Source organism: Streptomyces sp. NPDC002643, assembly GCF_053592555.1.
Genome location: NZ_JBSFVY010000006.1, coordinates 113,994 through 171,664 on the forward strand (window position 1 = coordinate 113,994; position 57,671 = coordinate 171,664).

Consider the following 57,671-nt stretch of genomic DNA (forward strand, 5'->3'; position numbering starts at 1 on the left):
CCCCGGCTGATAGCCACCGATCTCGACGGCACCCTGCTCCGAGACGACAAGTCGGTCTCCCCCCGCACCGTCGCCGCCCTCGCGGCGGCCGAGCGGGCGGGCATCGAGGTCTTCTTCGTCACCGGCCGCCCGGCTCGCTGGATGGACGTCGTCAGCGAGCACGTCCACGGTCACGGCCTCGCGATCTGCGGAAACGGCGCCGCCGTGGTCGACCTGCACGGCGGCCCGGGCGCCCACCGTTTCGTCATGGTCCGCGAGCTGGCGCGGGAGAACGCGCTGGACGCCGTACGACTGCTGCGCGACGCGGCGCCCGGCACCGTGTACGCGGTCGAGCAGACGTACGGCTTCAACCAGGAGCCCGAGTACCCCAAGCTCCACATGGAGGTCCCGGACACCCTCGCGCCGGCCGAGAAGCTGCTGGCCCCGGGCGGCGTCGCCGACAGCGAGCCGGTGCTGAAGATCCTCGCGTACCACCCCTCCCTCGACCCCGACGCCTTCCTCGCCACCGCCCGTGTCGCCGTCGGCGACCGCGCCACCATCACCCGCTCCAGCCCCAGCGCCCTGCTGGAGATCAGCGGCCCGGGCGTCTCCAAGGCCAGCACCCTCGCCCTGTGCTGCGCCGAGCGCGGCATCTCCCACGAGGAGGTCGTCGCCTTCGGTGACATGCCGAACGATGTCGAGATGCTCACCTGGGCCGGCCGGTCGTACGCCATGGGCAACGCCCACCCGGACGTCGTGGCGGCCGCCTCCGGCCACACCGTCGACAACAACGACGACGGCGTCGCGGTCGTGATCGAGCGCCTGCTTGAGGAGCGGGCGCAGCCCCACGGGCCCGCAACGTCCTAGACCCGCACCCCGCGCTCAAGGAGCCACGGAACGGGGTCGATGCCCGACCCCAGCTCCGGTGTGATCCGTACCTCGAAGTGCAGGTGCGGCCCGGTGGAGTTGCCGGTGGTGCCCGACTGGCCGATCCACTGCCCGGGCGCCACCCGATCGCCCGGGTCGACGGTGACGGCCGCGAGATGCGCGTACTGGGTGTAGTAGCCGTCCGTGTGCTGGACGACGATCTCGATGCCGAAGGCGCCCCCGCACGACACCTTCACCACCCGCCCCGCGCCCACCGCCCGCACCGGCGTACCGATCGGCACCGCGAAGTCCTGCCCGGTGTGCCGACTGGCCCACCGCTCACCACCGCTTCCGAAGCCCGCGGAAAGTTCGTACGACTCCACGGGCGCGACCCATGTGTTGCTCCGGCCGGTTTCCGGCTGATCCAGGCGGACGGCGCCCCGGCAGGAACCGGCCGCGACCGCCGCGTCGGCCTGCCCCTGCAACGTCCACTGCGCCTCCTCCAGCTTCTGCTGGATCTCCCGCTTGATCTCGGCGAGTTCGATGTTCCGCCGCTCCAGCGCCTGCCAGGCCGTGGCCGCCTTCGCCTCGTCCGCCGCGAACTTCGCCTCCGCCCGACGGCTCCTCGCCACGGCCTTCTCGACCGCCAGATCCGCCTGCCACACCGCGCGCCGCCCCCGCATCAGCTCCTCGGGGTCCTCCGCGACCAGCATCTGCGCGGTGTACGGCACCCCACCGCCCTCGCGGTACTGGGCGCGCGCGATCCGGCCGAGGTCCGCGTTCAGCCCCTCAAGACGCCGCCGCTCTTTCGCGAGCAGTGACTCCAGCCGCCGCACTTTGGCCCGCTGCCCGTCCGCCTCCCGCCGCCCTGCCTCGTACTGCAGCGTCGCCACAGCCGCTTCCTCGAACAGCCGCGCCACCTGGGCACTGGTCCCGGAGTCGCCGTCGGCGGCCGGAATCACACCAGCGTCGCTCCCGGCCGCCGTCGGCCGGGCGGCGAGAACCGCGGCGGCACACAGCAGCACAACCAGGGGCAGCCGACGTCGACGAGATGAGCGCATGCCAGCGATCGTGGCCCTCGTCGGCGTCCCGGTCCTGTCCGCGCCGTACAGCCGGGGGACAGTACACCCCGAATGGGCCCCCTAACTGGGCCGAACAGCGGCCTGCCACGGTGGTCTTCGGCGAGAAACCACGCGAACGGCACCGACTCGTACGGCAGCTGACGCGCCGTCGAGGCATCAGATGCCCACCAACACCTCACCCGCCGTCTCCCGCTCCACCATCGCCCGCAAAGGCCCGTCCACGGCGACCAGTTCCGCGTACGTCCCCCGCTGTGCGACCCGCCCCTCCGCCAGCACGACGACCTCGTCCACGTCTTCGAGCCCGGCGAGCCGATGGGTGATCAGCAGGGTCGTACGGCCCTCGGTCGCGGCCAGCAGATCGGCGGTGAGGGCGTCGGCCGTGGACAGGTCGAGGTGTTCCGCGGGCTCGTCGAGGACGAGGACCGGGAAGTCGGCCAGCAGCGCGCGGGCCAGGGCGAGCCGCTGACGCTGGCCGCCGGACAGCCGCGCCCCGTGCTCGCCGATCAACGTGTCCAGCCCCTCGGGCAGTTCGTCGGCCCAGTCCAGCAGCCGAGCCCGCGCGAGCGCGTCCCTCAACTCGGCCTCGGTGGCGCCCTTCCTGGCCAGCAGCAGGTTCTCGCGCACGGAACTGTCGAAGAGGTGCGCGTCCTGTGCGCACAGCCCGACGAACCGCCGTACGTCGTCCCCGTCGAGCGCGTACGCGTCCACACCGCCCAGCGTGTACGTCCCCTCGCGCGCGTCCAGGAACCGCAGCAGCACCTGCGCGAGGGTCGTCTTGCCCGCCCCCGAGGCTCCGACCACGGCGACCCTGCGGCCCTCTTCGAGGGTGAGGTCCAGCCCGGCGAGCGCGTCCCGCTCCTGCCCCGCGTACCGGGCGCCAAGCCCCGCGAGCCTGAGCGGGAACGGCGACACGGGCGCCTCGACCGGCGCCTCCGGTTCGCGTACGGGATCGGGGGCGTCCAGCACCTCGTACACGCGCTCCGCGCTTCTGCGGACCCGCTGGCGGAACTGGACGGCGACCGGCAGTCCCAGCACCGCCTCGAAGGCGGCCAGCGGGGTCAGGACGACCACGGCCATGGCCACACCGCTCAGCCGACCGTCGACGACCGCCTGGGCGCCCAGCAGCGCGGTGACGGCGACGGTGAGGCCGGTGGCGAGCGCGGTGAGTCCGTCGCCGAGCGCGGTGGCGGTGGCGGCGCGGGAGGCGATCCGGGTGAGCGCCCGGTCGGCCGCTCGCGCCTCGGCGGTACGGACGGGCAGGGCGCCCGCGACCGTCAACTCGGCGGTGCCGGTGAGCAGGTCGGCCACCCGGGTCGCCAGCACCCCACGGGCGGGCGCCAGCCGGTGCTCGGCCCGCCGGGCGACGGCCCCGGTCACGAGGGGTACCCCGGCCCCGGCGGCCAGCAGTCCGACGGCGAGGGCGGCCCCGGCCTCGGGCAGCAGCCACGCGGTGAACCCGACGGACGCGGCGGACACGACCACCGCGGCCCCGGCCGGCAGCAGCCACCGCACCCAGTAGTCCTGCAGGGCGTCCACATCGGCGACCAGTCGCGACAGCAGATCGCCCCGCCGGGCCGTGCGCAGCCCAGCCGGCGCCAACCGCTCCAGCCGCCGGTAGACGGCCACCCTCGTGTCGGCCAGCATGCGCAGCACCGCGTCGTGCGACACCAGCCGCTCCGCGTACCGGAACACCGCCCGACCGATGCCGAACGCCCGCGTGGCCGTCACGGCGACCATCAGATAGAGCACCGGAGGCTGCTGCGAGGCCCGCGAGATCAACCACCCGGAGGTCGCCATCAGCCCAACGGCGCTACCGAGGGCAAGGCTGCCGAGCAAGAGAGCGAGAACGAGCCGACTCCGTCGGGGGCCGGCCATACGACGGACGCGACGGAGCACACGGTGGGGGGCGTCGACCGGCGTGTGGAGTCCGCGCCTCGGACCACCGTCCTCCGCCTCGGACACAGCAGGGCCGACATCCCGCCCAGCCGCAGACTCTCCACCGGCAGCGGCCGCCGCGCCTCCATCCGCATCAGCCGCCGCAGCGCCCTTGCCTGCCTCCTCGTCGAAAGGGCCGAGAGAACCGGCGGGTTCGCTGGACATGGGCGAGCGGGTGGGGGAAGTCTCGGTGGCCCGCGCTTCCAGCCGTACCACCCGGTCCGCCACTTCCAGCAACGCCGACCGGTGCACCACCAGCAGCACGGTCCGGCCCACCGCCAGCCGCCGTACGGCCTCCACGACCTCCGCCTCGGTCTCCCCGTCCAGCGAAGCCGTCGGCTCGTCGAGGAGCAGGACCGGCCGGTCGGCGAGGAATGCCCGGGCGAGGGCGAGCCGTTGCCGCTGCCCGGCCGACAGACCGGCACCATCCTCCCCGAGGACCGTCTCGGCCCCGGCGGGCAGCGCGTCCACGAACTCCAGCGCCCCGGCGTCGTCCAGCGCCCGCCGCACCGCCGCGTCGTCGGCGTCCGGCCGGGCCAGCCGTACGTTCTCGGCGATCGACCCGGCGTACAGATGGGGCCGCTGCGGCACCCAGGCGACGCGCGAGCGCCACTCCTCGATGTCGAGCGAACCGAGATCGGCTCCCCCGACCCTCACCTGGCCCCCGGTGGGCTCCGTGAAGCCCAGCAGAACGTTCAGCAGCGTCGACTTGCCCACCCCGCTGGGCCCGACCAGGGCCACGGTCTCACCGGGCGCCACGGTGAAGGACACCTCCGAGACGGCGTCGTACGACCGCCCCGGGTACCGGACGCTCACGCCCTCGAAGCGGAGGTCGCCCGCAGCCGGTACAGCCCCGGTCCCGGACGCCGGCAAGGGCGTCTCCAGGACCTCGAAGATCTCCTCGGCCGCCGCGAGCCCCTCGGCGGCGGCGTGGAACTGTGCGCCCACCTGCCGCACCGGCAGATACGCCTCCGGCGCCAGAACGAGGATGACCAACCCGATGTACAGGTCCATCTCGCCGTGCACGAGCCGCATCCCGATGGTGACCGCGACCAGCGCGACCGAGATGGTCGCCAGCAACTCCAGCGCGAAGGACGACAGGAACGCGATCCTCAGCGTCCGCATCGTCGCCTGCCGGTACTCCCCGGTGATCCGTTTGATCGACTCGGCCTGCGCCTTGGCCCGGCCGAACACCTTGAGCGTCGGCAACCCGGCCACGACATCGAGGAAGTGCCCCGACAACCGTGACAGCAGCCGCCACTGACGGTCCATCTGCGAGCGTGTGGCCCAGCCGATGAGCACCATGAAGATCGGGATCAACGGGAGTGTGCCGACGATGATCGCCGCCGACACCCAGTCCTCGGTGACGATCCGCGCCAGCACCGCCACGGGCACCACCACGGCGAGGCCCAACTGCGGCAGATAGCGCGAGAAGTAGTCGTCGAGCGCGTCAACGCCCCTGGTCGCGAGAGCGACCAGGGAGCCCGTGCGCTGCCCGCTCAACCACCCGGGCCCCAACGCCGTGGCCCGCTCCAGCAACCGCCCCCGCAACTCCGACTTCACCGCCGCGCTGGCACGGTGAGCGGACAACTCCGTGAGCCAGGAGACCAGCGCCCGCCCCACCGCGACAGCCACCAACAGCAGCAGGGGAGTGCGGAGTTCGGCCACCGACATCCCGTGCTGGAAGGCCCCGACCACCACTTCGGCGATGAGCATCGCCTGCGCGATGACAAGAGCGGCTCCGATGGCGCCCAGGCCGACGACCGCCACCAAGAAGAGGCGGGTGGCACGGGCGTACCGCAGCAGTCGCGGGTCGATTGGTTTCACGTGAAACACCCTCTTCTCGGCAGGCATGTTTCACGTGAAACATGCCTCTTCGGCCCCAGGAGGTGTGTTTCACGTGAAACATCGTCAAACACACCTCCTGCCACGCTCAGCGCACGGGCCCGAACCCGCGCACATGAACCGCGCACGTGAAGCGGACTCAGTGCGCAACCGGCTCGGCGATGTGCTGGGTGCCGATCCGCTTACGGAACACCCAGTACGTCCATCCCTGGTAGAGCATCACGATCGGCGTGGCGATCACCGCGCACCAGGTCATGATCTTCAGGGTGTACGGACTCGACGAGGCGTTGGTGACCGTAAGGCTCCACTCCTCGTTCAGCGAGGACGGCATGACGTTCGGGAAGAGCGTCAGGAAGAGCATGGCCACGGCGGCCACGATGGTGACCCCCGACAGTGCGAACGCCCAGCCCTCGCGCCCCGCCCGTACCGCTCCCAGCGCCGCCACGAGCGCGACGACCGCCAGGACGGCCGCGACCAGCGAGGCACCGTCCCCCTTCTCGACCTGCGTCCAGAGCAGGAACAGCAGCGCGAGAGCGGCCGTCACCAGCCCCACCTTGAGCGCCACCTGCCGTGCCCGCTCCCGGATGTCGCCGACAGTCTTGAGCCCGACGAACACCGCCCCATGGAAGGTGAACAGGGTCAGGGTGACGAGACCGCCGAGCAGGGCGTAAGGATTGAGCAGGTCGCCCACGCCACCGACGTACTCGAAGTCACGGTTGATCTTGACGCCGCGCACGATGTTGGCGAAGGCCACGCCCCACAGGAAGGCGGGCAGCAGCGAGGTCCAGAAGATGGCCGTCTCCCAGTTGCGCTGCCAGTTCTCCTCGGGCCGCTTCGCCCGGTACTCGAAGGCGACACCACGGACGATCAGACAGACCAGGATGAGCAGCAGCGGCAGATAGAAGCCCGAGAAGAGCGTGGCGTACCACTCGGGGAAGGCGGCGAAAGTCGCGCCGCCCGCCGAGAGCAGCCACACCTCGTTGCCGTCCCAGACGGGCCCGATGGTGTTGATGAGGACCCGCTTCTCCGGGCGGTTCCGCGCCAGCAGCTTGGTGAGGACACCGACCCCGAAGTCGAAGCCCTCCAGGAAGAAGTAGCCGATCCACAGGACGGCGATGAGGACGAACCAGACGTCGTGAAGTTCCATGACTGTGCTCCCTTGGCCCGGTGCGGCCTAGTACGAGAAGGCCATCGGCTTGTCGGCGTCACGGGAGTCGCCGCCGATCTTCGTGGGCGGGTTGAGGTCGGCCTCGGTCAGCTCGGGCGGACCCGCCTTGACGTACTTCGCGAGCAGCTTGACCTCGACGACGGCGAGGATCGCGTAGAGCGTGGTGAAGACGATCATCGAGGTGAGGATCTCGCCCTGGGAGACACCGGGGGAGACGGCGTCCTCGGTGCGCAGCACGCCGTAGACGACCCAGGGCTGACGGCCCATCTCGGTGAAGATCCAGCCCCAGGAGTTGGCGATCAGCGGGAAGCCCAGGGTCAGGATCGCGATGCGCCAGTACCACTTGGTGAGCTTCGGGCCGAGGGCCTTGTGGGGCAGCAGGACGAGATGTGGCACCTCGTCCTCGCCGACCCGCAGATGCTGCGGCAGCAGGAACTTCTTACGGGTGAGCCAGAGCCCGATGACGCCGAGGGTGAGGGACGTCATCCCGAAGCCGATCATCCAGCGGAAGCCCCAATAGGCGACCGGGATGTTGGGCCGGTAATCGCCGGGCCCGTACTTCTCCTGCTCGGCCTTGTTGACGTCGTTGATGCCGGGGACGTACGAGTCGAAGTCGTCGTTGGCGAGAAAGGACAGCAGGCCGGGGATCTCGATCGCGACCTTGTTGTGGCCCTTGTCGACGTCGCCGTAGGCGAAGACAGAGAAGGGCGCGGGCGCCTCGCCGTCCCACAGTGCCTCGGCGGCGGCCATCTTCATGGGCTGCTGCTTGAACATGACCTTGCCGAGCAGGTCGCCGCTGATCGCGGTGAGCAGGCCGGCGACGATCACGGTGATCAGACCGAGCCGCAGCGAGGTCTTCATCACCGGGATGTGCTTCTTGCGGGCCAGATGGAAGGCGGCGACACCGACCATGAAGGCGCCGCCGGTGAGGAAGGCCGCCGAGAGGGTGTGGAAGACCTGGGTGAGCGCGGTGTTCTGGGTCAGGACGAGCCAGAAGTCGGTGAGCTCGGCGCGGCCCTTCGCCTCGTTGATCCGGTAGCCGACGGGGTGCTGCATCCACGAGTTGGCCGCGAGGATGAAGTACGCCGACAGGATCGTGCCGATGGAGACCATCCATATGCAGGCCAGATGGATCTTCTGCGGCAGCTTGTCCCAGCCGAAGATCCACAGCCCGATGAAGGTGGACTCGAAGAAGAAGGCGATCAGTGCCTCGAAGGCGAGCGGGGCCCCGAAGACATCGCCGACGAAGCGCGAGTAGTCGGACCAGTTCATACCGAACTGGAACTCCTGCACGATGCCGGTGACGACACCCATCGCGATGTTGATCAGGAAGAGCTTGCCCCAGAACTTGGTGGCCTTGAGGTACTTCTCCTTCCCCGAGCGGACCCACGCGGTCTGCAGGCCGGCGGTGAGCGCGGCCAGTGAGATGGTGAGGGGGACGAAGAGGAAGTGGTAGACGGTGGTGATGCCGAACTGCCATCGCGCCAGAGTCTCCGGCGCCAAAGCGAGGTCCACGTCTTCTCCTTACATACCGTGGCACTGCGGCAGTTTGCCCTGCTTGTCAGGCACATCACAGGACAACCGGGACACGCTTGTGAATGCGTTCACGTTCACAAGCAATTATGACGCATGGCCGTTCGAGACGTGAGAGCGGGGGTCCCCCGGAACGCAAGAGTCCGGACCGAACAACATCAGGGGGCCCGGGAAAATCACCGAACCCCCTGGTCAGAAGCTTACGCAGAGCGCCTAGAGCTCCTTGCGGAAGGCCTCCGTCACCTTGAGAAAGATGTCGTTCGCCTCGGTCTCGCCGACCGTCACCCGCACACCCTCACCCGGGAACGGCCGTACGACGACACCGGCCTGCTCGCAGACCCCCGCGAAGTCGACCGTGCGCTCCCCCAGCCGCAGCCATACGAAGTTCGCCTGTGTCTCCGGAACCGTCCAGCCCTGGGCGCGCAACGCCTCGACGACACGGTTGCGCTCACAGACCAGCGAGCCCACCCGCCCGAGGAGCTCGTCCTCGGCCCGCAAGGAGGCGACCGCCGCGTCCTGAGCGATCTGGCTGACCCCGAACGGAACGGCCGTCTTACGCAGCGCCGCCGCCACCGGCTCATGAGCGATCGCAAACCCTACCCGGAGGCCCGCGAGACCGTAAGCCTTGGAGAAGGTGCGGAGCACACAGACGTTCGGACGCTCACGGTAGAACTCGACGCCATCAGGAACCTCGACATCCCGCACGAACTCACGGTACGCCTCGTCCAGCACCACCAGAACATCGCCGGGCACCCGGTCGAGGAACCGTTCAAGCTCGGCCCGGCGGACGACCGTGCCCGTGGGGTTATTGGGGTTGCAGACGAAAATCAGCCGGGTCCGGTCGGTGATCGCGTCCGCCATCGCGTCCAGATCGTGCACATCGCCCGGCGTCAGCGGCACCTGCACGGATGTGGCCCCGCTGATCTGGGTGATGATCGGGTACGCCTCGAACGACCGCCAGGCGTAGATCACCTCGTCGCCGGGCCCCGCGGTCGACTGCAGCAACTGCTGGGCGACTCCGACCGAGCCGGTGCCCGTGGCCAGATCCGTGACCGGCACCCCGAAGCGATCCGACAACTCGTTCATCAGACCGGTGCAGGCCATGTCCGGGTACCGGTTGAAGGACGCGGCCGCCGCCGCCACACCTTCCAGCACCCCGGGCAGCGGCGGATAGGGGTTCTCGTTGGAGGAGAGCTTGTACGCCACCGGACCGCCCGCCGCGGCCGGCTTGCCGGGCTTGTAGGTGGGAATACCCTCCAGCTCGGCTCGCAGCTTGGGGCTCGTCTCGCTCACCGCAGTCCTCCTCGTCGACGTAATGCTTCTCACCCTATGAGGATTCCGCGCGCCTGCGAATGGCCTGTGGACAACCACGTCCCTGCCGGAATCAGGGGGCGCGTTGCCCCAAAGCTCACGCGCCGGTGGCTCACGCCGTAGCGCGCATCACCCGTGCAGGTGAGTTGAGACCTCTTCGAAACATGAGCTACTTGGCAGGCCCATCCGCGTCGACAAGCCACGTACTGACATGTGAGCGCTCAACTCCCTTTCATTTAAAGGAATTTGACCCTTCACGACCATGCAGAAACGTCTCTGTCAACGGCTGCATATGCGTCCGCCCTACCCCACCGCATGAGCCCTACTATCGGCTCGCCATGACAGCAGCAGGGAAGCACCAGGTGAGCCGGGCGGAGACCCCCCGCCGAGGCAGCCGGTCGGGCCGGGCGGGCATTCGGGACGTGGCCGCCGCCGCCGGGGTCTCCATCACGACCGTTTCCGACGCCCTCAACGGCAAGGGCCGGCTCCCGGACGCCACCCGACGCCATGTACGCGAGGTCGCCGACCGACTTGGCTACCGCCCCTCGGCGGCGGCCCGAACCCTCAGAACGGGCAAGTCCGGCCTCATCGGCCTGACCGTGACCACGTACGGGGATGAACCTTTCACCTTCACCGAGTTCGCGTACTTCGCGGAAATGGCGCGGGCCGCCACCTCGGCCGCGCTCGCCCGGGGCTATGCCCTGGTCATCCTTCCCGCGACCTCGCGGCACGACGTGTGGTCGAACGTGGCTCTGGACGGCACCGTGGTCATCGACCCGTCCGACCAGGACCCGGTCGTCAGCGAACTGGTCCGCCAGGGCTTACCGGTGGTCTCCGACGGCCGCCCGGCCGGCTCGCTGCCGGTCACCGCCTGGGTGGACAACGACCACGAGGCCGCGGTTCTCGACATCCTCGACCATCTCGCCGACGCGGGCGCCCGCCGCATCGGACTCCTCACGGGCACGACGACGGACACGTACACACATCTCTCCACCACCGCATATCTGCGCTGGTGCGAGCGGGTGGGCCAAGATCCGGTGTACGAGGCCTATCCCGCGCACGATCCGTGCGCCGGAGCCGTCGCCGCCGACCGACTGCTCGCCCGGCCCGACCGCCCCGACGCGGTCTACGGCCTGTTCGACCCGAACGGCACCGATCTGCTGGCCGCGGCCCGCCGCTACGGTCTGCGCGTCCCGGACGACCTGCTGCTCGTCTGCTGCAGCGAGTCCGCCGTGTACGCGACGACCGAGCCGCCCATCACGACACTCTCGCTGAAGCCGCGCCGGATCGGCACGGCGGTGGTCCAGCTTCTGATCGACGCCATCGAGGGGGTCGAATCGGACCAACCGGTCGAGCAGGTGATACCGACGGAGCTGATCGTGCGCACCTCGTCCGAGCGGCGTTCGCCGCGCACGACGGTCAGTCCGCCACGATCACCCGAAGAGGGTTGACGCCGCGACGACGATCCGACCCGGCATTGGGCGGGGAAAGCCCCGCCCAATTCGGGAGAAAACCTCGGTGAACTGGGGTCCTGCGCCATTTCACCACCCCTGGGTCATCACATGGCGCGATCCGCATTCCTATGATGGGCGGACGACACCGCGGGCCGCTGCGACCAGGCAGTCCGATGCGGTGCAGATGCGGCGCGATGGTGGTGGAGGGGTCGATGACTCAGGGGGCCGGTCAGGGACCCGAGGTGCGGACGCCGACGGTGCGTGATTTCCGCGTACCCGCGTACGTCCACGAGGCCGGTCCGTACGGACACGCCACCCACCCGGGCGATGTCCGCCCCGCCGACGAGCCGGAGGGCTACCCCGAGGGGTACACGCCCACCCAGCGGGACCTGCCGGTGATCAACCGGGGTGACACGCTCCAGGTCGTCATCGACCCCGAGGCCGCCCCGGCCGAGCGGACCGCCACCGGGCCGGGCCCGCTGTTCGTCGTCGGCGACGTCCACGGCTATCTGGACGAACTCGTCGCCGCCCTCCAGGAGAAGGGCCTCCTCGACGCGGCGGGCAACTGGTCGGCGGGCACGGCACGGCTGTGGTTCCTCGGCGACTTCACCGACCGGGGCCCGGACGGCATCGGCGTCATCGACCTCGTGATGCGGCTGTCCGCGGAGGCCGCCGCGGCCGGCGGCTACTGCAAGGCCCTCATGGGCAACCACGAACTGCTCCTGCTCGGCGCCAAGCGGTTCGGCGACACCCCCGTCAACTCCGGCGCCGGCACCGCCACCTTCCAGGCCGCCTGGCTCCTCAACGGCGGCCAGAAGACCGACATGGACCGTCTCCAGGACCACCACCTCCAGTGGATGGCCCGCCTCGACGCCATGGAGGAGGTCGACGGCCACCTCCTGGTGCACTCCGACACCACCGCCTACCGCGACTACGGCGACTCCATCGAGGCGGTCAACGACACCGTCCGCGAAACGATCACCCGCAACGACCCGGACGAGGTCTGGGACCTCTTCCGCAAGTTCACCCGGCGCTTCTCCTTCCGCGACGAGGGCGGCGCCGACGCCGTGCGCTCGCTGCTGGACATCTACGGCGGCACCCGCATCGTCCATGGCCACAGCCCCATTCCGTACCTCCTCGGCGAGGTCGGCTCGGAGGACGGCGAGGACAACTCCGGCCCCTCGGTCGAGGGACCGTACATCTATGCGGATGGTCTGGCCGTCGCCATGGACGGCGGAGTGACCATGGCCGGAAAGCTGCTGGTACAGGAACTCCCCCTCAACAACTGAGCCGTCAACGAGCGGGCGACCACGGGCGGAAGACTTCGCTGGCCAGGGGCCAATTTCTTCAAACCCCCTGTCACCGCCCTGCGTCACCGCTCTACCATCGGCTTATCCGTAGCAGGCTCCCCTCCGTTTCTGCCCGACGGCTCGTCAGCATGCCGAGCCCCAAGCCCTACGGAGCATCGGGGGATGCACATGAACAGCGTTCCGCAGCACCTGCTCAGTGAGGACCGCCAAGAGTACGAGCGGGTCCTCGGCGAGGCGCTGCGCTCCGCACCACACCGCCCGGAATTCGCCGCCGGTCTCCAGCGGCTCAACCCCGAACAGCTGCGCACCATGGCCCTCAACGCCACGGCGATCATCACGACGTCCGCGGCGGCCGAATACGAGTACTACGTCAAGGTCCGCGACGAACTGCGCAATCCACCTCCGGCCGTTCTGTCCACCCGCCCGGGCAGGGCGTCCGGTTCCACCGATCCCGACCAGGCCGAGACGGAACCCGTGCTTCTGGGCGAGAGCGTTGAGGCGTCCGGTGCCGGCGCGGGTGCCGTCGCCGCGGTCCTCGCCCCGGTTCTGGCGGGCACCGCGGCGGGGCTCTTCCTCCTCGTCGGTTATGCCATGAAGGCGATCGACCCCGACCGTGCGATCGCCAAGACCCTCCTCACCACGGGATGGGTGTTCGGCGCGGTCACGGCGGCGGCGATCCTCGTCGCAGCCGTCGGTCTTCTGCTCACCGCCCTGCGCAATGGCGCCACCGCCGTGGACAACGGGGCACGCAGCGAGTTGACCGAGGAGGTGGCCCGCGCCAAGGAGGCATGGCGTGAGGCTCTCCTGGAGCGCGGCATCCTGCCGTTCCTCCGCGACGCCCTCGCCAACCCCGGCCCAGCCACGCTGAGCGAGCCGGCCCGACCGACCCCGCCCAGCCGGATGCCGCACCTCGGCTACAACCGTCCGAGCTTCAGCAGCCCGGACAGCGGCGGTTCCCGCACCGGCTACACGAGCCCGGACTTCAGCAGCCCGGACTTCGGTGGACCGGAGCACCAGCCCGAATAGCACCCCGGGCCGAGGCCGCCGCCCCGCCCCCAGCGGGACTCGGCGGCCACCCGGGACGCTGTCCGGTCCACCCCGGACAAGGAGCACCCAGCAGCCGTGCGACATTCGCACCCGAAGGCCGTGCGCGATCCGCGTCCGGCGCGCGCTGTCCGTCCCCGGGAGCACGCGCCGCCCCTGGTGCGTCAGTCGGCGAGCGGCAGATAGACCCGGTTGCCCGCCTCCGCGAACTCCTTCGACTTCTGGGCCATGCCCACCTCGATCCCGGCCCGGGAGCCTCCGTGTTCACGACGGATGTCCTGGGAGATCTTCATCGAGGACAGCCACACCCATGAACTGACCGGCAGGGTGATGCCACCTATGACGCGTTATGGGAAGGCAGTTCAGTCGCGCTGACGATGCCACGAACTCCAAGGTCCGATCGGCAGTGGTCACTGGCCTGGTCGACGATCACGCTGCAACCGCCCCAGCGACTGCCGCACTCTTCGACCATCGACCGGACGGCTGTCGCCTGGCTGCCGGTCTCGATCCAGTCGTCGACCATCAGGACCAAGTCCGTCGGGGTGAGCGACGCTCGTTGCACGCGCAGTCCATGGCGGATGCCGCGATAGTCCGGAGCCGTCTGCCGGACGACCTTCTCCCCCGGGAACAGGCCGGCTTGCTTGCGCACCGGGACGAATCCGACTCCAAGCTCGATGGCTGCTGCCGCCCCGAGAAGGAAACCTCGGGACTCGATGCCACAGACAGCAGTGATGCCGTCGTGCTTGAACGGCTCGACCAGGCCACGGACAACTGCCACGAGTGCCTTGGGTTCGCGGAAGATCCTCCACACGTCTGCGTGGCCGTCGATCCACTGAAAGTGCTCAAGCGTAAGGATGCGCGCGGCGGTCGACATGACCGCGAGTCTCGTACCCACCTGTCACCCGGGCAACTGGATATCTGGGCAGGACCCTCCCGAAAGCGGCTACAACGAAGCGCCGCCCCGTAAGCGAAGTTTCTCGGAGCGGCGCTCGTGGGGGCGTCAGTCCGCGAGTGGGAGGTAGACCCGGTTTCCTGAGGCCGCGAACTCCTTCGACTTCTGCAGCATCCCCTCAGCGACCTCTTCAGCTGTCGCCCCCGCAGCCGCCGTACCGCCGAACTGCGCTGTGATGCTTTGGCTGATCTTCATCGAGCAGAACTTGGGACCGCACATGGAGCAGAAGTGGGCCGTCTTGGCCGGCTCCGCCGGGAGGGTCTCGTCGTGGAAGTCGCGGGCCGTGTCCGGGTCCAGGGCCAGGTTGAACTGGTCCTCCCAGCGGAACTCGAAGCGGGCGTCCGACAGAGCGTCGTCCCACTCCTGTGCGCCAGGGTGTCCCTTGGCGATGTCCGCCGCATGGGCCGCGATCTTGTAGGTGATGACGCCGGTCTTGACGTCGTCACGATTGGGCAGTCCCAAGTGCTCCTTGGGAGTGACGTAGCAGAGCATCGCCGTGCCCCACCACGCGATCATCGCGGCGCCTATGCCTGAGGTGATGTGGTCGTAAGCCGGTGCGACATCCGTGGTCAGCGGGCCGAGCGTATAGAACGGAGCTTCATCGCAGATCTCCTGCTGAAGGTCGATGTTCTCCTTGATCTTGTGCATCGGGACATGTCCCGGGCCCTCGATCATGGTCTGTACGTGGAAACGCTTCGCGATCCGGTTGAGTTCCCCGAGGGTGCGCAACTCCGCGAACTGCGCCTCGTCGTTGGCGTCCGCGATGGAGCCGGGCCGGAGGCCGTCGCCGAGCGAGTACGTGACGTCGTAGGCGGCGAGGATCTCGCAGAGTTCCTCGAAGTTCTCGTAGAGGAACGATTCCTTGTGGTGGGCCAGGCACCAGGCCGCCATGATCGAGCCACCGCGGGAGACGATGCCGGTCTTGCGGTTCGCGGTGAGCGGTACATACGCCAGGCGCACGCCCGCGTGGACGGTCATGTAGTCCACGCCCTGCTCGGCCTGCTCGATGACCGTGTCCTTGTAGATCTCCCAGGTCAGCTCCTCGGCGCGGCCGTCGACCTTCTCCAGTGCCTGGTAGAGCGGCACCGTGCCGATGGGGACGGGGGAGTTGCGCAGCACCCACTCACGCGTCGTGTGGATGTTCCGTCCGGTGGAAAGATCCATGACCGTGTCGGCGCCCCAGCGGGTCGCCCAGGTCATCTTCTCGACCTCCTCCTCGATGGAGGATGTGACCGCGGAGTTGCCGATGTTGGCGTTGACCTTCACCAGGAACCGCTTGCCGATGATCATCGGCTCGATCTCCGGGTGGTTCACATTCGCGGGCAGTACGGCCCGGCCTGCCGCGATCTCCTCGCGGACGACCTCCGGTGAGACGTTCTCCCGGACGGCCACGTACTCCATCTCGGGGGTGATCTCCCCGCGTCGCGCGTACGCGAGCTGTGTCACCGCCCGGCCGTCACGGCTCCGGCGCGGCTGGCGCGGCCGTCCCGGGAACACCGCGTCGAGGTTGCGCAGACCGCCGCGCGGCGAGGTGTGCTTGATCCCGTCGTCCTCGGGGCGCACGGGACGGCCCGTGTACTCCTCGGTGTCACCACGGGCGATGATCCAGTTCTCGCGGAGAGGAAGGAGCCCCCTCTTGACATCAGTCTCGGCGTTCGGATCGGTGTACGGGCCGGAGGTGTCGTACAGGGTGACGGACTGGCCGTTGGTGAGGTGCACTTGGCGGACCGGCACCCGCAGATCGGGACGCGAGCCCTCGATGTACGCCTTGTGCCAGCCGATGGACTTCCCGCCCTCCGAGAGCTGTTCGCCCTGGTTCCTTTCACCGCCAGGCGAGGGAAATGTCCCGTTCGTCCTGTCGGAGGCAGGCGTGCGTGTGTCCTCGATGGTCATGAGACCTACTCCCTACGCCGGCATTACCCGGTAACAGGTTCAGCGGTCGACGCAGCGATTTCCGCGCGACGATGTTCCACGTGAAACATCGCGTCTGCGGAGGTCAACGCCCTCTCAGCCCGGTGCTCCGAGCTCCCGCGTGTGCAAAGGTGCCCCCACGCTAGCGTCAGATGTGGCGCGGTGAACAGTGGGCACCGCTCGTTCTTGCGATGATCGGTCGGTGACCACGATGCAGCAGCCCCCGCCTCCGCCCCCCGAGCCGCCCCGCGGCCATGGCCCCGCGAACAGCCACTGGGACGGCAGTGGGGGCGGCCATGGACCCGGTGACGGGCATGCCCATGGTCCGACCCCGGGGGGCGGCCACGGCCACTCCCACAGTCACAGCCATGGCCCGGCCGCCCCGGTGTCGCAACACCTGCGCAAGGTCATCGCGGCGGTACTGATTCCCTTCGCGACCGCCGTCGTCGTGGGTCTCGTCGTGCTCTGGCCCGGCGGCGCCCCGTCGCACGAGCGCACCGGTGTGGGCTTCGACCGGCAGACCCAGTCGGCCACGGTCACCAAGGTCGAGGAGGTCGACTGCTCCTCGGTGAACGCCTCGGGAGTCCCCCCGACCGGCGACACATCCACCGCCGAGGGCTCGTCCGCCGAGCAGCAGGCGAACGGCACCTGCAAGAAGGCGACGATCCGCGTCGACACCGGCAAGGACAAGGGCCGTACGTTCACGGAGATCATTCAGCCGGACCAATCACGCCAGCTGAAGCAGGGCCAGGAGGTCGTGGTCGCGTACGAACCCGCCGCGCCCAAGGATCTGCAGTACTCGGTCACCGATGTGAACCGGAAGTTCCCGATGGCGCTGCTGGCCGGGATCTTCGCGCTCGCCGTCGTGGTGGTGGGCCGACTGCGCGGTGTCATGGCGCTGATCGCCCTGGCGGTCAGCTTCCTGGTGCTGACCGTCTTCATCCTGCCGGCCATCCTGCAGGGCTCGAATCCGCTGGTGGTCGCGGTGGTCGGGGCGAGCGCCATCATGCTGATCGCGCTCTACATGTGCCATGGGCTCTCGGCCCGCACATCGGTCGCCGTGCTCGGCACGCTGATCTCGCTGCTGCTGATCGGTCTGCTGGGCTCGATGTTCATCGGCTGGGCGGAACTGACCGGCAACACGGACGACAACACCGGGCTGATCCATGGGCTGTATCCGTCGATCGACATGAGCGGTCTGCTGCTCGCGGGCGTGATCATCGGTTCGCTGGGTGTACTCGACGATGTGACGGTCACCCAGACGTCGGCGGTCTGGGAGCTGCACGAGGCCAATCCGGCGATGGGCTGGCGCGGGCTGTACCGCGCGGGCATCCGGATCGGCCGGGACCATATCGCGTCCGTGGTCAACACCCTGGTCCTCGCCTATGCCGGTGCCGCGCTGCCTCTGCTGCTGCTCTTCTCGATCGCCCAGAGCAGCGTCGGCACGGTAGCCAACAGCGAGCTGGTCGCCGAGGAGATCGTCCGTACCCTCATCGGTTCGATCGGCCTGGTCGCCTCGGTGCCGGTGACCACCGTGCTGGCCGCCCTGGTGGTCTCCGCGGACCGTCCGAGCGAGCAGACGGCGGCATCCGCTCCCGCTCCCGCGTCCGCGCGCGGGGGGAGGGGCCGCCGCCGCAAGCGCTGAAGCGTTACGGCACCACCGGCGGCGCGGGACGGCGTAGGGATCAGCCCGCGCTCTGTTCCTCCGCCAGAATGCGGTCCAGCGCCTCGTCGAGCAGGGTGTCGAAGTCGGCGAGGGAACGCTCCTGCCCCAGCGGCACGAGCTTGTCCGTACGGTCCAGGAAGGCCACCAGCGGCGCCGTACCGACCCGGAACAGCGCCTGGTCGGTGCCCACCTGGAGCCGGATCGTGACCTCGCCGAACGTCTCCGGGTCGGCGGGCGCGATGTGCACATCCCCGTCCCCGCACGGCCTGCCCACCCCGTCGATGAGCAGTTCACGTCCGAAGGCCCAGGTCACAGGCGCGTCACCGGGAAGGTGGAACGTCAGCCGCACGGCATAGGGATCACAGGTCTCGTAACGCAGCTCCACCGGGATGCGGAAGGAGAGCTCCTCCGACACGAGGAAGCTCATCATGACCTCTGCCTGTACCGACTCGCGCATCGCTTACCCCGCCAATGTTGGTCGAGTAGCCAGGAATCATCCGCCTGACACTGCTGGAAGTTTGCTGAACGTACACGTGAGATCACAAGGAGTGATTTTTCAGATGCTGATAGAGATCGCGAGTGTCCCTAGTAGCTTTCCGATCTCCGTCTGCAACTGATGTGCCGCGGGCAGCAGCCGGTCGGCCTGGTGTGCGGGCAGGGAGAGGGCCAGGGTCGCCGCGCTGTTCCCGACGGTGATCGGAATCGCCGCGCAGACCGTCCCGAGGGCGTACTCCTGGCGCTCCACGACCGGTTCCATCCGTCCGATCCGGTCCAGGCGCCGCAGCAGGGTCTCGTTGTCCCGCACCGTGTACGGGGTGAGCGACCGGACGGGGTAGCGGTCGAGGTGGTCGCGGCGGGCCTCGTCACCGAGTTGGGAGAGCAGGCACTGGCCGATGGCGTGGGCGTGCGCGGTCTCGCGGAAGTCGGCCCACTCCTCGACGGCAGGGGTGCTCGGGCTGTCGGCGACGCACATCACGTCGATCTCGCCCTCACGGTAGACCGCGTAGTAGACGGGGACGCCGATGCTGTCGCACCACTGTGCGAGGGTCTCGCTCACCGTGCTGCGACGTTTCTGCTGCGCTCCGCTGCTTCCCAGCAGCTCCGCCGCCTCACCCAGGAAGAAGAGCCCTCTCTCGCGGCGCAGATAGCCTTCGTGCGCCAAGGTGCGCAGCAGGTGGTAGGCCGTGGGCAGCGCGAGCCCGGCGTCCCGCGCCAACTGTTTGGCGGGCGCCCCGTGTTCTCGCTCGGCAACGGCCTCCAGCAGCCGCATCGCCCGTTGTACGGAGCCGATGAGGGTCCCGGAGTGCTCGGAAGCGTCCGGGGCAGCAGGCGGCTTGACGCGCGTCCTTCTTCCCGATCCGTGCCTGGCGGGTGGCCTTGGCCCGGCAGGACCGACAGCCGAGGCCGCGGGAGGCTCCGAGGGGCGGACGGAGGTCGCCGCCGAGGGCGTACGAGGCATGGTGGGCCGGTCGGCCTCCTCACCTGGTGAGGTGCGTGGCTGGGCGGGAGGAGCCGGGGCCTTGGAGGGCGCTCTGCGCGGTGGGTGTGGCGAAGCGTGGCTCTCGCCGGAGCGGGGGCGGGGCTGCCGGGGCGGGGCCAGGGTCTCCTCGGGCCCGTTGTGGGTCTGCTCGGGGGCGACGACCGTCGGCGTACGTGGGCCCGGTTGGGTGGGAGGGGCGGCGCTCTGTGCCATGGGGGAGCGCGGCTGAGGGGTGGGGAGGAGGGGTTCTGCGGGTGCGGTGTCAGCCGTGGCCAAGGGTCACTCCCGAAGCGCGAGGAGGGCCGCCCGTGCGGGGGACACGGGAGGGGTGCGCCGCCCGCGGGGTCGAGCCCGCGACGAGTGCCCGGACTCTAACCGCCCGTCACCACCCGCAGACCGCCCCGCGGGGAAACTTCCCTCTGGCGAGGGAACCTCACGTTCCTGTTACCGCCGTGGCCCTGACCGGCCTCACCCACTCACGCCTCAGCTCTTGCCGTGTGCTGACGCCCGATCAGAGTTCTGGGCCCCGTACTCGTGCCTCACCAGTCGCCGCGTGACGACGAACTGGAGCTGAACTTCCTGACCAGATAGATCAGTCCGCCGACGAGTGCCACGAAGACCAGCACTTTGAAGAGCAGGCCGACCACGACCTGGACCACGCTGATTATCAGTCCGCCGAACACGAACAGGGCGATGACCGGCACAGCGATCCACTTCACCCACCACGGCATCCCCGCGAAGATCTCCCGCATCGCCTTGCTCCTTGTGTCTCCGCCCGTGGCCCCGTCCGGGGCACCGTTTCCGGGCCTACTGCTGTCCTGCCTTCGATGCTAGGGGCGACCAGGGGCTGTTCGGAGGCTTCGCGCCCCTTGTCCATCCCTGATCGTCCCCCTAAGGGAACCCCGAAGCGGACGTCAGCCCTCCGGCGGAGAGAAGACCACCACGACCCTCAGGTCCTCGGTGATGTGGTGGAACTTGTGGGCGACCCCGGCCGGCACGTACACGACACTGCCGCGTGCGACCTGGGTGGTCTCCATGCCGACGGTGAGCGAAGCGCGGCCGCTCACGACGAGATACACCTCGTCCTGGGTGTGCGGCCGCTGCGGATCGAGATCGCCCGCGTCGAGCGCGTAGAGACCGACCGACATGTTCCGCTCACGCAAGAACTGCAGGTAGGCACCGTCATTGGCGGCGCGCTCCGTCTCCAGTTCATCCAACCGGAATGCCTTCATCTACTTGGTACGCCCCTGCCCGGTGCTCGTGCCGATCGCTTCTGCCACGATCAGACACATGATGAATTTCCTAGTCAAGACGATCGCCAACGCGGGTGCTCTCGCGGTCGCGGTCTGGCTGGTCGGCGACATAACTCTGACCGGGGACAGCACAGGCAAGAAGGTCGCCACACTGCTGCTGGTGGCGCTCGTCTTCGGCCTGGTGAACGCCGTGGTCAAGCCCCTCGTCCAGTTGTTCACACTCCCCTTGTTCCTTCTGACGCTCGGCCTGTTCACGCTGGTGGTGAACGCCCTGATGCTGCTGCTGACCTCATGGCTGGCCGACCTGCTCGACCTGAGTTTCCATGTGGAGGGCTTCTGGACCGCCGTCCTGGGCGGCCTGATCATCTCGATCGTCTCCTGGGCGCTGCACCTCGTCCTGCCCGACGGGGACTGAGGCCTCGCGATGACCTACCGCGTCTGTTTCGTCTGCACCGGCAATATCTGCCGCTCCCCCATGGCGGAGTCCGTCTTCCGTGCCCATATAGAGGAGGCCGGGCTCGATCACCTGGTCGAGGTCGACAGCGCGGGCACGGATGGCTGGCACGCGGGCGACCCGGCCGACCCGCGCACCGTCTCCGTCCTGGAGGCGGGCGGTTACGAAGACACCCATTCCGCCCGGCAGTTCCAGTCCTCATGGTTCTCCCGGCTCGACCTCGTCATCGCCCTCGACGCCGGGCACGTCAAGGCCCTGCGCCGTCTCGCGCCCACCCCGGCGGACGCGGAGAAGATCCGTCTGCTGCGCTCCTACGACCCCGCCGCAGGCGACGACCTCGACGTTCCGGACCCGTACTACGGGGGCATGGACGGCTTCGAGGAATGCCTGGAGCTGGTGGAGGCGGCGAGCCCCGGTCTGCTCACCGTCGTACGCGATCAGGTGGAAGGACGGACGGAATGACCTCGGAGAACCCCGCTTCGTCTCCCGGCGACGGCACACGCGCGGTGCGGGCCGGACTGCCCGAACCCGTCAAGCACGAGCCGCACCTCCCCGGCCCGGTCTTCGCCGCCCACTACCACCTGCCCGGCGCCCCCACGGGCCCGTACGCCTACGGACGCGACCAGAACCCCACGTGGACCCTTCTGGAGAGCGCCATCGGCGAACTGGAGGCGCCCGGACAGGACGGCATCGAGACGGTCGCCTTCGCGTCCGGCATGGCCGCCATCTCAGCCGTCCTCTTCTCCCAACTGCGCACCGGTGACGCCGTCGTCCTGCCCGGCGACGGCTACAACGTGCTGCCCCTCGCGGGTGAGCAGTTGCGGTCGTACGGCATCGAGGTGCGCAGCGCCCCGACGGGCGGCGACGCGCAGCTCGACGCACTCGACGGCGCCGGGCTGCTGTGGTTGGAGACGCCCTCCAACCCGGGACTCGACGTGTGCGACATCCGGCGGCTCTGCGAGGCGGCACACGCGCGTGGATGCCTCGTCGCCGTCGACAACACCCTGGCGACGCCCTTCGGGCAACGGCCGTTGGAACTCGGCGCCGACTTCGTGGTGGCCAGCGGCACCAAACAGCTGACCGGCCACGGCGACCTGCTGCTCGGGTACGTCGTCGGGCGCGACGACTCCGCGATGACGGCCGTACGGCGCTGGCGCAAGATCGTCGGGGCGATCCCGGGCCCGATGGAGGCCTGGCTCGCCCACCGCTCGCTCGCCACGCTCCAGCTGAGGGCCGACCGGCAGAGCGCCAACGCCCTGGCCGTCGCCGAGGCGGTCAAGGGCCGGCCCGAGGTGACCGGGCTGCGCTACCCGGGACTGTCCGACGACCCCTCGCACAAGATCGCCGCACAGCAGATGCGGCGCTACGGCTGTGTCGTGTCGTTCGCGCTGCCCACGCGCGCGCGTGCCGACCGCTTCCTCGACGCGCTCCACCTCGTCGACGACGCCACGAGCTTCGGCAGCGTGCGGTCCACCGCCGAACGACGCGGACGATGGGGCGGCGACGCGGTACCGGAGGGCTTCATCCGCTTCTCCGCCGGCGTGGAGGACACCGACGACCTGGTCGCGGACGTACTCCATGCGCTCGCCGTGGCTACCGCCTAGTACTCCGCTACGTACAACGGACGGTCCGAGCCTCCCCCCTCGTGGCTCGGACCGCCCTCGGTTCCGCGCGCGAAGAACCGCGCGAACAAGGCTAGTTGACTCTGCGTCAGTGTCCAATCACAGTAACGACAGGCACCTATCGACTTATTTATAGTTGGGCGCCCCGGGAGCGGGGAGTGGAGGGGCGACCGTGGATCTGGCCTTACTGCGTACGTTCGTGACCGTGCACCGGGCCGGTTCCTTCACCCGTGCCGCCGCCCTGCTCGGTCTCTCGCAGCCGGCCGTCACCTCTCAGATCCGCACCCTCGAACGTCAGCTGGGCCGCCCTCTCTTCCTCCGCCAGGCCCGCGGAGTGACCCCGACGACCATCGGCGACGAACTCGCCCACAAGGCGGCACCGCACCTCGACGCGCTGGTGGAGATCGCCGAGACCGGCCTCGACGACGACTTCTCCGTACGGACGCTCCATCTCGCCGGACCGCCGGAGTTCACCGCCGAACGCGCCCTGCCCGCCCTCACCGAGCTGACCGGGGACGACGGGCAGCCCCTCGCGCTGCGGGTCTCCTTCGGGAACTCCGACGAAACGTTGGAGGGACTCGCCGCGGGGCATCACGATCTGGCCATCACCACCGCCCAACCGCGCGGCACTCTGCTCACCGCGACTCCGCTCTGCGACGAGGAACATGTGCTGGTCGCCGCTCCGCGCTGGGCCGAGCGCATCACACCCGGCAGGCTGCGCCGCAGGGGCGCCCATACGCTGGAGAACCTTCCGGTCGTCGGGGTGCACGAGTCGCTGCCGTTCCTCACGCGCTACTGGGCCTCGGTCTTCGACGCCCGCCCCGCGGCCTCCGGGACCGTCATCGTCCCGGATCTGCGCGCGGTCCTCGCCTGCGCGATCTCAGGGGCCGGCCTGGCGGTGCTGCCCCGCTATCTGTGCGCCGCCGCCCTGGAGCGCGGTGACGTCGTGGCGCTCCTCGATCCGGCGGTCCCGCCGCTGCGGACGTACTTCCTGGTGGTCCGTACGGGCACCCTGGCCCTGCCGCACATCGCGCGGGCGCACGACTGGCTGCTGCGGGCGGCCGCCGACTGGTCCTAGGCGGACCGGGTCGCGTCCTGAGGTAGGTCTGCTCGGACCGGTACGCCCCGCTGCCGTGGCCGAGACTTCCGTGGCGAGCGATGTTTCACGTGGAACATGTCGGGCCACATTTCCTCCATGACCGTCCGACCCGTGGTCAAACGCACCGCCCGCGCCATCCTGCTCGACGGCGACGACCTGATCCTGATCAAGCGGACCAAGCCGGGTGTCGATCCGTACTGGCTCACTCCGGGCGGCGGGGTCGAACCGGACGATATGACGGTCGTCGAAGCACTCCACCGCGAGGTGCACGAGGAACTCGGCGCCAAGATCACCGATGTGGTGCCCTGTTTCGTGGACACCGTCGAGCACATCGGCGAGGACGGCGGCGCCACGGGGGTGAAGGTCCAGCACTTCTTCGTCTGCCGTCTGGAGTCCATGGACCTCTCCAAGCGGCACGGTCCCGAGATGGAAGAGCCCCGGGGCGAGTACGAGATCGTGCGGGTGCCCTTCACCCGGGTCGGGATCGCCTCCGTCCATCTCGTGCCGCTGTCGCTGCGGCACTACCTCGACGGGAACATCGAGGGCGTACGGGCGATGCACGCGCCCGACCTGGGCTGACGCCTCACCGGCCGCCGTCGGCGAATGACTCGGGCGGTCACCCGGCCGCCACCAGCTCCTCCACCGAGTCGTGCCGTATGCGCTCCGAGGGGATGCCCGCGCCCCGCAGGGCGTCCACACCGCTGCGGATCATGCCGGGCGGGCCCGAGAGGTACGCGTCGTACTCGTTCCACGGCCCGTACTCGCGTATGGCGTCGGGCAGCCGGAGCAGCCCGTGCTTGTCGACGACGGGGCGGATCTCCAGCCAGGGGTTGCTCTGCCGCAGCCGCAGCAGCGTGTCGATGTCGTAGAGGTCCTGGTTGGTACGGGCGCCGTAGAAGACCTCGATGGGGCGGGGCCGCCCGCGCTCGGAGACGTCCTCGACGATGGCCTTGATGGGCGCTATGCCGGTGCCGCCGCCCAGGCAGAGCAGTCCGCTGTCGGTGGAGTGGTCGACGGTCATGGCACCCGCCGGCGGGCCCAGCCGCAGGACGTCGCCGGGCTGGGCACGGTGCACGAGCGAGTTGGAGACCCAGCCCGCGGAGACCGCCTTCACATGGAACGACAGCAGTCCGTCCGAACGGGGTGCCGAGGCGAACGAGTAGTGCCGCCAGATCCGCGGCCACCAGGGAGTCTCCAGGCTGGTGTACTGCCCGGCGAGAAAGGGATAGGGCTGGTCCGGCCGGACGGTGACGACGGCGATGTCGTTGGTTCTCAGCTCGTGCGAGACGACCTCCGCCATCCACCAGGGCGGCGCCTGCAGTTCGTCGGCCGCCGCCGCGTCGATCATCACCTGGGAGATCGTGGTGTACGCACGGACCCAGGCGGCCTCGGTCTCCTCGTTCCAGCTGGAGGCGTACCGGGTCAGCGCGCCGATCAGGCACTCCCCGACCGCCGGATAGTGCTCGGACTGGGTGCCGTACTTGCGATGGCCGCGACCGAGGTTCTGCAGATAGTCGATGAGTACGGGGGCGTTGTCGATGTGCTCGGCCGCCGTCAGCAGCGCCTTGAGCAGACGGTCCCGCTGGGCGTCCATCGCCGGGGGGAACAGCGAGCGGAGCTCCGGATGCCGGACGAAGAGCAGGGCGTAGAAGTACGAGGTGACCTTGTCGGCGACGGGGCCGATCTCCGTCATGGTCCGGCGGATGAGCACCGCGTCGGGCGAGGCCTCGGGGGTGCGGGTCTCCTGCTGAACGGGCTCCCGCGTCTCGAAGACGGAGTGCTCGGACCCGTGCTCGCCGCCGGGCGGGCCCGGCAGAGGCTGCGAAGGGGCGCTGGGGGGCATCTCCTCGGGCGCTGGTATTCGTTCGCGTGGGCCGTCGTCCCGGTCGTGCTGCGGCCCGCGAGGCGGCTCCTGGGGCCTGCCCACGGGCCGCATCCCGGCGAGGCGGTTGCCTTCGGTCTCCTGGCCTCCGCCGGGCAGGTTCGGCTGGGTGCGCGGTGTGAACCAGCCGCCGCCACCGTCGCTGTCCCCCGAAGTGCCGTTGCCGGCCGACGTGGTGGTCGGAGCGTCCATGGTGTGCCTCGCCTCGAGCATCTTTCGGTCGATCTGCGCGCTTCCTCAGCAGGAAGTCGCTTGTTTTCCCCCGCGGACGGCCTTGCTTTCCTTCTTCGTTCCTCGTCGGCCAATGCGGCCACATTCAACCGGGATTCCCTGTCCGTACGGACAAGTAGGCGGGAGTGTGATGTGAGCCGCAGCACTCACGCCGCAGCGTTCCACAGGGCACGAACGCCCTCGCCTCATAACGGTGAACGCAGGTCTTGGATCTCCCTGTCCGGTTAGGCTGCATTGGACTGCGTTCGTACCCACGCCATGAGACGACTGCATCTCGCTTCGGACACGAACCGGACTCGACCCTACCGGCAGGATCGCCATACACAAGTCCCCACTTGATCTACCGAGAATTCAACGGAGGCGAATCAGCAATTCCTTCAATTACCGGGCGCGTCATACGATTTCATAGGCATTACGCAGATACCACCCCGCGCGGGAGCGCATCGCAGCCTTCGTTAACCACCACCAGGGTCGGCACAGTAGCGAAGAGTTCCACAGCGGAGGACGAGCCACGATGCTCGGTCATGGAAGTGGCACAGCTCTCAAGGCCTCGAGCCGAAGCAGTCTCGCTTCACTGCTGCACGTGTGTGGCCGCACGCCGATGTTTCACGTGAAACATCTGTCCATGGGCTGTGCGGTTGTGCATGAGATGGCCAAAAGCCCGTGTGTCTCACCTCAAACCGGTGGACGTCAGGGGTTCATGTCGGACAGCCTGACCTGCGTGCCGATGCCTTCCCCCACCGCTCTGCCCATCCGCCGTCTGACGCCTCGCGATCTCATCGCCTGCGCCGACCTCTCCCAGGACCGGGGCTGGCCCCGCGAGGAGCACAAGTGGGGGCTGCTGCTCGCGGCCGGCACGGGATATGGCATCGACGACCCGGAGGGCGGCCTCGTCGCCGCCTGCGTGGTGACCGAGTACGGTCCGGCGGGGCAGCCGGATCTCGGGGCGATCGGCATGGTGCTGGTCGCCGAGCGGCACGCCCGCCAGGGCATCGGCCGCCGTCTGATGCGCCACGTCCTCACCGAGTTCGGCCCGACGCCGCTGACCCTGCACGCGACACCGTATGGGCGTCCTCTGTACGAGGAGTTGGGGTTCAAGGTCACCGGACAGGCGGAGATGGTCCGGGGCCACTTCATTGCCGACGGTGTGGACCTCGGGGTCTCCACCCGTCCGGCCACGGCCGAGGACCTCACCACGATCGTCCGGCTCGACGAAGAGGTCTTCGGCACGGACCGGACCCACGTCCTCACCCGGCTCCCCGCCTTCTCCGATCAGCTGCGCGTCGCAGAAGAGAACGGCCGGATCATCGGGTACGCGGCGGCCTGGCCCAACATGGACAACCATGTCGTCGGCCCGTTGATCGCCCGTGACACCCAGACCGCGAAGGCGCTGATCACTTCCCTCGCCGCCCGCACCGACCGCCCGTTGCGCACCGACATCGACGTACGCCATGAGGAACTGCTGGCCTGGACGAAGGAGCACGGCCTGAAACCGGTCGCTTTCAACGCGGTGATGACGTACGGCATCTCCGAACTGCCGGGCGACTGGACCCGACGGTTCGCGCCGCTGACCGTGGCCGCGGGCTGATAGACCCGCCCCACCAAGGACGCCGCCCTGCGCGAAATCACTCAACGAAGCGGCACGCCCACCTCGGCTCTGACAAAAATGGACGCACTTCTTCAGTCACCTTGAGATGCGGGCCTCGATGCCGTCGAGCAGGAAGTCGAGGCCGATCCGGAAGGTGTGGTCGGCGTCCAGGTGGGCGGCATCGCGCACCACTGTGGCCAGCGCGGGGAATCGGCCGGTGGCGAAGGTCCGCTGCAGATAGGGCCCGAGTGAGGCCTGCCAGCGCCTCTCGTCCATCCCGGTGGTCCGCTCGGCACGCCGCTCGGCGATCTCCCGACGCACCGCTCCGATCACGTACGCGTTGACCGCGGCGACCACCGGCATGACGGCGTCCACATCGAGGTCACCCAGCGCGGCCACCACGGTCTCCCCACTCGCCAGCGCGTGCGGCCCGAGCTGAGGTCGGCCACCCAGTAGATCGGCGAGCCATTCGTGCTCGTGAGCGGCGTGCCTAGTGGCTTCGGCGAGAGACTGGAGGACCTCCCGCCAGCTGTCTCCGACCGGCCGGATCTCGCCGTGGACCGCGTCGACCATCAGGTCGAGCAACTCCTCCTTGCTGGCGATGTAGCCGTACAGCCGCATCGGCCCTACGCCCAGCGCGGCGGCGACCTTGCGCAGCGACACCGCGTCCAGGCCGTCCGCGTCGGCCAGTTGGATCGCCGCTCGCACGATCCGCTCTCGGTTCAGCGGGGCCGGCACGGGTCGATTCGGCGGCTCCGGCCTCTCCCACACCAACATGCGCCAACAGTACATCGCATCAGGCGATACAGTGTATCGACCAGTACAGCGTATCGAAGGAGGCGACAACCATGACCATCGCCATCGTCGGAGCCGGCTTGGGCGGCTTGGCCCTTGCCCGGGTGCTGCACGTGAACGGCATCGACGCCGTCGTGTACGAACGTGAATCGTCACGCGAGGCGCGTGGTCAGGGCGGCATGCTCGACATCCACTCCGGCCAGCGGGCGCTGCGCGAGGCCGGTCTGATCGACCAGTTCCACGCGATCGCGCGCGGTGAAGGCCAGGACATGCGTCTTCTCGAGCCGGATGGCACCCTGTTGCTCCAGGAGGACACGCCCGACGACGCCCCGCTCGATCGACCCGAGGTCGACCGCGCCGATCTGCGCAACCTGCTGCTGGACTCCTTGCCCGAAGACATGGTGCGCTGGGGGCACGCGTTCACATCCGCCGACAACGGCCTGCTGCACTTCGCCGACGGCAGCAGTGCGACGTATGACCTGCTGGTCGGCGCGGACGGCGCGCAGTCCCGGGTCCGCGCACTGCTCACCGACGCCCGCCCGGCGCACATCGGCCAGAACATCGTCGAAATCGGCATTCCCGACATCGACCGCACGCACCCCGACCTCGCGGCGATGGTCGGGCGCGGCAACTACTGGGTGCTCGGCGACGGAATATCCCTGGCTGCACAGCGCAACGGTGACGGTCGCGTTCGCATCGGCCTCAGCTTCTACAACACCGGCGAGGACTGGTTCGCCGGCAGCGGGATACCGTTCGACGACCCGGCCGCCGCCCGGGCGCGACTGATCAACCTGCTCCCCGGCTGGGACCCACGGTTCACCGCGCTGATCGCGGCCTGCGACGACACGGTCGTACCGCGGTCGATCACCACTCTCCCGGTCGGTCTGACCTGGCCGTCGACGCCAAGCGTCACGCTGCTCGGCGATGCCGCGCACCTGATGCCGCCGGTGGGAGAGGGCGCCAACATGGCGCTGCTCGACGGCGCCGTGCTCGGTCTCGCGCTGGCCGCGCACCCGGACGACTTTCCCGCCGCCGTCAAGGAATACGAACGCGAGATGTTCGAACGCACCAGCGCCGCCGCCCGGATGTCCGCGGACATCCAGGAATTGCTGATGTCACCGGACGCCGCCCAGAGACTGCTCGCATTCTTCCAACCTGGCTGAAGGTAAAGGTGACCTGCGGTTTCCTATGCCGGTAGGTCGGTATGACTGCGTCTGGCAAGATCGATCTGTGGTTCGACACTCGGTGCACTTGAGCAGAATCGAGCTCGCGGACTGGCGAGCTGTCCACTCCTGGGCTTCCCTGGCCCAGGTCTGCCGCTTCCAGACCTGGGGACCGAACACCGAAGAGCAAACGTGCGCGTTCGTGGCAACCGCGGTCGAGGCCTGGTCCCACATACCTCAGCAGCGGTTCGCTTACGTAGCCCGTGTCGATGGCGACACGGTCGGCATGGGCGAACTCCACGTCCGGAGCCGAGGACAACGTCAAGGAGAGATCACCTATGTGGTGCATCCCGAGGTCTGGGGACAGGGCGTTGGAACGAGCATCGGCAGGGAACTGCTGGCGCGAGGGTTCGAGGACCTCAAGCTTCACCGCATCTATGCCACCTGTGACCCGCGGAACCTCGGCTCGGCACGGGTGCTCGGCAAGCTCGGCATGACACGAGAAGGACGTCATCGTCACACCGCGCTGATCCGGGACGGTTGGCGAGACTCCGAAATGTTCAGCATCCTCGAAGACGAGTGGCGGGCGGGCGCCCTGTCCTCTCAACCCCTGCTCGGATGAGTCGTACAGCCTGGTGACGGCCCCGGTCAGGTCTGTGCCATGTCCACGAAGCGGGAGTAGTGGCCCTGGAAGGCGACCGTGATCGTGGCCGTCGGGCCGTTGCGGTGCTTGCCCACGATGATGTCCGCCTCGCCGGCGCGGGGCGACTCCTTCTCGTAGGCGTCCTCGCGGTGGAGCAGGATCACCATGTCCGCGTCCTGCTCGATCGAGCCCGACTCACGCAGGTCGGAGACCATCGGCTTCTTGTCCGTACGCTGCTCGGGACCACGGTTGAGCTGCGACAGCGCGATCACCGGCAGCTCCAGCTCCTTGGCCAGCAGCTTCAGGTTTCGCGACATGTCCGAGACTTCCTGCTGACGGCTCTCGGACCGCTTGCCGGACTGCATCAGCTGCAGATAGTCGATGATGACGAGCTTCAGGTCGTTGCGCTGCTTCAGGCGTCGGCACTTGGCGCGGATCTCCATCATCGACAGGTTCGGGGAGTCGTCGATGTAGAGCGGCGCGGCCGAGACATCGGGCATCCGGCGGGCCAGCCGCGTCCAGTCCTCGTCGGTCATCGTGCCGGACCGCATGTGATGCAGCGCCACGCGCGCCTCGGCCGACAGCAGACGCATCGCGATCTCGTTGCGGCCCATTTCGAGCGAGAAGATCACGCTCGGCAGGTTGTTCTTGATGGAGGCGGCTCGGGCGAAGTCCAGCGCGAGCGTTGACTTACCCATGGCGGGACGAGCCGCGATGATGATCATCTGACCGGGGTGCAGACCATTGGTGAGCTGGTCGAGATCGGTGAAGCCGGTCGGCACACCGGTCATCTCACCCGACCGCGAACCGATCGCCTCGATCTCGTCGAGCGCGCCCTCCATGATGTCGCCGAGCGGCAGATAGTCCTCGGTGGTGCGCTGCTCGGTCACCGCGAAGATCTCCGCCTGGGCCCTGTTGACGATCTCGTCCACGTCGTCGTCGGCCGCGTATCCCATCTGGGTGATACGAGTGCCGGCCTCGACCAGGCGGCGCAACACCGCACGCTCGTGGACGATCTCCGCGTAGTACTCGGCGTTCGCCGCCGTCGGCACCGTCTGGACCAGACCGTGCAGATAGGGGGCGCCACCGACCTTGGTGATCTCACCGCGCTTGGTGAGCTCGGCGGCGATGGTGATGGGGTCGGCGGGCTCGCCCTTGGCGTAGACGTCGAGGATCGCCTGGTAGATGGTCTCGTGGGCCGGTTTGTAGAAGTCGGCGCCCTTGAGGATCTCGACGACGTCGGCGATGGCGTCCTTGGACAGCAGCATGCCGCCGAGGACGGACTGCTCGGCGTCCAGATCCTGCGGCGGAACCCGCTCGAAGGCCGAACCCCCGCCGTCCCACTCGCCGTTGTCCCGGCCGCGCTCATGCTGCTCGTCACGGCCCCGACCACCGTCGCGGCCCCGACCACCGTCATGGCCGCGACGCGAGGCAGGCAGACGATCACTGGGTCCGCTGTCGGCCCACGGGTCGTCCAGGGGCTCGGAAATGCTCACCGAGCGACCTCCTCCCGTCCGCCGAGCGGACCTCGCCGTGCCTGTCTTTTCTACGGCACGACACTGACAAATAAGAGGCCCAACTCCGCTTCTGGCGCGTCGGTTTTGCGGGGTTTCCGTGATCCACCGAAGAGCGGGGCGCCGCACCACCGTAGGCCCGCGGGCACCGTCAGCCAATCTGGTTATCCACAGGCCATGTGGACGACGGGCCAGATGCTGTGGAGAACTCCTCGAAACCTGTGCACGACTCGGTGGACAGCCCTGTGAACAAGCCCTCGCCCTTCCCGTACGACCCACTCTGACCTGTACCTTTGCCGTCCACTGGCTGTGCAGAAGAAAAACTTCCCCAACGAGATCAAGATCATCACGATCGGCGCACGAGAGCACGCCGAACCCAGCCAGATGTAATAGCCGCTGGCGGCTTGCATCACTTACCTGTGGAAGATTAGATTGATGGCCATGACACAGGCTTCCGTGACGCCCAGAGCCACCCGGCGTCGGCACGACCGTGAGATCATCACGCTCGCCGTCCCGGCCTTCGGCGCGCTCGTCGCCGAGCCCCTTTTCCTCATGGCCGACACCGCGATCGTCGGCCACCTCGGCACCGCACAACTGGCCGGTCTCGGCATCGCCTCGGCTCTTCTCGTCACCGCGGTGAGCGTCTTCGTCTTCCTCGCCTACGCCACCACGGCCGCCGTCGCCCGACGGGTCGGAGCCGGTGATCTGCGAGCCGCCATCCGCCAGGGCGTGGACGGCATCTGGCTCGCGCTGATACTCGGCGGCCTCGTCGTCACAGTCGTCCTCCCCATGGCTCCAACACTGGTCACCCTCTTCGGCGCCTCGGACACCGCCGCCCCCTACGCCACCACCTATCTACAGATCTCGGTTCTCGGCATCCCGGCCATGCTCATCGTGCTCGCCGCCACCGGTGTTCTTCGCGGTCTCCAGGACACCAAGACACCTCTGTACGTCGCTGTCGCCGGCTTCGTGGCCAACGCTGTCCTCAACGCCGGCCTCGTCTACGGTGCCGGCCTGGGCATCGCCGGCTCCGCCTGGGGCACGGTCATCGCCCAGTGCGGGATGGCCACCGTCTATCTCTGGGTCGTGATCCGTGGAGCACGCGAGCACGGCGCCTCACTGCGTCCCGACGCCGTCGGCATACGCGCCTCGGCCCAGGCAGGAGCGCCCCTGCTGGTCCGTACGCTCTCCCTGCGCGCGATCCTGATGATCGCCACCGCTGTGGCCGCCCGCTTGGGGGACCAGGACATCGCGGCACACCAGATCATCCTGTCGCTCTGGAGCCTGCTCGCCTTCGCTCTGGACGCCATAGCCATAGCCGGGCAGGCGATCATCGGCCGCTGTCTCGGAGCGGGTGATGCCCAGGGCGCCCGCGATGCCTGCCGCCGCATGGTGCAGTGGGGCATCGCCACCGGCGTGGCGCTCGGGGTACTGGTGATCTCCACCCGTCCCTTGTTCATCCCGCTCTTCACGAGCGACCCCGCGGTCCAGGAGGCCGCTCTGCCCGCTCTCCTCGTCGTGGCGCTCTCTCAGCCGATCTCCGGGATCGTCTTCGTACTCGACGGTGTGCTGATGGGTGCGGGAGACGGCCCCTATCTGGCCCGGGCCATGCTGGTGACCCTCGCCGTCTTCGTACCGGCCGCCCTGCTCGTCCCCACCCTCGGCGGTGGTCTGACCGCCCTCTGGACTGCCATGACGCTCATGATGGCCACCCGCCTGCTGACCCTGTGGCTGCGTTCCCGTTCGGGCCGCTGGATCGTCACCGGGGCCACCCGCTGAACAGGCCGCACCACCATGCCCGGAGGGCCACCCGTCCTGAAGGGCCGACTCCATGCGAAGATCAGCCCTCGGCCGCCAGGACCGACCCTGAGGCTGCTTCGTTTCACGTGAAACATCGCCCTTCACGCTGTTTCACGTGAAACACGAATACATGGGCCGACAAAGCGTGTGGGGCCGCACCCCTCAACAGGGTGCGGCCCCACACGACCGCTTCAGCGGAGCGCAGCGTTTAGGCCGCGACAACCTCGATGTTGACCTTGGCGGCAACCTCGGGGTGCAGACGCACGGACGTCTCGTGGGCGCCCAGCGTCTTGATCGGAGCAGTCAGCTCGATGCGGCGCTTGTCGACCTCGGGGCCACCGGAAGCCTTGATCGCGGAGGCGATGTCGGCCGGGGTGACGGAACCGAAGAGACGACCGGCGTCGCCGGAGCGGACGGCCAGACGGACCTTGACGGCCTCAAGCTGGCCCTTGACCTGGTTGGCCTGCTCGATGGTCTGGATCTCGTGGATCTTGCGAGCACGACGGATCTGCTCGACGTCCTTCTCGCCGCCCTTGGTCCAGCGGATCGCGAACTTCCGCGGGATCAGGTAGTTGCGAGCGTAACCGTCCTTGACGTCGACGACGTCGCCCGCGGCACCGAGGCCGGAGACCTCGTGGGTGAGGATGATCTTCATGTGTCGGTCACCCTTCCCTTAGCGCGCGGTGGAGGTGTAGGGCAGCAGCGCCATCTCACGGCTGTTCTTGACGGCCGTGGCGACGTCACGCTGGTGCTGCGTGCAGTTGCCGGTCACGCGGCGGGCACGGATCTTGCCACGGTCGGAAATGAACTTCCGCAGCATGTTCGTGTCCTTGTAGTCCACGTACGTGACCTTGTCCTTGCAGAAAGCGCAGACCTTCTTCTTCGGCTTGCGCACAGGCGGCTTCGCCATGGTGTTTCTCCTGTGTGATCAAGAAGTTGGGGGTACGACCCCGCCCTCGGCCTCAAGAACCGGTGCCCCGGTCCGATCGGTCCTAGAAGGGGGGCTCGTCCGAGTAGCCGCCGCCACCGCCGCCGCCGGAGTTTCCACCCCAGCCGCCGCCACCGCCCTGGTTACCGGCGGGAGCGCTGGTGGCCCACGGGTCGTCGGCGGGAGCGCCGCCACCCTGCTGGCCGCCACCGGGGCCTGAGCCCCAGCCGCCGCCACCCTGGCCGCCACCGCCGCCGTAACCGCCCTGGCCGCCTCGGCCGCCGCCCGCGGCGGTCTTGGTGACCTTGGCCGTGGCGTTGCGCAGGCTGGCGCCGACTTCCTCGACGTCCAGCTCGTAGACCGTGCGCTTGACGCCCTCACGGTCCTCGTAGGACCGCTGCTTCAGCCGGCCCTGCACGATGACGCGCATGCCTCGCTGGAGCGACTCCGCGATGTTCTCCGCCGCCTGACGCCAGACCGAGCAGGTGAGGAAGAGGCTCTCGCCGTCCTTCCACTCGTTCGTCTGACGGTCGAAGGTGCGGGGGGTGGACGCGACACGGAACTTCGCGACCGCCGCACCGGAGGGGGTGAAGCGCAGCTCGGGGTCGTCGACAAGATTGCCGACGACCGTGATGACGGTCTCGCCTGCCATGGGTGAACCTCTCGGCGGGTTTGCTGGCTTGTGCTGCTACTCGGTTCCCGAGATCAGCTGAGCGGGAAGCTCAGTGGGTCTCGGGGCGGAGGACCTTGGTCCGGAGGACCGACTCGTTCAGGTTCATCTGGCGGTCGAGCTCCTTGACGACCGCAGGCTCGGCCTGCAGGTCGATGACCGAGTAGATGCCCTCGGGCTTCTTCTTGATCTCGTACGAGAGACGACGACGGCCCCAGGTGTCGACCTTCTCGACCTTGCCGTTGCCCTCACGGACGACGGAGAGGAAGTTCTCGATCAGGGGGGCGACAGCGCGCTCCTCCAGATCGGGGTCGAGGATGACCATCACCTCGTAGTGACGCATGTGGAACCCACCTCCTTTGGACTCAGCGGCCACGGTCGTTCCGTGGCAGGAGGGTCGTGATGCGTACGCAACGGTATCGGCCGCCACTGACAATCGGGGTTCCCGCGAGGATTCCCCTGTCATGGCCTGGGCAGACACCGGTGCAGACGGTACAGACTACCCGCACACCTGCTTCCGGTTGAAATCCGACGGTGAGGACCGTCAATCTGTACACATCGGGTGTGTATGGCGCTACGATGCGCCGCCTTCCGCAGGAGGTGCCCTATGGCACAGACATTGCGACCCAACATCGCCGGCTCCCTGTTCGCCACCGACGACAAGCCCCACCCAGTGCAGGACACCCTGCTCGCCGTGACGCTCGTACTCGGGGCGGTCTCCTTCATCACGGCGATGTTCCACCACCTTCACCTGCTCAGTTCCTGGACGGGTCTGGTGGGGATCATCACCGGCGCGTACGGGCAGTTCATCTCCGAGACGACCCGTGAACGCTTCGGTCTGATCGTGGGCCTCGGTGCCTCGGCGGTCGGTTTCTTCCTCGGTATGGCCCATGGAGGCCTCTTCGGCGGGGTCATCGGCTGACTCCGCGTCAGCGACCGCGCGGCTGACGGGCGGCGGCCTTTCGGGGCCGCCGTACTCCATCTCGGGGGCGTCGTACCCCATAGGGCCGAGCGGCCGGACAAGACCGCCCGGCGTCCTGACCGCCTGTCGGCCGGGCTCCAGGTTCCATACGGCCATTCGAGGCGCTCGCAGGGCGCAGTAGGCTTCGGCGCGAGAGCCGGAGCCCCTGTACCCATGGGGACACACCAGCCCGAGGAGCGCCCCGAATGAGCCTGACCCTGAGGACGATCAGTCGAGAGCAGCATCTGGCGTACATCCAGAGCCTGCCTTCGGCGAGCCACATGCAGGTCCCGGCCTGGGCCGATGTCAAGGCCGAGTGGCGCTCCGAGAGCCTCGGGTGGTTCGACGGCAGGACGGGTGAGCTGGTCGGTGCCGGGCTGGTGCTGTACCGCCAGCTGCCCAAGATCAAGCGCTATCTCGCCTATCTGCCCGAGGGCCCGGTCATCAACTGGTACGCGCCGAATCTGACGGACTGGCTGGAACCGATGCTCGCCCATCTGAAGCACCAGGGCGCCTTCTCGGTGAAGATGGGTCCGCCGGTCATCATCCGGCGCTGGGAGGCCACGTCCATCAAGGCAGGTATTCAGAACCCGGACGTGAAGCGGCTGCGCGACATCGAGGCCGACTTCATCGAGCCGCGTGCGTTCGAGGTCGCCGACAAGCTGCGTCGTATGGGCTGGCAGCAGGGCGAGGACGGCGGGGCCGGCTTCGGCGACGTACAGCCCCGCTACGTCTACCAGGTGCCGCTCGCCAACCGCTCCCTGGAAGAGGTCCACAAGAACTTCAACCAGCTGTGGCGCCGCAACATCAAGAAGGCCGAGAAGGCAGGCGTCGAGGTCGTCCAGGGCGGCTACCACGAGCTGGAGGAGTGGCAGCGGCTGTACGAGATCACGGCTGTGCGCGACCGCTTCCGGCCCCGCCCGCTGTCGTACTTCCAGCGTATGTGGACGGCCCTCAACACCGAGGACCCCAACCGCATGCGGCTCTACTTCGCGCGGCACAACGGCGTGAACCTGTCGGCCGCGACGATGCTGGTCGTCGGCGGGCACGTCTGGTACTCGTACGGTGCCTCGGACAACATCGGACGCGAGGTCCGGCCCTCGAACGCGATGCAGTGGCGGATGCTCCGCGACGCCTACGCCCTCGGCGCGACCGTCTACGACCTGCGTGGCATCTCCGACTCGCTGGACGAGACGGACCACCTCTTCGGCCTGATCCAGTTCAAGGTGGGCACGGGCGGTCAGGCCGCCGAATACCTCGGCGAGTGGGACTTCCCGCTCAACAAACTGCTCCACAAGGCGCTCGACATCTACATGTCGCGCCGCTGACGCCCCTTTTTTGCTTCCATACCTCTGATACACCGCAGCCACGAGAAAGGTTCCGGGACCGGCCATGGCGCTCACGCTCTACGTCGACACCGCGCGCTGGCGGGCACACCACAAGCACGTCCAGGAGCAGTTCCCGGGGCTCGTCCCGGTCTGCAAGGGCAACGGTTACGGCTTCGGACACGAGAAGCTGGCGGAGGAGGCCACGCGGCTCGGCGCCGACATCCTCGCCGTCGGCACGACGTACGAGGCAGCCCGGATCAAGGACTGGTTCAGCGGTGACCTGCTGGTGCTGACGCCGTACCGACGCGCCGAGGAGCCCGTGCCGCTGCCCGACCGCGTCATCCGCTCCGTGTCGTCGGTCGACGGCGTGTACGGCCTGGTGGGTGCCCGTGTCGTCATCGAGGTGATGTCCTCGATGAAACGACACGGCGTGAGCGAGCAGGAACTGCCGCAGCTGCACGCCGCCATAGAGAACGTGCGTCTGGAGGGCTTCGCCATCCATCTGCCGCTGGACCGTACCGACGGCTCCGACGCCGTCGAGGAGGTCATCGGCTGGATGGACCGGCTGCGTGCGGCCCGTCTCCCGCTGCACACCATGTTCGTCAGCCACCTCAAGGCCGAGGAACTCGTCCGGCTCCAGCAGCAGTTCCCCCAGACCCGCTTCCGGGCCCGGATCGGCACCCGGCTGTGGCTGGGCGACCACGACGCCACCGAGTACCGCGGGGCGGTCCTGGACGTCACCCGGGTCGCCAAGGGCGACCGCTTCGGCTATCGGCAGCAGAAGGCAGCCTCGGACGGCTTCCTGGTGGTCGTGGCGGGCGGTACGTCGCACGGTGTGGGTCTGGAGGCCCCCAAGGCGATGCACGGCGTCATGCCGCGTGCCAAGGGTGTCGCCCGGGCCGGTCTGGCGACGGTCAACCGGAACCTTTCGCCGTTCGTGTGGGGCGGCAAGCAGCGCTGGTTCGCCGAGCCCCCGCACATGCAGGTGTCGATCCTCTTCGTGCCCTCCGACGCCCCCGAGCCCAAGGTCGGCGAAGAGCTGGTGGCCCATCTGCGGCACACCACCACGCAGTTCGACCGCATGGTCGACCGCTGAGCCACCGCCCTCAGGCGCGAAAACGGCGGTTCTGCGGGGCATGACCGCCCGCCCCGCGGCAGCCCGCCCCCCGACATGCCGAAGGCCGTACACGGAGAACCTCGTGTACGGCCTTCGGCATGTGTTCCACCTGGGGTGTTCGCTCAGGGCGAACCGTCTGCGGGGCCCTGTGTGCCCCACTCGACGGGCGGCCCCTCGAAGTGCGCCGCATGACGTGGGGGATGGGCGGCGGCACCGTAGACATGGACATCCTCGGCACCGTCCAGGACACCGCCGGACGGGTCGTCGTCACCGGCACGGCGCACCATGTCCCGCTCCGGCATCAGGATGTCGCGCACGACGATCGCGCACAGGTACAGCGTCCCCAACAGGTGGGCCATGATGGCCACGTGGTAGCCCTCCGCGGGCAGTCCCTTGTGGGCGTCACCGCTCGTCGTGTACGCGAGGTACATCCAGATGCCCAGGTAGTACGCGACCTCGCACGCCTGCCAGATCAGGAAGTCCCGCCAGCGGGGCCGGGCCAGCGCGGCGAGCGGCACCAGCCAGAGCACGTACTGCGGCGAGTAGACCTTGTTGGTGATGATGAAGGCCGCGACGATCAGGAAGGCCAGCTGGGCGAAGCGGGGCCGACGCGGGGCGGTCAGCGTGAGTGCCGCGATGCCGGCGCAGACCAGCAGCATGGCGATCATCGCGTAGGCGTTCGCCGTCTCCGGGGTGATCTGGATGTTCATCCGCTGCGAGATGACAAGGAAGAACGAGCCGAAGTCGACGCCGCGCTCCTGACTGAAGCGGTAGAACTTGGCCCACCCGTCGGGCGCCAGAAGCATCACGGGAAGGTTCACCGCGAGCCAGGCGCCGACGGCGGCGAGCAGCGCGGTGCCGAACTCCCGCCACCTGCCCGCCCGCCAGCACAGGAGGAAGAGCGGTCCGAGCACCAGGAACGGGTAGAACTTGGCAGCCGTGGCCAGCCCGATGAGAACACCGAAGGCGAGGGGGCGCTGCCGCGACCACATCAGCATCGCGGCGGCCAACAGGGCCACAGCGAGCAGATCCCAGTTGATGGTGGCTGTCAGGGCGAAGGCGGGCGCCAGGGCCATCAGAAGGCCGTCCCAGGGCCTCCGGCGGTGAATACGTGCGCAGCAGACGGCGATGACCGCCGCACACGCCATCAGCATCCCGGCGTTGACCATCCAGTACCACTGCTCTTGTTCCTGGATGGTGCCACTGCCCGGGGTGAGCCAGGCGGCGACCTCCATGAACACACCGGTGAGCACCGGGTACTCGAGGTACTCCATGTCACCGGGGATCTTGTCGAAGTACGGCACCAGCCCGTCGGCGAAGCCGCGTCCCTGGTAGAGGTGCGGGATGTCCGAGTAGCAGGCGTGCGTGTACTGGGAGCTGGCACCGAAGAACCACGCGTCGTCGTAGCAGGGCAGCTTCTGCACCATGCCGAGCGCGAACATGCCGATCGCGACGAGCGCGACGATCCGCACGGGGGTCCACCAGGACGATCCGAGCAGGGCACGCCGCCCGATCGGGCCGCCGATCAGCTCACTGCCGGTCGCAGCGACCTCGTCCTCCTTGGTCGGGCGCACCGGCTCCGGCTCGTCCACGCTCACTCGCGTCGTCTCCGCACTGGGCATGCCGCACATCCTGCCGTACGCGCCTAGGAATACGCCGAGGACTGCTGTATCCCATCGTCTGGGACGGTCATGTTTCACGTGAAACATCCCGCCGGCCCGGCTCGCCCACATACGGGCCGACATGACATGGGCCATCGCACCCGATCGGTGCGATGGCCCATGTTTCACGTGAAACGTCCTCTACCGGACGTCGAGCTATCCGTTGGCGCCTTCGAAGAGTCCTCCGTTCCCGTTCTGATTGCCGTTCGTATCGTCCTCGGTCTCCGTCGGTGTCGGACTCACCCCGCCGTCGGTGCCCGAGGTGTCCGTGCCACCGCTGGTGTCCGTGGCCCCGGTGTCCTCACAGGTGGGGTCGAACGGGTTGAGGCAGGTCTCCGTGGGCGTGGGCGAAGGCGAGGGCTCCGTCTCGGTCGGCGTCGGGCTCGGCTCCGGAGTCTCCTCCTCGGTCTCGCTCGGCGTCGGAGTCGGGGTCGGGTCCGGGTCGTCGTTGACGATCTCACCGATGGGCTCAGGCGTCGGGAAGTCCTTCGCCGGCACACCCTTGAGGGCGTCCTCCATGTAGTCGTGCCAGATCTCGGCCGGGAACGAGGCACCGTGGATCGTCTCCTGGCCACCCGTGCCGTACATCTCCAAGAACGTGCGGTTCTTGTTGGACTCGTCGTCGTCCATGCGGTACATGCTGATCGCCGTGGAGAGCTGGGGCGTGTAGCCGACGAACCAGGCCGACTTGTTGCCGTCGGTGGTACCGGTCTTGCCGGCCACCTCACGTCCTGACAGCTGGGCCGAGGTACCCGTTCCCTCGTCGACGACGGTCTTGAGCACGTCGGTGACGTTGTCGGCGACCTCCGGTGTGAACGCCTGCTTGGTGTCGGCGACGTCCTCGTGGTCGAACATGGTCAGGCCCTCGTGCTCGACCGTCTTCACCGAGAAGGGGTCGTTCTGCTTACCGCTGGCGGCGAAGGTCGCGTACGAACCCGCCATACGGATCGCGCTGGGGTCGGAGATACCGATGGAGAAGGACGGGAAGGTGGTGCCGGTCAGGCTGTCGGGCTTGAGCCCCGCCTCGATGGCCGCTTCCTTGACCCGGTCCAGGCCGACGTCCATGCCCAGCTGTACGAAGGCGGAGTTCGCCGAGACCCGCATCGCCTCACGGAGATCGATCTGGTACTTCGGCGGGCTGCCGTACGACTCGTCGTCGTCGTTGGCCTGCAGCCACTCCTTGCCCTCTTCGTTGGTCCAGATCTCGCCGTTGTAGTCCCTGATCTTGAGGTTGTTCTTGCCGCTGTAGAGGCTCTTCGGCGAGACGATGGTGACCTCGTCCTGCGCCTGCGACTCCCCGAGATCGGGATCGCGCTTGCCCCAGGTCATGGCCGCCGCCAGGACGAACGGCTTGAAGGTCGAGCCGACCTGCGCACCGGTGACGTCGGCGTTGTTGGTGAAGTGCTTGGTGGCGTCCTCACCGCCGTAGATCGCCTCGATGGCACCCGTCTTCGGGTTCACCGACGCGCCACCGAACTGGACATGGGTGTCCGTCTTCGGCCGCTCCTTCGGCTTGATGTTCTCCTTGCGGACCTTGTTCACGGCCTTCTCGAGCTCCTGGACCTTCTTCTTGTCGAAGGTCGTGTGGATCTCGTAGCCGCCCCGGTCGAGCTGGCTCTGAGTGATCTCGGTGTTGTTGAGGACGTACCCCTTGGCCGTATCGACCAGGTAACCGATCTGGCCGCCGAGCTGGGCGTTGGACCGAGGCTTCTGGATCTTGGGGAACTCGGTGTACTTGGCCAGCTCCGCCTGCGGCAGGTGACCGTCCTTGACCATCTCGTTGAGAATCCACTTCCAGCGTTCCGTGGCCCGCTTGGTGTTCGCCTGGGCCGTGGCCGCCGGATCGTACGCCGTGTTGCCCGCCGGGTCGTAGTACGTGGCGCCCTTGAGGAGCGCGGCGAGGAACGCGCACTCGCTCGCGTTGAGGTCCTCCGCGTCCTTGCCGAAGTAGGTGCGGGCCGCCGCCTGGAGGCCGTAGGCACCACGGCCGAAGTAGGCGGTGTTCAGGTAGCCCCGCATGATCTCCTCCTTGGAGACCTGGGCACCCACCTTCACCGAGATGAAGAGCTCCTTGGCCTTGCGCGACAGCGTCTGCGACTGGTCGTCGAGCATGGCGTTCTTCACGTACTGCTGGGTGATGGTCGAACCACCCTGCGTCTGGCCGCCCTTGGCCATGTTGACGACGGCACGGGCGATACCCATCGGGTCGACGCCGCTGTCGGTCTCGAACGTCTTGTTCTCGGCCGACATGACGGCGTAGCGCATCTCCTTGGGGATCTTCTCGTAGGCGATGATCTGGCGGTTGACCTCACCACCCGTCGCGACCATCTGGGAGCCGTCCGCCCAGTAGTACACGTTGTTCTGCGCGGTCGCGGCCTCGGCCGGGTTGGGGACGGCCACGACCGCGTAGCCGATACCGGCCGCCGCCACCAGACAACCGAAGAACCCGATGCACAGCCCCGTCACCTGACGCCATGACGGCACCCACCGCATCGCCCCGTACTTGCCGGCGCGCGGGTAGTCGATGAAGCGCTTCCTGCCGGGGGGAGCGGCCCGTCCACGACCACGGCCGCCGGGACCGCGCCCCTCGGGCTCGGCCGCCCGACGGCGGCCACCGCCGGTGCCTGTGCTTCTCTGCGCCGCCCGCCGGGCCGCTGCACGACCCTCGTACGGGCTCTCATCACCTCCCGTGCCATACGTATCGGAAAGTGACCCGGTGTTGCCCCGCGGTGCCGCGCGGCGGCCGGAGGACGCCGACTGGCCGCGTCGGGCCGCGGCACGTCCGCCGCCCTGCGGCTGCGGCGGTTTGCGACGGTGCTCGCTCATCGAACGACTACTCCTCGGGCAGGCGCACCCGTGCGCGCCTGGAAACGGCGGCTGGTTTCCGGTCCCCCCGAAGTACGGATGCGGTCGTGCTGGCATTCATCCGTACCGCACCCAGGACCACGACGTGCTCAAACGTCACTCGGCTCCCAGTGATGTGCATGCCGCACAGACTACGCACCGCCAAAACCCACTGAGCACCGAACTTCATCCCAAACCAGGCAACTTGCTTCCTACTAATCGGTGATGTGATCCCGTTCACCGCACACCCACTTGTCGCACCCGGAGAGGCGTTCTATCGTCGAGATGTATCGAGTCGATACATCAGCTCGGCATAACGATGTGTCGGTGAGGCAGGCGGTGAAGAGGAGGCGACATGAGCCGGCGCTCCGGGATACTTGAGTTCGCCGTCCTCGGCCTGCTCCGCGAAGCCCCGATGCACGGCTATGAGCTGCGTAAACGACTCAATACATCCCTGGGTGTGTTCCGCGCGTTCAGCTACGGGACGCTCTACCCCTGCCTCAAGACGCTGGTCGCCAACGGCTGGTTGATCGAGGAGCCGGGCGGTACCCAGGGCGACGCTCCCGCCGCCCCGCTCACGGGCCGCCGTGCAAAGATCGTCTACCGGTTGACGGCGGAAGGTAAGGAGCACTTCGAGGAGCTGCTCTCGCAGACGGGCCCGGACGCCTATGAGGACGAGACCTTCGCGGCTCGCTTCGCGTTCTTCGGGCAGACCTCCCGCGATGTGCGCATGCGCGTGCTGGAGGGCCGTCGCAGCCGTTTGGAGGAACGGCTGGAGAAGATGCGTGCCTCCCTGGCACGCACCCGCGAGCGCCTTGACGACTACACGCTTGAGCTCCAGCGCCATGGGATGGAGTCCGTGGAGCGCGAAGTGCGCTGGCTGAACGAGCTCATCGAGAGCGAGCGGGCGGGCCGGGACCTGAAGGGCCCCGCCCATGGAGAGTCCGCTCGCGACACCACAGAGGGAGCGCCGGGCGCCCTGCCCCGGCCCGGGGACACCCCCGGTCCGGATGCGCCCGGCGACACCACCACGTGAGGTCCCTGCCAGGACCTCACTCGTACACACAGGGAGCAACCGGAATGGGTTCGGTTCGCGTAGCCATCGTCGGTGTGGGCAACTGCGCCGCGTCGCTGGTGCAGGGAGTCGAGTACTACAAGGACGCCGACCCGGCGTCCAAGGTCCCGGGCCTGATGCATGTGCAGTTCGGCGACTACCACGTCCGCGACGTCGAGTTCGTCGCCGCGTTCGACGTCGACGCCAAGAAGGTCGGTCTCGACCTCGCCGACGCCATCGGCGCCTCCGAGAACAACACCATCAAGATCTGCGATGTGCCCACCACGGGTGTGACCGTGCAGCGCGGCCACACGCTCGACGGTCTCGGCAAGTACTACCGAGAGACCATCGGGGAGTCGGCCGAGGCCCCGGTCGACGTCGTACAGGTCCTCAAGGACCGCGAGGTGGACGTCCTCGTCTGCTATCTGCCGGTGGGCTCCGAGGACGCGGCGAAGTTCTACGCCCAGTGCGCCATCGAGGCCAAGGTCGCGTTCGTCAACGCGCTGCCGGTCTTCATCGCCGGTACCAAGGAGTGGGCGGACAAGTTCACCGAGGCGGGCGTGCCGATCGTCGGCGACGACATCAAGTCCCAGGTCGGCGCGACCATCACGCACCGGGTGATGGCGAAGCTGTTCGAGGACCGCGGCGTGATCCTGGACCGCACGATGCAGCTGAACGTCGGCGGCAACATGGACTTCAAGAACATGCTGGAGCGCGACCGCCTGGAGTCCAAGAAGATCTCCAAGACCCAGGCCGTCACCTCCCAGATCCCCGACCGGGACCTCGGCGAGAAGAACGTCCACATCGGCCCGTCCGACTATGTCGCCTGGCTCGACGACCGCAAGTGGGCCTATGTGCGCCTGGAGGGCCGCGCCTTCGGCGATGTCCCGCTGAACCTGGAGTACAAGCTGGAGGTCTGGGACTCCCCGAACTCGGCCGGCGTCATCATCGACGCGCTGCGCGCAGCGAAGATCGCCAAGGACCGCGGCATCGGCGGCCCCGTCCTGTCGGCGTCCTCGTACTTCATGAAGTCCCCGCCGGTGCAGTACTTCGACGACGAGGCCCGCGAGAACGTGGAGAAGTTCATCAAGGGAGAGGTCGAGCGCTGACCGAGCGTTCGCAGTGTGCTGTCGAGGGTCTCCGGGTCACGTGCCCGGGGGCCCTCCCCGTATGTGAGGCTGTGCCCCATGTCCGTCGTGCGCGACCTGCGCGTCCTGCTCCGCTTCCGGGACTTCCGCCGTCTGCTGACCGTACGACTGCTGTCCCAGGGCGCCGACGGCGTCTATCAGGTCGCGCTCGCCACCTACGTCGTCTTCTCGCCCGAGAAGCAGACATCGGCCGCGGCGATCGCCTCCGCGATGGCGGTCCTGCTCCTCCCGTACTCCCTCGTCGGCCCCTTCGCCGGCGTACTGCTGGACCGCTGGCGACGGCGCCAGGTCCTGCTGTACGGCAATCTGCTGCGCGCCCTGCTGGCGTCCGTGACAGCCGTTCTGATCCTGAGTCATGTACCCGACTGGCTCTTCTACGTCTCCGCGCTCTGCGTCACCGCCGTCAACCGCTTCGTCCTCGCCGGGCTCTCCGCGGCGTTGCCCCGCGTGGTGGACGCCGAGCGTCTGGTGATCGCCAACTCCCTCTCCCCGACGGCCGGGACGCTCGCCGCGACGGCGGGCGGTGGACTCGCCTTCGTCGTACGGCTGGTGGGCTGGGACTCCGACGCGGCCGTGGTCCTCCTCGGCTCGGCCCTGTACCTGTGCGCGGCTTTCGCGTCGCTGCGCATGGCCCGGGAACTTCTCGGCCCGGACCCGGAGTTGGTACAGCCACGGCTGGGCGCGGCTATCGCCGGTACGGCACGGGGCCTGGTGGCGGGCGTACGGCACATCATGGAGCCGAGGCGGCGCGAGGCGGCCTGGGCGCTGGCCTCGATGACCCTGATGCGTTTCTGCTACGGCGCCCTGACGGTCATGGTGCTCATGCTCTGCCGCTACGCCTGGGCACCCTCGCCCTCCGGCACGTCCGACTCCGACGAGGGGCTCGCCCTCCTCGGGCTCGCCGTGGCGATCTCCGGTGCGGGATTCTTCGCCGCGGCCGTGCTGACACCCTGGGCGGTCGGTCGGCTCGGCCCCGTCCTCTGGATCGTCACCTGCGCCACAGCGGCCGCCGTGCTGGAACCCGCCCTCGGACTGCCCTTCACCGAAGTGCCCATATTGATCGCGGCGTTCGTCCTGGGACTCGTCACTCAAGGAGCGAAGATCTCCACCGACACGATCGTCCAGTCCTCGGTCGACGACGGCTTCCGGGGTCGGGTCTTCTCCCTCTACGACGTCTTCTTCAATGTGGCCTTCGTCGGCGCCGCCGCCGTCGCCGCTCTGATGCTGCCTCCCGATGGCCGCTCAGCCGCCCTGGTTCTCACCGTGGCCGTGATCTATGCGGTGAGCGCGGCAGCCATGGCCCGCTTCTGGATACAGAGGCGGCGCTGATACGGCAGAGGCGATGTTTCACGTGAAACATCGCCTCTGGAACTTCTCGGAACCTCTGGAACCGACCCCGTGGCTCATGGCGCGGTGCGTTGTTTCACGTGAAACATCGCACCGCAGTGCTCTCCCATGACGGCGGAAGAGTCTCCACTCAGAGCCCTAGGGCATATGGGCCCACCACTCTTTCAACGCCGCCACCGCGTCGTCGTGCTCCATCGGCCCGTTCTCCAGCCGCAGCTCCAACAGGAACTTGTAGGCCTGGCCGATGACGGGGCCGGGGCCGACACCCAGAATCTCCATGATCTGGTTGCCGTCGAGGTCCGGGCGAATGGCGTCCAACTCCTCCTGCTCCTGAAGCTGGGCGATCCGCTCCTCCAGACCGTCGTAGGCGCGGGAGAGGGCATTCGCCCTGCGTTTGTTCCGCGTGGTGCAGTCGGAGCGGGTCAGCTTGTGCAGCCGGTCGAGCAGAGGGCCCGCGTCACGGACATAGCGACGGACCGCGGAATCCGTCCACTCCCCGGTGCCGTACCCGTGAAAGCGCAGATGCAGCTCGACCAGACGCGAGACGTCCTTGATGAGCTCGTTGGAGTACTTCAGGGCCGTCATACGCTTCTTGGTCATCTTGGCGCCCACCACCTCGTGGTGGTGGAACGAGACCCGGCCGTCCTTCTCGAAGCGGCGCGTGCGGGGCTTGCCGATGTCATGCAGAAGCGCGGCCAGGCGAAGGGTGAGGTCCGCTCCGCCGTCCTCCAGCGCCATCGCCTGCTCCAGCACGATCAGCGTGTGGTCGTAGACGTCCTTGTGGCGGTGGTGCTCGTCGCGCTCCAGCCGCAGGGCGGGCAGCTCGGGCAGGACATGCTCGGCGAGGCCGGTGTCGACCATCAGCGCCAGGCCCTTGCGGGGGTGGACGGAGAGGATCAGCTTGTTCAGCTCGTCCCGCACCCGCTCCGCCGAGACGATCTCCAGCCGACCCGCCATGTCGGTCATCGCCGAGACGACCTCCGGGGCGACCTCGAAGTCCAGCTGGGCGGCGAAACGCGCGGCCCGCATCATGCGCAGCGGATCGTCGGAGAAGGACTCCTCAGGCGTACCGGGGGTGCGCAGGACACGTGCGGCCAGGTCCTCAAGCCCGCCGTGCGGGTCGATGAACTCCTTTTGCGGGAGCGCCACCGCCATCGCGTTCACGGTGAAGTCACGGCGTACGAGGTCTTCCTCGATCGAGTCGCCGTACGACACCTCGGGTTTGCGTGACGTCCGGTCGTACGCCTCCGACCGGTAGGTCGTGATCTCGATCTGGAAGGTTCGATCACCGTCTCCGACGCGGGCTTCCTTCTGTGCGCCCACGGTGCCGAAGGCGATGCCGACGTCCCAGACGGCGTCGGCCCAGGGGCGCACGATCTTCAGTACGTCCTCGGGCCGGGCGTCCGTGGTGAAGTCCAGGTCGTTGCCGAGCCGGCCGAGCAGCGCGTCCCTGACCGAGCCGCCGACCAGCGCGAGGCGGAACCCGGCCTCCTGGAATCGGCGCGCGAGTTCGTCGGCGACAGGGGCGACCCGCAGCAGTTCACTCACCGCGCGGCGCTGCACCTGGCTCAGGGCACTGGAGACTTCGTTGGCGTTCGGCACAGCAGAAAAGGGTACGTGGCCCCGATGGCGGCGGTCGCCTCCATTGAATACGCACAAGGGCTTCGCGCGGATGACCCCATTGCCGAGCCCATGGATACACGCACATACGGGACAGCCGGGCGCCGTCTTCCGATCTTGTGGGGCGGACCGCGGCACTTCCCTTCCGCGCGCCTCGTTACCATGCGTGGACGCACATTCCGACGACCACTGACGACGACGAGGGACGGGCGAGCGCGTGGCCGAGGCGGCAGACTTCCAGGGGACCAGTCCCTCACCTGCCCGCCGGTGGCTGCTGCGCACCGGAGCGCTGCTCGCGGGGGCGCCTCTGCTGGCCGGTCTCCTCCAGCTGCCCTCGGCTCCGGGGGCGGAGGCGGCGCCGAAGGCCTCGCCCGTCGAGGCCTCGGGGACGAACACCGTCGAGGTCGCCCTGGACTCGCTGAGTCCCAGCGTGCCCACCGACGGCGACACGGTCACCGTCTCCGGCACGGTCACGAACAAGGGCAAGCAGACCGTCACGGACGCGCATGTGGGCCTGCGCGTGGGCTCCACCGCCCTGACGAGCCGTACGGCCATCGACGACGCCGCCAAGCGCACCGGGTTCGACCAGTACACCGACGGGTCCGAGATCGGCGGCAAGTACGTCGAGAAGATCTCCAAGCTCGTCTCCGGCGTGGCCCAGCCCTTCACCATCGCGGTGCCCGTCAAGGAGCTGGACCTCGGCGAGGACGGTGTCTACCAGCTCAGCGTCTCGCTCACCGGTCGCACCTCCGCCGCCCAGTACGACCAGATCCTCGGCATCGAGCGCACGTTCCTGCCGTGGCAGCCCGACGAGGCCGGCGCCAGGACGAGGACCACGTACCTCTGGCCGTTGATCTCCACCAGCCATCTCACGGCCGAGACCGGGCCGGGAGAACAGCAGACGCCCGTCTTCCTGAACGACGACCTGGCCGAGGAGATCTCCGCGGGCGGCCGTCTGGAACAGATGCTGACGCTGGGCAAGGACCTCGACGTCACCTGGGTGATCGACCCGGACCTCTTGGCATCCGTCGTCGCCATGACCGAGAGCTATCGCGTCCGCAGCGGGGACACCACTGTCGCGGGCAAGAACCAGGCCGTCGCGAAGGCGTGGCTGGCGGAACTGGAGGCGGCGGTCCAGGGCAAGGAAGTGATCGCCCTCCCCTTCGCCGACCCCGACCTGGCCTCCCTGGCGTCCAACGGCAAGGCCGTCACCGGTTCCCTCAGCCGTCTGAAGGAAGCGACCGACGTCGCCGCGGACACCGTCCGCAACATCCTCCGTGTGGAGCCGAACACCGAGTTCGCCTGGCCGGTGAACGGCGCTGTCGACCCGTCGATCGTCAAGGTCGCCATCTCCGCGGGCGCCGACAAGGTGATCGCCCGCAGTGACAGCCTCCGGGAGAACGACAGTCTGCCCTACACGCCGAACGCGGCCCGTCCCATCGGTGGCGGCACCACCGCCGTCGTCTCGGACGCCAGGCTGTCCACCGCGTTCCAGGGGGACATGACGAAGGCCGAGAGCTCCACCCTGGCGGTGCAGAAGTTCCTCGCCCAGAGCCTGATGACGGACCTCCAGACCAACAAGCAGCGCAGCATCGTGATCGCGCCCCAGCGCATGCCGACGACGAGCCAGGCACAGACCATGGCGCAGGCGCTGACGGCGCTCCAGGGGAGCACCTGGTCGGAGTCCGAGGAACTGTCCGAGGCGGCCGGCGTCAAGCCCGACCCGAACGCCAACACCAAGATCCCGTCCGCCGCCGCGTACCCCAAGTCTCTGCGGAAGCAGGCCCTGCCCGCGTCGGCGTTCGAGGACATCCAGACCGTCCAGAGCGACCTCGACCGCTTCCAGGTGATCCTCACCGACAAGTCGCGGGTGGTCACCCCCTTCGGCAGGACCATGGACCGGGAGATGTCCGCCTCGTGGCGGGGCCGTACCGCCATGGCGGCGGCCTACCGCAGCGGCGTCCAGACCTATCTCGACACGCTCACCGGCCAGGTCCGGCTGATCGAGAAGTCCGAGACGAAGCTCTCCGGCCGTAGCGCCACCATCCCGGTGACCGTGCAGAACAACCTCGTACAGGGCGTCCACAATCTGACGCTGCGTCTCACGTCCGAGGCCCCCAAACGCCTGAAGATCGATGAGGATGCCTTCGCGGAGCAGACCATCGACATCTCCGGCGGCCACAGCGAATCGGTGAAGTTCACCACCAATGCCGAGGCCAACGGCCCGGTCACCGTCGTCGCCCAGCTCTACACCGAGGACGGCGAGAGGTACGGCGAAGAGGTCAGGTTCACGGTGAAGGTCACCGAGATCACACCCACCGTGATGCTGGTCATCGCCGGTGGCGTGCTGCTCCTCGTCCTCGCCGGATTCCGGATGTACCAGCAGCGCAAGCGTGCCGCCGCCCGGCTGGAGGCGGAAGGTACGTCGACAGGTCAGAATGCGTCGGAAAACAGCTCTCCGGACGAGGAGGCGAACACCGAGGCGGCCTCAGTCGTACACATTGCCGAGGAGGAGTCCCCGACCGAGTCCGGGGCAGACGTGCCGGAGCACCTGAGTGACCCGGCACCGGACACCGCATCGGAAAACGCCGACCCGTCCGGAACGGGTGAGAGAGTGGACCGTTGAGCGATTGTCGTGGCCGTGGGCCAGGGACGATGAGGTGGGGTAACCATGAACGCGCCGTACGACGGTGACCGCGGCCAGGGCGCGGCCGACTCGGGCTACCCCGAGGGCCTACCCGGGTCCGGCCAGGTCCCGCCGCCGCAGCCCCCCGCGGACATGTACCTCCAGGACGCCTACGCCCAGGACCCCTACCGCACTCAGGACCCGACCGCCCAGGGCCCGGTGACCGAGGCGCTCTACGACCGCGCCGCACAGCCTCCGCCTGCTCCGGGCGGCCACCAGCCCCAGCAGTCCCTCTACGCCCAGCCCCCGGCATCGCCGTACGCCCCCGACCCGCGTGTGTGGGCCCAGACCCCGGCGCCGGAACCGGAGGGACCCACCCGGCATCTGCCGTACGGCGACGACGCCCGCACGACCCAGTTCGTCGGCGTGGACGACCTCGTCACCCAGGCCGGTGAGGAGCGCCACGAGCCGGACGCGTTCGCCCATCTCTTCCGGGACCAGCAGCAGAGCGGCCACCCGCAGACGGGGCAGCCGTCCGTGCCCAACCCGGCCTCCGGACCGGGCCGCCCGACGTACGAGGAGCACGCCCCGGCCCCCGCGGCCGCGCCGGCGCCGGCGCCGAAGAAAGGCGGACGGGCCTCGGGTCTGCTGAAGTCGAGCGCCGTCATGGCGGCCGGCACCATGGTCTCCCGCCTGACCGGCTTCATCCGCTCGGCGATGATCGTCTCGGCCCTCGGTCTCTTCCTGCTGGGCGACTCCTTCCAGGTGGCGTACCAGCTCCCGACGATGATCTACATCCTGACCGTCGGCGGTGGCCTCAACTCGGTCTTCGTGCCGCAGTTGGTGCGTGCCATGAAGGACGACGAGGACGGTGGCGAGGCCTACGCCAACCGTCTGCTGACCCTTGTCATGGTGGTCCTCGCCCTCCTCACCGCGCTCGCGATGCTCGCCGCGCCGCTTCTGGTGCGCGCGCTGTCGGTGGGGGTCGCCGAGGACCCGGCGGCCAACGACGTCGCCATCACCTTCACCCGCTACTTCCTGCCCTCGATCTTCTTCATGGGCATCCATGTGGTGATGGGTCAGATCCTCAACGCCCGAGGCCGCTTCGGCGCCATGATGTGGACGCCCGTCCTCAACAACATCGTCATCATCGTCACCCTCGGCGCCTTCCTCTGGGTCTACGGCAGCGCGGCCGACTCCCGCATGACGGTCGACAACATCCCGCCGGAGGGCGTACGACTGCTCGGCGTCGGCATCCTGCTCGGCCTTGTCGTTCAGGCCCTGGCGATGATCCCGTACCTTCGGGAGACCGGTTTCCGGCTGCGGCTGCGCTTCGACTGGAAGGGTCACGGCCTCGGCAAGGCGGCGATGCTCGCCAAGTGGACGATCCTCTTCGTCCTCGCCAACCAAGCGGGCGCGCTCGTGGTCACCCAGCTGGCCACCTCCTCCGGTATCGACTCCGGCGTCAACGGCACCGGGTTCGCCTCCTACGCCAACGCCCAGCTCATCTGGGGCCTGCCGCAGGCCATCATCACGGTGTCCCTGATGGCGGCCCTGCTGCCGCGTATCTCGCGCTCGGCCGCCGAGGACGACTCGGGCGCCGTCCGTGACGACATCTCACAGGGTCTGCGCACGACGGCCGTCGCGATCGTGCCGATCGCCTTCGGGTTCCTCTCTCTCGGCATCCCCATGTGCACGCTGATCTTCGGCTCGTCCGGCACCAACGCCGCCACGAACATGGGCTTCATGCTGATGGCCTTCGGCCTCGGTCTGATCCCGTACTCCGTGCAGTACGTCGTCCTGCGCGCCTTCTACGCGTACGAAGACACCCGAACGCCCTTCTACAACACGGTCATCGTGGCCGCCGTCAACGCGAGCGCCTCCGCGATCTGCTTCTTCGTGATCCCGGCCCGCTGGGCGGTGGTCGGCATGGCCGCGTCGTACGGTCTGGCGTACATGATCGGTGTCGGGGTCGCCTGGCGGCGGCTCAAGAAGCGGCTGGGCGGCGACCTCGACGGCTCGCGGGTGCTGCGGACGTACGCGCGGCTCTCGATCGCCTCACTGCCCGCGGCGCTGCTCAGCGGCGCGGCCTGCTACGGAATCAGCAAGTCTCTGGGACAGGGTGTCGGCGGCTCGATGCTCGCACTCGTCGGAGGAGGAATCGTTCTGCTCGGTGTCTTCTATGTCGCCGCGCGGCGCATGCGCATCGAAGAGCTCAACTCGATGGTCGGTATGGTCCGTGGACGGCTGGGACGCTGAGGCGGGGGTAGGCGCACAACCATCGTCCGCCGCCGCGTGTCGCTCATAGCGGCGGACTGTGGGCACAATTGGCTTTGGCGTCGCAGAGCGCAACGGATGGGGAGGCAGGAACGACGGTGGCGGAACGGAGCACGGCTGCCGTCGACGTGGCAGACAACAGCGGTGACGAGCCGCTGACCGCGAAGGCGGACCAGTCCACGGCCGACGGGGAGGCCCAGAACCGGGAGCGGGACACGGAAAGCTCGGCGAGCGAAGAGGCACAGGGGAGCGGCGGCTCCGAGAGTCCTTCGAAGACGACCCCGCCCGAACTGCACAGCGGCCACAAGCTCGCCAGGCGCTACCGCCTCGAAGAGTGCGTCACCCGTCTGGACGGTTTCAGCAGTTGGCGTGCCGTGGACGAGAAACTGCGTCGCGCCGTGGGGGTCCATGTGCTCCCCGCCGACCACGCGCGCGCCCGTTCCGTCCTCGCGGCGGCCCGTTCCGCGGCGCTCCTGGGTGATCCCCGCTTCGTCCAGGTGCTGGACGCGGTCGAAGAGAACGACCTCGTGTACGTCGTGCACGAGTGGCTTCCCGACGCCACGGAACTGACGACGCTTCTGGCCTCCGGCCCGCTGGAACCGCATGACGCGTACCAGATGGTCACCCAGATCTCGCACGCCATGGCCGCCGCCCACCGCGAAGGCCTCGCCCACCTACGGCTCAGCCCGAGCGCCGTGCTGCGCTCCGCCTCCGGGCAGTGGCGCATCCGCGGTCTCGCCGTGAACGCGGCGCTGCGCGGCATCGCCTCCGAAACCCCGCAGCGCACGGACACCGAGGCGATCGGCGCACTGCTGTACGCGGCCCTCACCCAGCGCTGGCCGTACGAGAACGACGCGCACGGTCTGTCCGGGCTCCCCAAGGGCGTCGGGCTCATCGCCCCGGACCAGGTGCGCGCGGGTGTTCACCGTGGGCTGTCGGAGCTCTCCATGCGTGCGCTCGTCAACGACGGTGCCACCGCCTCACGCCACGAGTCCGCGTGCACGACGCCGGAGGAGCTGGTGAAGGCGGTCGGCGAGATGCCCCGCATCCGCCCGCCGGAGCCGGCCTTCACCGCCCCGCCGGACTACCAGCGCACGACCTACCAGCAGGGCACGTACGGCCGTCAGGTTCCGCATCCGGGCGCCACACAGCCCCTCCCGACACCGCCGCCCCCGCTGCAGAGCCGTACCGGCCGGGCCCTCAAGTGGGCGGTGTCGGCTCTGCTGATCGCCGCGCTGGGTCTGGGCAGCTGGCAGCTCGCCGACGCGCTCATGGACCGCGGCGAGCCGTCCGGCGACACGGACACGAGCCAGACGACGGAGGACAACGACAAGGGCACCACCACCGCCAAGCCGGTCACCACGCTCGACATCCAGGACGCCGTCGAGTACTACCCGGACGGCAAGCCGCAGCACGCGGACGACGTGGACCTGACGTACGACAAGAGCGCGTCGACGTACTGGCGGACCTACTCCTACACCGACGGCCCCACACTCGCGCCCTTCAAGCAGGGCGTCGGCATCGTCTACGACCTCGGCTCGGCGCAGGAGGTGTCCGCGGCCTCAATAGGGCTGTACTACACCGGTGACCACACGACGGCCACGCTCTACGCGGCCGACTCCTTGTCGTCGTCCGCGCCCCTCAGCTCCATGACGAAGATCGCGACCAACACGACCAGCGGAACGGACCTGGAGATCTCGGCCAAGAAGGCGGTGAAGACCCGGTACGTTCTCGTCTGGCTCACCGCTGTGCCCCAGGCAGCCGGCGACCAGTTCAGTGGCTCCGGCTATAAGCAGGCGATCACCGACGTGAAGTTCACGGGCTGAGAGTCCAGCACAGGGAGGGGGTCCGATGGCACATGACGCTGATCACAGCGGGGCGAGCGATCAGGACCTCCTGGCCCGTCATGTCGAGGGCGACCCCGATGCCTTCACAGAGCTCGTACGACGGCACCGGGACCGGCTGTGGGCGGTGGCGCTGCGGACGCTGGGGGACCGTGAGGAAGCCGCCGACGCCGTTCAGGACGCGCTGGTCTCCGCCTATCGCGCCGCCCACACCTTCCGCGGTCAGTCAGCCGTCACGACCTGGCTGCACCGCATCACGGTGAACGCCTGCCTGGATCGCGCCCGCAAGGCGGCGTCCCGCAGGACATCGCCCGTCGACGACACCGAGCGTCTGGAGCAGCTCCTGGAGCCGCACGAGTCGGCCTCCGCTCCAGCCGAACGCAACGATCTCCACCATCAGCTGATGGAGGCCCTGGGCACCCTGCCCGTGGACCAGCGGGCGGCTCTCGTCCTCGTGGACATGCAGGGCTATCCGGTTGCCGAGGCCGCGAAGCTCCTCGATGTGCCGACCGGCACCGTCAAGAGTCGCTGTGCCCGTGGCAGAGCCAGACTGCTGCCGCTCCTGAAGCACCTCCGCGCGGACGGGGGAGGTGCCGATGGCGAGAAATCGGTACGCGGAAGGAACCGGGCGCAGGGGACATCCGTCCCACCCGCAGCGGGACCACACGATGCGGGGCCAAGCGATTCAGCTGCTGTGAAGGGCGGAGGTGGGCGAGCGTGACATCCACGACCGACACGGCCGGGCACCCGGAGGTCGAGGAGATCTCCGACCTCACCGAGGGTCTGCTTCCCCCCTCCCGCACCACGGATGTCCGTCGGCACCTGGACGAGTGCCCTCTCTGCGCCGATGTGTACGCCTCGCTGGAGGAGATCCGGGGGATGCTCGGCACCCTGCCGGGCCCTTCGCGTATGCCGGACGACGTGGTGGGACGGATCGACGCCGCGCTCGCCGCCGAAGCCCTCCTGGGCGCGACGACGCCCAGCACCGACACCGACACCGACACCGACACCGACACCGACACCGACACCAGCAACGAGTCGAGCACCGAGCCCCTCACCGCTGCCGGCGCCCGCACGGCGTCGGGCGAGGACGGCCGCGCCGATGTTTCACGTGAAACATCGCCCAAGGCGGACCGCCCCATCGGCCATCCACGGGCGTCCACCGGCCCGGGTCGACCGAGCCAGAAGCGCCGTACTCGCCGCGCGAAGATCCTCGCGGCCGCCTTCGCGACGGCCACACTCGGTCTCGGCGCCTTGCTCGTCCAGTCGATGGGTGACAGTGGTCCCGACGAGACCCCGCCCACGGCTCAGAGCGCTGCCACCGACACCTTCTCCGGCGTCAAGCTGGAGAAGCGGGTGACCGACCTCCTGAGTGATTCCGAGGACAAGGACGCGCCAGGCGGGGACTCCGTCGGTGCCAACACCGCCCCCGGCAATCCCGAATCCTCTGCGGCGAACCCGACCATCAAGCGAACGCCCGACGTTCCCCCCTGCATCGGCAAGGGCATCGGTGACGTCACGGAGGCCATCGCCGCCGAAGCCGGAACCTATCGAGGCGCGGACGCATACCTCGTCCTGCTGCCCGAGGACGACGATCCCTCTCACGTCACGGCATACGTGGTCGACGCCTCCTGTATGAGCAAGGCATCGGAGCGCCCGGGCGACGTGCTGCTGAAGCGGTCCTACGTTCGCCCCTGACGGCTGCCTCGTCCTTGTCGTACCCCTGGGCATCCCTCTGCGGTCTCTCGTCACCGTGTGCCCGGACACACCGGGAATGCACGCCCCTTAGTATCCGTTGGGTGGGGTGAGAGTTCCGAGAGCAGGCTCCCCCGGGTACGCAGCAGTCTCCAGAGACGAGGAATCAAGCCGTGAGCGACGTCCGTAACGTGATCATCATCGGCTCCGGGCCCGCCGGCTACACGGCGGCGCTCTACACCGCGCGCGCGTCGCTGAAGCCGCTGGTGTTCGAGGGCGCAGTCACCGCTGGCGGTGCGCTCATGAACACCACCGACGTGGAGAACTTCCCCGGCTTCCGGGACGGGATCATGGGCCCCGACCTCATGGACAACATGCGTGCCCAGGCCGAGCGCTTCGGCGCCGAGCTCGTTCCGGACGACGTCGTCGCCGTCGACCTGAGCGGCGAGATCAAGACCGTCACGGACACCGCAGGCACCGTGCACCGCGCCAAGGCCGTCATCGTCACCACGGGCTCGCAGCACCGCAAGCTCGGACTGCCGAACGAGGACGCGCTCTCCGGCCGTGGTGTCTCCTGGTGTGCCACCTGTGACGGGTTCTTCTTCAGGGAGCACGACATCGCCGTGATCGGTGGCGGTGACACCGCGATGGAGGAGGCCACCTTCCTCTCCCGGTTCGCGAAGTCCGTGACCGTGGTCCACCGCCGTGACACCCTGCGCGCCTCCAAGGCGATGCAGGAGCGGGCGTTCGCCGACCCGAAGATCTCCTTCATCTGGGACAGCGAGGTCGCCGAGATCCAGGGCGACCAGAAGCTCTCCGGGCTGAAGCTGCGCAACGTCAAGACTGGCGAGACGTCCGACCTGCCGGTGACGGGTCTGTTCATCGCGATCGGCCACGACCCGCGCACGGAACTCTTCAAGGGTCAGCTCGACCTGGACGACGAGGGCTATCTGAAGGTCGCCTCCCCGTC

General features: G+C 68.4%; 47 protein-coding genes and 1 pseudogene (2 of these 48 cut by a window edge). 26 read left to right on the forward strand and 22 right to left on the reverse strand.

What is annotated here, in order from left to right; translation table 11 throughout:
* Positions 1-846 carry the 3' portion of an HAD hydrolase family protein gene (locus ACWD4G_RS11165; protein ID WP_451292409.1) on the forward strand. The gene continues 48 nt to the left of window position 1, outside the view, so 846 of the gene's 894 nt are visible here — the last part of the coding sequence; its start codon lies beyond the left edge, outside the window; its stop codon occupies positions 844-846.
* Here the strand turns inward: ACWD4G_RS11165 and ACWD4G_RS11170 are convergent.
* The 5 genes from ACWD4G_RS11170 to hisC form a co-directional block, all read right to left on the reverse strand.
* Positions 843-1,907, reverse strand: a complete 1,065-nt coding sequence (locus ACWD4G_RS11170) for a M23 family metallopeptidase (protein ID WP_451292410.1) — start codon at positions 1,905-1,907, stop codon at positions 843-845. The genes ACWD4G_RS11165 and ACWD4G_RS11170 overlap by 4 nt on opposite strands.
* A 177-nt stretch (positions 1,908-2,084) precedes the next feature.
* Positions 2,085-5,690, reverse strand: coding sequence for a thiol reductant ABC exporter subunit CydD (gene cydD / locus ACWD4G_RS11175; RefSeq protein WP_451292411.1), 3,606 nt, complete (start codon positions 5,688-5,690; stop codon positions 2,085-2,087).
* Positions 5,691-5,847: 157 nt separating this feature from the next.
* On the reverse strand, positions 5,848-6,855 hold the full coding sequence (gene cydB / locus ACWD4G_RS11180) for a cytochrome d ubiquinol oxidase subunit II (protein ID WP_451292412.1): 1,008 nt from the start codon (positions 6,853-6,855) through the stop codon (positions 5,848-5,850).
* Between the two features lie 27 nt (positions 6,856-6,882).
* Positions 6,883-8,391: a cytochrome ubiquinol oxidase subunit I gene (locus ACWD4G_RS11185; protein WP_451292413.1), complete on the reverse strand. Its 1,509-nt coding sequence runs from the start codon at positions 8,389-8,391 to the stop codon at positions 6,883-6,885.
* Positions 8,392-8,622: 231 nt separating this feature from the next.
* Entirely contained in the window at positions 8,623-9,702 is a 1,080-nt protein-coding gene (gene hisC, locus ACWD4G_RS11190; RefSeq protein WP_451292414.1) for a histidinol-phosphate transaminase, read from the reverse strand.
* A gap of 356 nt (positions 9,703-10,058) precedes the next feature.
* Between hisC and ACWD4G_RS11195 the strand changes: the two genes are divergently transcribed.
* The 3 genes from ACWD4G_RS11195 (at position 10,059) to ACWD4G_RS11205 (ending at position 13,510) form a co-directional block, all read left to right on the forward strand.
* Positions 10,059-11,171 carry a LacI family DNA-binding transcriptional regulator gene (locus ACWD4G_RS11195; protein WP_451292415.1) on the forward strand — a complete coding sequence of 371 codons (1,113 nt, stop codon included), beginning with the start codon at positions 10,059-10,061 and terminating at the stop codon, positions 11,169-11,171.
* Positions 11,172-11,371: 200 nt separating this feature from the next.
* Entirely contained in the window at positions 11,372-12,463 is a 1,092-nt protein-coding gene (locus ACWD4G_RS11200; protein ID WP_451292639.1) for a metallophosphoesterase, read from the forward strand.
* 183 nt (positions 12,464-12,646) lie between these two features.
* The gene (locus ACWD4G_RS11205; protein ID WP_451292416.1) at positions 12,647-13,510 is read left to right on the forward strand and encodes a hypothetical protein; all 864 of its coding nucleotides are present in this window, start codon (positions 12,647-12,649) and stop codon (positions 13,508-13,510) included.
* A gap of 182 nt (positions 13,511-13,692) precedes the next feature.
* On the opposite strand, the pseudogene ACWD4G_RS11210 reads toward ACWD4G_RS11205, so the two are convergent.
* The 3 genes and pseudogenes from ACWD4G_RS11210 to thiC all read right to left on the reverse strand — a co-directional run.
* Positions 13,693-13,824 (reverse strand): annotated as a pseudogene (locus ACWD4G_RS11210) (thiamine biosynthesis protein ThiC); the annotation flags it as partial.
* 41 nt (positions 13,825-13,865) lie between these two features.
* Complete coding sequence (locus ACWD4G_RS11215) at positions 13,866-14,402, reverse strand: phosphoribosyltransferase (RefSeq protein ID WP_451292417.1); 537 nt, start codon at positions 14,400-14,402, stop codon at positions 13,866-13,868.
* Between the two features lie 126 nt (positions 14,403-14,528).
* Entirely contained in the window at positions 14,529-16,373 is a 1,845-nt protein-coding gene (thiC, locus tag ACWD4G_RS11220) for a phosphomethylpyrimidine synthase ThiC (RefSeq protein WP_451292418.1), read from the reverse strand.
* A 220-nt stretch (positions 16,374-16,593) separates the two neighbouring features.
* Here thiC and ACWD4G_RS11225 point away from each other — a divergent pair, with 220 nt between their 5' ends.
* Positions 16,594-18,036: a YibE/F family protein gene (locus ACWD4G_RS11225; RefSeq protein WP_451292419.1), complete on the forward strand. Its 1,443-nt coding sequence runs from the start codon at positions 16,594-16,596 to the stop codon at positions 18,034-18,036.
* 40 nt (positions 18,037-18,076) lie between these two features.
* Here ACWD4G_RS11225 and ACWD4G_RS11230 read toward each other — a convergent pair whose 3' ends face one another.
* From ACWD4G_RS11230 to ACWD4G_RS11245, 4 genes are all read right to left on the reverse strand, one after another.
* Positions 18,077-18,514, reverse strand: a complete 438-nt coding sequence (locus ACWD4G_RS11230; RefSeq protein WP_451292420.1) for an SsgA family sporulation/cell division regulator — start codon at positions 18,512-18,514, stop codon at positions 18,077-18,079.
* A 99-nt stretch (positions 18,515-18,613) separates the two neighbouring features.
* Positions 18,614-19,516 carry an IclR family transcriptional regulator gene (locus ACWD4G_RS11235; RefSeq protein WP_451292640.1) on the reverse strand — a complete coding sequence of 301 codons (903 nt, stop codon included), beginning with the start codon at positions 19,514-19,516 and terminating at the stop codon, positions 18,614-18,616.
* A 560-nt stretch (positions 19,517-20,076) separates the two neighbouring features.
* A complete protein-coding gene (locus ACWD4G_RS11240) occupies positions 20,077-20,289 on the reverse strand; it encodes a DUF5326 family protein (RefSeq protein WP_451292421.1) in 213 nt (70 codons plus the stop codon).
* A gap of 162 nt (positions 20,290-20,451) precedes the next feature.
* Entirely contained in the window at positions 20,452-20,769 is a 318-nt protein-coding gene (locus ACWD4G_RS11245; RefSeq protein WP_451292422.1) for a cupin domain-containing protein, read from the reverse strand.
* A 58-nt stretch (positions 20,770-20,827) separates the two neighbouring features.
* On the opposite strand from ACWD4G_RS11245, the gene ACWD4G_RS11250 reads away from it, so the two are divergent.
* The 5 genes from ACWD4G_RS11250 to ACWD4G_RS11270 all read left to right on the forward strand — a co-directional run bounded on the left by ACWD4G_RS11250 (position 20,828) and on the right by ACWD4G_RS11270 (position 24,544).
* On the forward strand, positions 20,828-21,205 hold the full coding sequence (locus tag ACWD4G_RS11250; RefSeq protein WP_451292423.1) for a phage holin family protein: 378 nt from the start codon (positions 20,828-20,830) through the stop codon (positions 21,203-21,205).
* Positions 21,206-21,214: 9 nt separating this feature from the next.
* Complete coding sequence (locus ACWD4G_RS11255; protein ID WP_451292424.1) at positions 21,215-21,706, forward strand: low molecular weight protein-tyrosine-phosphatase; 492 nt, start codon at positions 21,215-21,217, stop codon at positions 21,704-21,706.
* A complete protein-coding gene (locus ACWD4G_RS11260) occupies positions 21,703-22,848 on the forward strand; it encodes a cystathionine gamma-lyase (protein WP_451292425.1) in 1,146 nt (381 codons plus the stop codon). The genes ACWD4G_RS11255 and ACWD4G_RS11260 overlap by 4 nt, the downstream gene beginning before the upstream one ends.
* A 190-nt stretch (positions 22,849-23,038) precedes the next feature.
* Positions 23,039-23,944, forward strand: a complete 906-nt coding sequence (locus ACWD4G_RS11265; protein ID WP_451292426.1) for a LysR family transcriptional regulator — start codon at positions 23,039-23,041, stop codon at positions 23,942-23,944.
* A gap of 117 nt (positions 23,945-24,061) precedes the next feature.
* Positions 24,062-24,544, forward strand: coding sequence for an NUDIX domain-containing protein (locus ACWD4G_RS11270; protein WP_451292427.1), 483 nt, complete (start codon positions 24,062-24,064; stop codon positions 24,542-24,544).
* 37 nt (positions 24,545-24,581) lie between these two features.
* Here ACWD4G_RS11270 and ACWD4G_RS11275 read toward each other — a convergent pair whose 3' ends face one another.
* Positions 24,582-26,039, reverse strand: coding sequence for a globin domain-containing protein (locus ACWD4G_RS11275; protein WP_451292428.1), 1,458 nt, complete (start codon positions 26,037-26,039; stop codon positions 24,582-24,584).
* Between the two features lie 760 nt (positions 26,040-26,799).
* Between ACWD4G_RS11275 and ACWD4G_RS11280 the strand changes: the two genes are divergently transcribed.
* Positions 26,800-27,666 (forward strand): GNAT family N-acetyltransferase, encoded by an 867-nt coding sequence (locus ACWD4G_RS11280; RefSeq protein WP_451292429.1) that lies wholly within the window; start codon positions 26,800-26,802, stop codon positions 27,664-27,666.
* Between the two features lie 96 nt (positions 27,667-27,762).
* Here ACWD4G_RS11280 and ACWD4G_RS11285 read toward each other — a convergent pair whose 3' ends face one another.
* Entirely contained in the window at positions 27,763-28,443 is a 681-nt protein-coding gene (locus tag ACWD4G_RS11285; protein WP_451292430.1) for a TetR/AcrR family transcriptional regulator, read from the reverse strand.
* A 71-nt stretch (positions 28,444-28,514) separates the two neighbouring features.
* Between ACWD4G_RS11285 and ACWD4G_RS11290 the strand changes: the two genes are divergently transcribed.
* Both ACWD4G_RS11290 and ACWD4G_RS11295 read left to right on the forward strand, forming a co-directional pair.
* Complete coding sequence (locus ACWD4G_RS11290) at positions 28,515-29,624, forward strand: FAD-dependent oxidoreductase (protein WP_451292431.1); 1,110 nt, start codon at positions 28,515-28,517, stop codon at positions 29,622-29,624.
* Between the two features lie 82 nt (positions 29,625-29,706).
* Positions 29,707-30,246 carry a GNAT family N-acetyltransferase gene (locus ACWD4G_RS11295; RefSeq protein WP_451292641.1) on the forward strand — a complete coding sequence of 180 codons (540 nt, stop codon included), beginning with the start codon at positions 29,707-29,709 and terminating at the stop codon, positions 30,244-30,246.
* Positions 30,247-30,272: 26 nt separating this feature from the next.
* On the opposite strand, the gene dnaB is transcribed toward ACWD4G_RS11295, so the two are convergent.
* Positions 30,273-31,763: a replicative DNA helicase gene (gene dnaB / locus ACWD4G_RS11300; protein ID WP_451292432.1), complete on the reverse strand. Its 1,491-nt coding sequence runs from the start codon at positions 31,761-31,763 to the stop codon at positions 30,273-30,275.
* A gap of 450 nt (positions 31,764-32,213) precedes the next feature.
* Between dnaB and ACWD4G_RS11305 the strand changes: the two genes are divergently transcribed.
* Positions 32,214-33,560, forward strand: a complete 1,347-nt coding sequence (locus tag ACWD4G_RS11305) for an MATE family efflux transporter (protein WP_451292433.1) — start codon at positions 32,214-32,216, stop codon at positions 33,558-33,560.
* Between the two features lie 229 nt (positions 33,561-33,789).
* Here the strand turns inward: ACWD4G_RS11305 and rplI are convergent, their stop codons facing one another.
* From rplI to rpsF, 4 genes are all read right to left on the reverse strand, one after another.
* Positions 33,790-34,236 carry a 50S ribosomal protein L9 gene (rplI, locus tag ACWD4G_RS11310; protein WP_142153548.1) on the reverse strand — a complete coding sequence of 149 codons (447 nt, stop codon included), beginning with the start codon at positions 34,234-34,236 and terminating at the stop codon, positions 33,790-33,792.
* Positions 34,237-34,254: 18 nt separating this feature from the next.
* Entirely contained in the window at positions 34,255-34,491 is a 237-nt protein-coding gene (gene rpsR, locus ACWD4G_RS11315) for a 30S ribosomal protein S18 (protein WP_003949403.1), read from the reverse strand.
* An 82-nt stretch (positions 34,492-34,573) separates the two neighbouring features.
* Entirely contained in the window at positions 34,574-35,161 is a 588-nt protein-coding gene (locus tag ACWD4G_RS11320) for a single-stranded DNA-binding protein (RefSeq protein ID WP_451292434.1), read from the reverse strand.
* Between the two features lie 70 nt (positions 35,162-35,231).
* Positions 35,232-35,522 carry a 30S ribosomal protein S6 gene (rpsF, locus tag ACWD4G_RS11325; protein ID WP_005482942.1) on the reverse strand — a complete coding sequence of 97 codons (291 nt, stop codon included), beginning with the start codon at positions 35,520-35,522 and terminating at the stop codon, positions 35,232-35,234.
* 264 nt (positions 35,523-35,786) lie between these two features.
* Here rpsF and ACWD4G_RS11330 point away from each other — a divergent pair, with 264 nt between their 5' ends.
* The 3 genes from ACWD4G_RS11330 to ACWD4G_RS11340 all read left to right on the forward strand — a co-directional run bounded on the left by ACWD4G_RS11330 (position 35,787) and on the right by ACWD4G_RS11340 (position 38,564).
* The gene (locus tag ACWD4G_RS11330) at positions 35,787-36,101 is read left to right on the forward strand and encodes a hypothetical protein (RefSeq protein WP_451292435.1); all 315 of its coding nucleotides are present in this window, start codon (positions 35,787-35,789) and stop codon (positions 36,099-36,101) included.
* A 245-nt stretch (positions 36,102-36,346) separates the two neighbouring features.
* Positions 36,347-37,468 (forward strand): peptidoglycan bridge formation glycyltransferase FemX, encoded by a 1,122-nt coding sequence (femX, locus tag ACWD4G_RS11335; protein ID WP_451292436.1) that lies wholly within the window; start codon positions 36,347-36,349, stop codon positions 37,466-37,468.
* Between the two features lie 64 nt (positions 37,469-37,532).
* Entirely contained in the window at positions 37,533-38,564 is a 1,032-nt protein-coding gene (locus ACWD4G_RS11340) for an alanine racemase (RefSeq protein WP_451292437.1), read from the forward strand.
* Between the two features lie 143 nt (positions 38,565-38,707).
* Here the strand turns inward: ACWD4G_RS11340 and ACWD4G_RS11345 are convergent, their stop codons facing one another.
* Complete coding sequence (locus ACWD4G_RS11345; protein ID WP_451292438.1) at positions 38,708-40,216, reverse strand: glycosyltransferase family 87 protein; 1,509 nt, start codon at positions 40,214-40,216, stop codon at positions 38,708-38,710.
* Between the two features lie 186 nt (positions 40,217-40,402).
* Complete coding sequence (locus tag ACWD4G_RS11350; RefSeq protein WP_451292439.1) at positions 40,403-43,072, reverse strand: transglycosylase domain-containing protein; 2,670 nt, start codon at positions 43,070-43,072, stop codon at positions 40,403-40,405.
* Between the two features lie 373 nt (positions 43,073-43,445).
* Here ACWD4G_RS11350 and ACWD4G_RS11355 point away from each other — a divergent pair, with 373 nt between their 5' ends.
* From ACWD4G_RS11355 to ACWD4G_RS11365, 3 genes are all read left to right on the forward strand, one after another.
* The gene (locus tag ACWD4G_RS11355) at positions 43,446-44,126 is read left to right on the forward strand and encodes a helix-turn-helix transcriptional regulator (RefSeq protein WP_451292440.1); all 681 of its coding nucleotides are present in this window, start codon (positions 43,446-43,448) and stop codon (positions 44,124-44,126) included.
* A gap of 44 nt (positions 44,127-44,170) precedes the next feature.
* Positions 44,171-45,253, forward strand: a complete 1,083-nt coding sequence (locus ACWD4G_RS11360; RefSeq protein WP_451292441.1) for an inositol-3-phosphate synthase — start codon at positions 44,171-44,173, stop codon at positions 45,251-45,253.
* Between the two features lie 78 nt (positions 45,254-45,331).
* Positions 45,332-46,621: an MFS transporter gene (locus tag ACWD4G_RS11365; RefSeq protein ID WP_451292442.1), complete on the forward strand. Its 1,290-nt coding sequence runs from the start codon at positions 45,332-45,334 to the stop codon at positions 46,619-46,621.
* A 156-nt stretch (positions 46,622-46,777) separates the two neighbouring features.
* Here ACWD4G_RS11365 and ACWD4G_RS11370 read toward each other — a convergent pair whose 3' ends face one another.
* Positions 46,778-48,241: a CCA tRNA nucleotidyltransferase gene (locus ACWD4G_RS11370; RefSeq protein WP_451292443.1), complete on the reverse strand. Its 1,464-nt coding sequence runs from the start codon at positions 48,239-48,241 to the stop codon at positions 46,778-46,780.
* Positions 48,242-48,476: 235 nt separating this feature from the next.
* Here ACWD4G_RS11370 and ACWD4G_RS11375 point away from each other — a divergent pair, with 235 nt between their 5' ends.
* The 6 genes from ACWD4G_RS11375 to trxB form a co-directional block, all read left to right on the forward strand.
* Complete coding sequence (locus tag ACWD4G_RS11375; RefSeq protein WP_451292444.1) at positions 48,477-50,885, forward strand: DUF6049 family protein; 2,409 nt, start codon at positions 48,477-48,479, stop codon at positions 50,883-50,885.
* 45 nt (positions 50,886-50,930) lie between these two features.
* The gene (murJ, locus tag ACWD4G_RS11380) at positions 50,931-53,144 is read left to right on the forward strand and encodes a murein biosynthesis integral membrane protein MurJ (protein ID WP_451292445.1); all 2,214 of its coding nucleotides are present in this window, start codon (positions 50,931-50,933) and stop codon (positions 53,142-53,144) included.
* Positions 53,145-53,260: 116 nt separating this feature from the next.
* Complete coding sequence (locus ACWD4G_RS11385; RefSeq protein WP_451292446.1) at positions 53,261-54,988, forward strand: protein kinase family protein; 1,728 nt, start codon at positions 53,261-53,263, stop codon at positions 54,986-54,988.
* Positions 54,989-55,013: 25 nt separating this feature from the next.
* Positions 55,014-55,727 carry an RNA polymerase sigma factor SigM gene (gene sigM, locus ACWD4G_RS11390; protein ID WP_451292447.1) on the forward strand — a complete coding sequence of 238 codons (714 nt, stop codon included), beginning with the start codon at positions 55,014-55,016 and terminating at the stop codon, positions 55,725-55,727.
* Positions 55,724-56,704 (forward strand): anti-sigma factor family protein, encoded by a 981-nt coding sequence (locus ACWD4G_RS11395; protein WP_451292448.1) that lies wholly within the window; start codon positions 55,724-55,726, stop codon positions 56,702-56,704. The genes sigM and ACWD4G_RS11395 overlap by 4 nt, the downstream gene beginning before the upstream one ends.
* Positions 56,705-56,874: 170 nt before the next feature.
* Positions 56,875-57,671: the 5' portion of a thioredoxin-disulfide reductase gene (gene trxB / locus ACWD4G_RS11400; protein ID WP_451292449.1), read on the forward strand. It continues 175 nt past the right edge of the window; 797 of the gene's 972 nt are visible here — the first part of the coding sequence; the start codon lies at positions 56,875-56,877; the stop codon falls past the right edge of the window.

Coding starts and splice junctions, on each gene's coding strand:
- ACWD4G_RS11245 (WP_451292422.1), bottom strand. CDS start 20,769: ATGAAGGCATTCCGGTTGGATGAACTGGAGACGGAGCGCGCCGCCAAT.
- rpsF (WP_005482942.1), bottom strand. CDS start 35,522: ATGCGTCACTACGAGGTGATGGTCATCCTCGACCCCGATCTGGAGGAG.
- ACWD4G_RS11260 (WP_451292425.1), top strand. CDS start 21,703: ATGACCTCGGAGAACCCCGCTTCGTCTCCCGGCGACGGCACACGCGCG.
- ACWD4G_RS11170 (WP_451292410.1), bottom strand. CDS start 1,907: ATGCGCTCATCTCGTCGACGTCGGCTGCCCCTGGTTGTGCTGCTGTGT.
- ACWD4G_RS11195 (WP_451292415.1), top strand. CDS start 10,059: ATGACAGCAGCAGGGAAGCACCAGGTGAGCCGGGCGGAGACCCCCCGC.
- ACWD4G_RS11355 (WP_451292440.1), top strand. CDS start 43,446: ATGAGCCGGCGCTCCGGGATACTTGAGTTCGCCGTCCTCGGCCTGCTC.
- ACWD4G_RS11215 (WP_451292417.1), bottom strand. CDS start 14,402: ATGTCGACCGCCGCGCGCATCCTTACGCTTGAGCACTTTCAGTGGATC.
- murJ (WP_451292445.1), top strand. CDS start 50,931: ATGAACGCGCCGTACGACGGTGACCGCGGCCAGGGCGCGGCCGACTCG.
- ACWD4G_RS11290 (WP_451292431.1), top strand. CDS start 28,515: ATGACCATCGCCATCGTCGGAGCCGGCTTGGGCGGCTTGGCCCTTGCC.
- ACWD4G_RS11330 (WP_451292435.1), top strand. CDS start 35,787: ATGGCACAGACATTGCGACCCAACATCGCCGGCTCCCTGTTCGCCACC.
- ACWD4G_RS11340 (WP_451292437.1), top strand. CDS start 37,533: ATGGCGCTCACGCTCTACGTCGACACCGCGCGCTGGCGGGCACACCAC.
- ACWD4G_RS11275 (WP_451292428.1), bottom strand. CDS start 26,039: ATGGACGCTCCGACCACCACGTCGGCCGGCAACGGCACTTCGGGGGAC.
- ACWD4G_RS11285 (WP_451292430.1), bottom strand. CDS start 28,443: ATGTTGGTGTGGGAGAGGCCGGAGCCGCCGAATCGACCCGTGCCGGCC.
- ACWD4G_RS11230 (WP_451292420.1), bottom strand. CDS start 18,514: ATGCGCGAGTCGGTACAGGCAGAGGTCATGATGAGCTTCCTCGTGTCG.
- ACWD4G_RS11240 (WP_451292421.1), bottom strand. CDS start 20,289: ATGCGGGAGATCTTCGCGGGGATGCCGTGGTGGGTGAAGTGGATCGCT.
- ACWD4G_RS11250 (WP_451292423.1), top strand. CDS start 20,828: ATGATGAATTTCCTAGTCAAGACGATCGCCAACGCGGGTGCTCTCGCG.
- ACWD4G_RS11205 (WP_451292416.1), top strand. CDS start 12,647: ATGCACATGAACAGCGTTCCGCAGCACCTGCTCAGTGAGGACCGCCAA.
- ACWD4G_RS11360 (WP_451292441.1), top strand. CDS start 44,171: ATGGGTTCGGTTCGCGTAGCCATCGTCGGTGTGGGCAACTGCGCCGCG.
- cydB (WP_451292412.1), bottom strand. CDS start 6,855: ATGGAACTTCACGACGTCTGGTTCGTCCTCATCGCCGTCCTGTGGATC.
- rplI (WP_142153548.1), bottom strand. CDS start 34,236: ATGAAGATCATCCTCACCCACGAGGTCTCCGGCCTCGGTGCCGCGGGC.
- rpsR (WP_003949403.1), bottom strand. CDS start 34,491: ATGGCGAAGCCGCCTGTGCGCAAGCCGAAGAAGAAGGTCTGCGCTTTC.
- ACWD4G_RS11320 (WP_451292434.1), bottom strand. CDS start 35,161: ATGGCAGGCGAGACCGTCATCACGGTCGTCGGCAATCTTGTCGACGAC.
- femX (WP_451292436.1), top strand. CDS start 36,347: ATGAGCCTGACCCTGAGGACGATCAGTCGAGAGCAGCATCTGGCGTAC.
- thiC (WP_451292418.1), bottom strand. CDS start 16,373: ATGACCATCGAGGACACACGCACGCCTGCCTCCGACAGGACGAACGGG.
- ACWD4G_RS11345 (WP_451292438.1), bottom strand. CDS start 40,216: ATGTGCGGCATGCCCAGTGCGGAGACGACGCGAGTGAGCGTGGACGAG.
- sigM (WP_451292447.1), top strand. CDS start 55,014: ATGGCACATGACGCTGATCACAGCGGGGCGAGCGATCAGGACCTCCTG.
- ACWD4G_RS11255 (WP_451292424.1), top strand. CDS start 21,215: ATGACCTACCGCGTCTGTTTCGTCTGCACCGGCAATATCTGCCGCTCC.
- ACWD4G_RS11270 (WP_451292427.1), top strand. CDS start 24,062: ATGACCGTCCGACCCGTGGTCAAACGCACCGCCCGCGCCATCCTGCTC.
- ACWD4G_RS11350 (WP_451292439.1), bottom strand. CDS start 43,072: ATGAGCGAGCACCGTCGCAAACCGCCGCAGCCGCAGGGCGGCGGACGT.
- ACWD4G_RS11365 (WP_451292442.1), top strand. CDS start 45,332: ATGTCCGTCGTGCGCGACCTGCGCGTCCTGCTCCGCTTCCGGGACTTC.
- ACWD4G_RS11235 (WP_451292640.1), bottom strand. CDS start 19,516: ATGCCTCGTACGCCCTCGGCGGCGACCTCCGTCCGCCCCTCGGAGCCT.